The organism is Streptomyces sp. NPDC005262 (assembly GCF_042872425.1).
Taxonomy (GTDB): domain Bacteria; phylum Actinomycetota; class Actinomycetes; order Streptomycetales; family Streptomycetaceae; genus Streptomyces.
In genome coordinates, this window is record NZ_JBIAKK010000008.1 from 56942 (window position 1) to 113554 (window position 56613).

Annotated in this window: 49 protein-coding genes and 3 pseudogenes (2 of these 52 only partly in view); 31 read left to right on the forward strand and 21 right to left on the reverse strand. The window is 69.7% G+C overall.

The window, feature by feature from the left end; genetic code table 11:
- Positions 1-592, forward strand: partial view of an acyl-CoA synthetase gene (locus ACFYP5_RS20995; protein ID WP_389038064.1) — the 3' portion only. The gene continues 959 nt to the left of window position 1, outside the view; 592 of the gene's 1551 nt are visible here — the last part of the coding sequence; the start codon falls outside the window, past its left edge; it ends in the stop codon at positions 590-592.
- A 52-nt stretch (positions 593-644) separates the two neighbouring features.
- Here the strand turns inward: ACFYP5_RS20995 and ACFYP5_RS21000 are convergent, their stop codons facing one another.
- Complete coding sequence (locus ACFYP5_RS21000) at positions 645-3056, reverse strand: penicillin acylase family protein (RefSeq protein ID WP_389038067.1); 2412 nt, start codon at positions 3054-3056, stop codon at positions 645-647.
- Positions 3057-3205: 149 nt separating this feature from the next.
- Between ACFYP5_RS21000 and ACFYP5_RS21005 the strand changes: the two genes are divergently transcribed.
- Positions 3206-4714, forward strand: coding sequence for an acyl-CoA synthetase (locus ACFYP5_RS21005; RefSeq protein WP_389038070.1), 1509 nt, complete (start codon positions 3206-3208; stop codon positions 4712-4714).
- Between the two features lie 128 nt (positions 4715-4842).
- Here ACFYP5_RS21005 and paaK read toward each other — a convergent pair whose 3' ends face one another.
- The gene (paaK, locus tag ACFYP5_RS21010) at positions 4843-6132 is read right to left on the reverse strand and encodes a phenylacetate--CoA ligase PaaK (protein WP_389038660.1); all 1290 of its coding nucleotides are present in this window, start codon (positions 6130-6132) and stop codon (positions 4843-4845) included.
- 189 nt (positions 6133-6321) lie between these two features.
- Between paaK and ACFYP5_RS21015 the strand changes: the two genes are divergently transcribed.
- Complete coding sequence (locus ACFYP5_RS21015; protein ID WP_389038073.1) at positions 6322-7845, forward strand: alpha/beta fold hydrolase; 1524 nt, start codon at positions 6322-6324, stop codon at positions 7843-7845.
- Positions 7846-7881: 36 nt separating this feature from the next.
- On the opposite strand, the gene ACFYP5_RS21020 is transcribed toward ACFYP5_RS21015, so the two are convergent.
- Positions 7882-9510 (reverse strand): FAD-dependent oxidoreductase, encoded by a 1629-nt coding sequence (locus ACFYP5_RS21020; protein WP_389038076.1) that lies wholly within the window; start codon positions 9508-9510, stop codon positions 7882-7884.
- Positions 9511-9779: 269 nt separating this feature from the next.
- Between ACFYP5_RS21020 and ACFYP5_RS21025 the strand changes: the two genes are divergently transcribed.
- The 7 genes from ACFYP5_RS21025 (at position 9780) to ACFYP5_RS21055 (ending at position 15061) form a co-directional block, all read left to right on the forward strand.
- The gene (locus tag ACFYP5_RS21025; protein ID WP_389038079.1) at positions 9780-10898 is read left to right on the forward strand and encodes a SchA/CurD-like domain-containing protein; all 1119 of its coding nucleotides are present in this window, start codon (positions 9780-9782) and stop codon (positions 10896-10898) included.
- 75 nt (positions 10899-10973) lie between these two features.
- The gene (locus ACFYP5_RS21030; protein ID WP_030928998.1) at positions 10974-11408 is read left to right on the forward strand and encodes a cupin domain-containing protein; all 435 of its coding nucleotides are present in this window, start codon (positions 10974-10976) and stop codon (positions 11406-11408) included.
- Complete coding sequence (locus ACFYP5_RS21035; RefSeq protein WP_389038082.1) at positions 11405-12673, forward strand: beta-ketoacyl-[acyl-carrier-protein] synthase family protein; 1269 nt, start codon at positions 11405-11407, stop codon at positions 12671-12673. The genes ACFYP5_RS21030 and ACFYP5_RS21035 overlap by 4 nt, the downstream gene beginning before the upstream one ends.
- Positions 12670-13920, forward strand: a complete 1251-nt coding sequence (locus ACFYP5_RS21040) for a ketosynthase chain-length factor (protein ID WP_389038085.1) — start codon at positions 12670-12672, stop codon at positions 13918-13920. The genes ACFYP5_RS21035 and ACFYP5_RS21040 overlap by 4 nt, the downstream gene beginning before the upstream one ends.
- Before the next feature lie 16 nt (positions 13921-13936).
- A complete protein-coding gene (locus ACFYP5_RS21045; protein WP_267007028.1) occupies positions 13937-14194 on the forward strand; it encodes an acyl carrier protein in 258 nt (85 codons plus the stop codon).
- A 1-nt stretch (position 14195) separates the two neighbouring features.
- Positions 14196-14675: an SRPBCC family protein gene (locus tag ACFYP5_RS21050; RefSeq protein WP_389038088.1), complete on the forward strand. Its 480-nt coding sequence runs from the start codon at positions 14196-14198 to the stop codon at positions 14673-14675.
- A 53-nt stretch (positions 14676-14728) separates the two neighbouring features.
- Complete coding sequence (locus tag ACFYP5_RS21055; RefSeq protein ID WP_030928982.1) at positions 14729-15061, forward strand: TcmI family type II polyketide cyclase; 333 nt, start codon at positions 14729-14731, stop codon at positions 15059-15061.
- Between the two features lie 93 nt (positions 15062-15154).
- On the opposite strand, the gene ACFYP5_RS21060 is transcribed toward ACFYP5_RS21055, so the two are convergent.
- From ACFYP5_RS21060 to ACFYP5_RS21070, 3 genes are all read right to left on the reverse strand, one after another.
- Positions 15155-16207, reverse strand: a complete 1053-nt coding sequence (locus tag ACFYP5_RS21060; RefSeq protein ID WP_389038092.1) for a methyltransferase — start codon at positions 16205-16207, stop codon at positions 15155-15157.
- Positions 16208-16242: 35 nt separating this feature from the next.
- Positions 16243-17331 (reverse strand): nitrous oxide reductase family maturation protein NosD, encoded by a 1089-nt coding sequence (locus ACFYP5_RS21065; RefSeq protein ID WP_389038095.1) that lies wholly within the window; start codon positions 17329-17331, stop codon positions 16243-16245.
- A 193-nt stretch (positions 17332-17524) separates the two neighbouring features.
- On the reverse strand, positions 17525-19153 hold the full coding sequence (locus ACFYP5_RS21070; protein ID WP_389038098.1) for an acyl-CoA synthetase: 1629 nt from the start codon (positions 19151-19153) through the stop codon (positions 17525-17527).
- 167 nt (positions 19154-19320) lie between these two features.
- Between ACFYP5_RS21070 and ACFYP5_RS21075 the strand changes: the two genes are divergently transcribed.
- The 9 genes and pseudogenes from ACFYP5_RS21075 (at position 19321) to ACFYP5_RS21115 (ending at position 25550) form a co-directional block, all read left to right on the forward strand.
- Complete coding sequence (locus ACFYP5_RS21075; RefSeq protein WP_389038101.1) at positions 19321-20121, forward strand: crotonase/enoyl-CoA hydratase family protein; 801 nt, start codon at positions 19321-19323, stop codon at positions 20119-20121.
- Between the two features lie 15 nt (positions 20122-20136).
- Complete coding sequence (locus tag ACFYP5_RS21080) at positions 20137-21081, forward strand: Zn-ribbon domain-containing OB-fold protein (RefSeq protein WP_389038104.1); 945 nt, start codon at positions 20137-20139, stop codon at positions 21079-21081.
- Positions 21082-22134 carry a thiolase domain-containing protein gene (locus ACFYP5_RS21085; RefSeq protein WP_389038106.1) on the forward strand — a complete coding sequence of 351 codons (1053 nt, stop codon included), beginning with the start codon at positions 21082-21084 and terminating at the stop codon, positions 22132-22134.
- Positions 22127-23293, forward strand: coding sequence for a thiolase domain-containing protein (locus ACFYP5_RS21090; protein WP_389038109.1), 1167 nt, complete (start codon positions 22127-22129; stop codon positions 23291-23293). Before ACFYP5_RS21085 ends, ACFYP5_RS21090 begins: the two co-directional genes overlap by 8 nt.
- Positions 23294-23398: 105 nt before the next feature.
- Positions 23399-23641: a DUF397 domain-containing protein gene (locus ACFYP5_RS21095; protein ID WP_030928960.1), complete on the forward strand. Its 243-nt coding sequence runs from the start codon at positions 23399-23401 to the stop codon at positions 23639-23641.
- A complete protein-coding gene (locus ACFYP5_RS21100; protein WP_389038112.1) occupies positions 23590-24141 on the forward strand; it encodes a CGNR zinc finger domain-containing protein in 552 nt (183 codons plus the stop codon). Before ACFYP5_RS21095 ends, ACFYP5_RS21100 begins: the two co-directional genes overlap by 52 nt.
- A gap of 28 nt (positions 24142-24169) precedes the next feature.
- Positions 24170-24565 (forward strand): annotated as a pseudogene (locus ACFYP5_RS21105) (ACT domain-containing protein); the annotation flags it as partial.
- Positions 24566-24663: 98 nt separating this feature from the next.
- Positions 24664-25164: a hypothetical protein gene (locus tag ACFYP5_RS21110; RefSeq protein WP_030928952.1), complete on the forward strand. Its 501-nt coding sequence runs from the start codon at positions 24664-24666 to the stop codon at positions 25162-25164.
- Positions 25161-25550: pseudogene (locus ACFYP5_RS21115) on the forward strand (hypothetical protein). The gene ACFYP5_RS21110 and the pseudogene ACFYP5_RS21115 overlap by 4 nt, the downstream one beginning before the upstream one ends.
- A 202-nt stretch (positions 25551-25752) precedes the next feature.
- Here the strand turns inward: ACFYP5_RS21115 and ACFYP5_RS21120 are convergent.
- Positions 25753-27978: a germacradienol/geosmin synthase gene (locus ACFYP5_RS21120; RefSeq protein ID WP_389038115.1), complete on the reverse strand. Its 2226-nt coding sequence runs from the start codon at positions 27976-27978 to the stop codon at positions 25753-25755.
- Positions 27979-28365: 387 nt separating this feature from the next.
- On the opposite strand from ACFYP5_RS21120, the gene ACFYP5_RS21125 reads away from it, so the two are divergent.
- Entirely contained in the window at positions 28366-29700 is a 1335-nt protein-coding gene (locus ACFYP5_RS21125; protein WP_389038117.1) for an N-acetylmuramoyl-L-alanine amidase, read from the forward strand.
- A 153-nt stretch (positions 29701-29853) separates the two neighbouring features.
- Here the strand turns inward: ACFYP5_RS21125 and ACFYP5_RS21130 are convergent, their stop codons facing one another.
- Positions 29854-30990 (reverse strand): aminoglycoside phosphotransferase family protein, encoded by a 1137-nt coding sequence (locus ACFYP5_RS21130; RefSeq protein ID WP_389038120.1) that lies wholly within the window; start codon positions 30988-30990, stop codon positions 29854-29856.
- A gap of 231 nt (positions 30991-31221) precedes the next feature.
- Here ACFYP5_RS21130 and ACFYP5_RS21135 point away from each other — a divergent pair, with 231 nt between their 5' ends.
- The gene (locus ACFYP5_RS21135; protein WP_389038123.1) at positions 31222-32718 is read left to right on the forward strand and encodes a hypothetical protein; all 1497 of its coding nucleotides are present in this window, start codon (positions 31222-31224) and stop codon (positions 32716-32718) included.
- A 120-nt stretch (positions 32719-32838) separates the two neighbouring features.
- Here ACFYP5_RS21135 and ACFYP5_RS21140 read toward each other — a convergent pair whose 3' ends face one another.
- Positions 32839-34281 carry a PP2C family protein-serine/threonine phosphatase gene (locus ACFYP5_RS21140; protein ID WP_389038126.1) on the reverse strand — a complete coding sequence of 481 codons (1443 nt, stop codon included), beginning with the start codon at positions 34279-34281 and terminating at the stop codon, positions 32839-32841.
- A gap of 607 nt (positions 34282-34888) precedes the next feature.
- Here ACFYP5_RS21140 and rpmG point away from each other — a divergent pair.
- Both rpmG and ACFYP5_RS21150 read left to right on the forward strand, forming a co-directional pair.
- Positions 34889-35053 (forward strand): 50S ribosomal protein L33, encoded by a 165-nt coding sequence (gene rpmG / locus ACFYP5_RS21145; protein WP_267007047.1) that lies wholly within the window; start codon positions 34889-34891, stop codon positions 35051-35053.
- A gap of 62 nt (positions 35054-35115) precedes the next feature.
- On the forward strand, positions 35116-35376 hold the full coding sequence (locus ACFYP5_RS21150) for a type B 50S ribosomal protein L31 (protein ID WP_389038130.1): 261 nt from the start codon (positions 35116-35118) through the stop codon (positions 35374-35376).
- A gap of 102 nt (positions 35377-35478) precedes the next feature.
- Here ACFYP5_RS21150 and ACFYP5_RS21155 read toward each other — a convergent pair whose 3' ends face one another.
- A complete protein-coding gene (locus tag ACFYP5_RS21155) occupies positions 35479-36141 on the reverse strand; it encodes a YoaK family protein (protein WP_389038663.1) in 663 nt (220 codons plus the stop codon).
- A gap of 310 nt (positions 36142-36451) precedes the next feature.
- Here ACFYP5_RS21155 and ACFYP5_RS21160 point away from each other — a divergent pair, with 310 nt between their 5' ends.
- Positions 36452-36832 (forward strand): hypothetical protein, encoded by a 381-nt coding sequence (locus tag ACFYP5_RS21160; protein ID WP_389038133.1) that lies wholly within the window; start codon positions 36452-36454, stop codon positions 36830-36832.
- Here the strand turns inward: ACFYP5_RS21160 and ACFYP5_RS21165 are convergent.
- Positions 36793-37857: a phosphatidylinositol-specific phospholipase C domain-containing protein gene (locus ACFYP5_RS21165; protein ID WP_389038136.1), complete on the reverse strand. Its 1065-nt coding sequence runs from the start codon at positions 37855-37857 to the stop codon at positions 36793-36795. The two genes, ACFYP5_RS21160 and ACFYP5_RS21165, sit on opposite strands and share 40 nt — an antisense overlap.
- A gap of 461 nt (positions 37858-38318) precedes the next feature.
- Here ACFYP5_RS21165 and ACFYP5_RS21170 point away from each other — a divergent pair, with 461 nt between their 5' ends.
- A complete protein-coding gene (locus tag ACFYP5_RS21170; protein WP_389038139.1) occupies positions 38319-39089 on the forward strand; it encodes a DUF4389 domain-containing protein in 771 nt (256 codons plus the stop codon).
- A 42-nt stretch (positions 39090-39131) separates the two neighbouring features.
- Positions 39132-39647 carry a DinB family protein gene (locus ACFYP5_RS21175; protein ID WP_389038142.1) on the forward strand — a complete coding sequence of 172 codons (516 nt, stop codon included), beginning with the start codon at positions 39132-39134 and terminating at the stop codon, positions 39645-39647.
- Between the two features lie 84 nt (positions 39648-39731).
- On the opposite strand, the gene ACFYP5_RS21180 is transcribed toward ACFYP5_RS21175, so the two are convergent.
- From ACFYP5_RS21180 to ACFYP5_RS21190, 3 genes are all read right to left on the reverse strand, one after another.
- Positions 39732-40220 carry a potassium channel family protein gene (locus tag ACFYP5_RS21180; RefSeq protein ID WP_389038145.1) on the reverse strand — a complete coding sequence of 163 codons (489 nt, stop codon included), beginning with the start codon at positions 40218-40220 and terminating at the stop codon, positions 39732-39734.
- Between the two features lie 324 nt (positions 40221-40544).
- Positions 40545-42386, reverse strand: a complete 1842-nt coding sequence (gene asnB, locus ACFYP5_RS21185) for an asparagine synthase (glutamine-hydrolyzing) (RefSeq protein ID WP_389038148.1) — start codon at positions 42384-42386, stop codon at positions 40545-40547.
- Between the two features lie 292 nt (positions 42387-42678).
- Positions 42679-43164: an SgcJ/EcaC family oxidoreductase gene (locus ACFYP5_RS21190; RefSeq protein WP_389038151.1), complete on the reverse strand. Its 486-nt coding sequence runs from the start codon at positions 43162-43164 to the stop codon at positions 42679-42681.
- 201 nt (positions 43165-43365) lie between these two features.
- On the opposite strand from ACFYP5_RS21190, the gene ACFYP5_RS21195 reads away from it, so the two are divergent.
- Both ACFYP5_RS21195 and ACFYP5_RS21200 read left to right on the forward strand, forming a co-directional pair.
- Positions 43366-44313 carry a MerR family transcriptional regulator gene (locus ACFYP5_RS21195; RefSeq protein ID WP_389038154.1) on the forward strand — a complete coding sequence of 316 codons (948 nt, stop codon included), beginning with the start codon at positions 43366-43368 and terminating at the stop codon, positions 44311-44313.
- Between the two features lie 640 nt (positions 44314-44953).
- Positions 44954-46615: an ATP-binding cassette domain-containing protein gene (locus ACFYP5_RS21200; protein WP_389038157.1), complete on the forward strand. Its 1662-nt coding sequence runs from the start codon at positions 44954-44956 to the stop codon at positions 46613-46615.
- A 42-nt stretch (positions 46616-46657) separates the two neighbouring features.
- Here ACFYP5_RS21200 and ACFYP5_RS21205 read toward each other — a convergent pair.
- From ACFYP5_RS21205 to ACFYP5_RS21215, 3 genes and pseudogenes are all read right to left on the reverse strand, one after another.
- Positions 46658-47474: pseudogene (locus tag ACFYP5_RS21205) on the reverse strand (transcriptional regulator).
- A 63-nt stretch (positions 47475-47537) separates the two neighbouring features.
- Complete coding sequence (locus ACFYP5_RS21210; RefSeq protein ID WP_389038160.1) at positions 47538-48338, reverse strand: hypothetical protein; 801 nt, start codon at positions 48336-48338, stop codon at positions 47538-47540.
- Positions 48339-48977: 639 nt separating this feature from the next.
- Entirely contained in the window at positions 48978-49526 is a 549-nt protein-coding gene (locus ACFYP5_RS21215) for a hypothetical protein (RefSeq protein ID WP_389038163.1), read from the reverse strand.
- A gap of 573 nt (positions 49527-50099) precedes the next feature.
- Here ACFYP5_RS21215 and ACFYP5_RS21220 point away from each other — a divergent pair.
- Positions 50100-50360 (forward strand): hypothetical protein, encoded by a 261-nt coding sequence (locus ACFYP5_RS21220; RefSeq protein ID WP_389038165.1) that lies wholly within the window; start codon positions 50100-50102, stop codon positions 50358-50360.
- 73 nt (positions 50361-50433) lie between these two features.
- Here the strand turns inward: ACFYP5_RS21220 and ACFYP5_RS21225 are convergent, their stop codons facing one another.
- The 4 genes from ACFYP5_RS21225 to ACFYP5_RS21240 are packed head-to-tail and all read right to left on the reverse strand — an operon-like array spanning position 50434 to position 54264.
- Positions 50434-50559 carry a hypothetical protein gene (locus ACFYP5_RS21225; protein WP_389038168.1) on the reverse strand — a complete coding sequence of 42 codons (126 nt, stop codon included), beginning with the start codon at positions 50557-50559 and terminating at the stop codon, positions 50434-50436.
- A 5-nt stretch (positions 50560-50564) separates the two neighbouring features.
- A complete protein-coding gene (locus tag ACFYP5_RS21230) occupies positions 50565-51155 on the reverse strand; it encodes an AMP-binding protein (protein ID WP_389038171.1) in 591 nt (196 codons plus the stop codon).
- A 20-nt stretch (positions 51156-51175) separates the two neighbouring features.
- Positions 51176-52609, reverse strand: coding sequence for an ATP-binding protein (locus tag ACFYP5_RS21235; protein ID WP_389038174.1), 1434 nt, complete (start codon positions 52607-52609; stop codon positions 51176-51178).
- A complete protein-coding gene (locus ACFYP5_RS21240) occupies positions 52606-54264 on the reverse strand; it encodes an FAD-dependent oxidoreductase (protein WP_389038177.1) in 1659 nt (552 codons plus the stop codon). Before ACFYP5_RS21240 ends, ACFYP5_RS21235 begins: the two co-directional genes overlap by 4 nt.
- 377 nt (positions 54265-54641) lie before the next feature.
- Between ACFYP5_RS21240 and ACFYP5_RS21245 the strand changes: the two genes are divergently transcribed.
- Complete coding sequence (locus tag ACFYP5_RS21245) at positions 54642-55862, forward strand: cysteine desulfurase-like protein (protein WP_389038180.1); 1221 nt, start codon at positions 54642-54644, stop codon at positions 55860-55862.
- 636 nt (positions 55863-56498) lie between these two features.
- On the forward strand, positions 56499-56613 hold the beginning of the coding sequence (locus tag ACFYP5_RS21250; protein ID WP_389038666.1) for a transglycosylase SLT domain-containing protein. 338 nt of this gene lie beyond the right edge of the window; only the first 115 of its 453 coding nucleotides appear in the window; it begins with the start codon at positions 56499-56501; its stop codon lies off the right edge, out of view.

A 56613-nucleotide genomic window follows, 5' to 3' on the forward strand; every position in this document is an offset into this window, starting at 1 on the left:
CGCCGAGGACTGGCTGAAGAAGCCCGGCACGGTCGGGAAGGCCTGGCCGATCAGTGAACTCGCCGTCTTCGACGACGACGGCAACCGCCTCGCGCCGGGCGAACTGGGCACCGTCTACATGAAGATGAGCACCGGCGGCTTCAGCTATCACAAGGACAGGACCAAGACGGAGAAGAACCGCATCGGCGACTTCTTCACCGTCGGCGACCTCGGCATCATCGACGAGGACGGCTATCTCTTCCTCCGCGACCGCAAGATCGACATGATCATCTCGGGCGGCGTGAACATCTACCCCGCCGAGATCGAAGCCGCCCTCCTCGCCCACCCCGCGGTCGCCGACGCCGCCGTCTTCGGCATCCCGCACGCCGACTGGGGCGAGGAGGTCAAGGCGGTCGTCGAACCGGCCGAAGGACACCCACCGGGCGACGGGTTCGCCACCGAGATCCTCGCCCACTGCGCACAGCGGCTCGCCGGGTACAAACGCCCCAAGAGCGTCGACTTCATCGAGACGATGCCACGCGATCCGAACGGCAAGCTGTACAAGCGACGGCTGCGCGACCCGTACTGGGAAGGCCACCGGCGGCCCCTGTGACCGACGGGCCGGTACCCTGCCGTCTCCGGGCGGGGTACCGGCCCGCAGCGGACTACCGGTGCTCGTGCACCCGCACCACCCGCAGTGCGGGCGAGCGTGCGATGTCCTTCTCGCAGAACCGGGAGGTCACCCAGCGCTCACCCGAGTAGAGCTCGGTCTGGTCGCTGAAGTGCGGAGACTTCGGATTCGACGACTGGGAGTACGTCAGCAGGGTCCGGGCCACCGGGCACTTGGAGCCGTCCCAGCCGACCGCCTGGACATAACTGGAGCCGGCCGACACCTCGGTGTAACCGCCACTCGCCGTGTCCCACACCGGCTCCGTCTTGTTCCAGATGCCGAGGGACTCCGTACCACCGCCGACCGGGATGCGCTTCCCGTTCCGCACGACCCCTTGGTGGTCGCCGAGCGGTGCGTCCAGAGCGATCCCGGCCGCGCGCAGCTCGGCGACCGCGTCGGCGAGCGCCGAAGTGACACCCGGGGCCGAGGTGTTCAGCGTGTTCGGGGTACGGACCGGGTCCGCGGCGGAGAAGGGCACCTTCCACAGCCCGGCCGATGGCAACGTCGTGGCCCTGCGCCAGAACCGGTCGAAGAGCAGCGCGCCCCGGCTGCCGGTGTCGACCCTCCGGTCCCACTGGGCAAGAACACCGCATGCCGCCGAGACATCGACGGCTGTCCCGTCGCTGCCGACGGCACGCCCGCCGGGCAGCGCGGCGCAGGCGCGCGCCAGGTCGGCCGCGGCCAGATCTCCGGCCGGGGCGCGGTTCGCGTACTGCTGGTCCTGCAGGTCACCGACGGTGAGGCGGCCCTTCTCCGCCATCGCCGACACATCCTCGATCGCGCCCCGGGTCCGCATCGACCGGGGCGCGGCGACCGTACCGAAGACCCGCTCGAAGCCGGTCAGCGGAGCGGCGGCGTTGGTCAGCCAGGCGCTGTCGTTGGAGTTCTCGACGTACGGGGCATCCTTGACGGTCGGCATCCGGCCCGGCCCGAAGATGCCGGGCTGCACCGCGTCCGGGTCCGAACCGAGCGCACAGTCGCTCCTCGAACCGTCCAGCACCGCGAGCCCGGACGACGGGTACGTCGCCCGGCCCAGCGGGGTGGAGCACCGCTGGGCGAGCTCGTCCGTGATCCTCGGCAGCACCTGCGACTGGGAGAAGAACGAATGCCCCGACGAATCGGCGGCGATGGTGTTCACCCACGGCAGCCCCTGGGTGCGGCGCAACGCGGTCTGGATGTCCGCGGTGCTGCGGGCCCTGCTGAACCCGAGACCGGTGTCCGGGGACCGCAGATTCGTGGCGTTCGGGTCGTTGAGCGCATACGCGGTGGTCGCCGTCCACGGCAGCGGCAGCCCGGCACCGAGCGAGGTGACGACCGGGCCGTACCGGGTCCACCACTGCGTGCGGGTCACCGCTGCGCCGCCCTTCACGGCCACCGAGACCGTGCGCTCCACCATGTGCTCCGGCCGGCCGTCCACCAGATACACGGTCGGATCCGCCGGGTCGAGGGTCAGCTGGTGCAGATTGAGGGTGACACCGGTGGCGACCGTGTGGCTCCACGCGATGTTCGCGTTGTGCCCGATCGACACGGTCGCCGAGCCGAGCAGCGAACCGCCCGCCACGTTCAGCTCCCCGGGGATGGTCTGCTGCGACTGCCAGAACCGCCGCCCGCCCTGCCACGGGTAGTGCGGATTACCCAGCAGCAGCCCACGCCCGTTCGCCGTCGAACTACCGCGGAAGGCAACCGCGTTGGAGCCCATGTCCGCGTTCTGCGTGGACAGCAGCCGCTGCGCCGCCTGCGCGGCGTCCGTGGGCGGGACACCGGGCGACGCGGCCGCGCCCGTCGGCGGCTGCGCCGCTGTGATGCCGTCGATGCCGCGGCCCTGACCGCCCAGCACGGACAGCGCGAAGGCTCGGGTCGTGACATCCAGGGCCGTCACCGGCCGCACCCAGTCGGCGTCCCGGCAGGCCGGATCCGTAATCCGGTTCTGGGCCAGCCAGGCGTTGTAGCCGGCCGCCCAGCCGCGTTCCAGCTCCTTCACCTCATGGCTCTGCCCCGCCGGAGCGGGCACCTTCAGCAGTCTCTCGACGGTGTGGCTGTCGCGTATCCCGCGGAAGTAGAGATCACTGGAGAGGTTCTTCGTCGCGGAGGACAGCGAGCCGTCCGGCGCGCCGTCCGGACCGAAGTACCTCGACCGCTCGCCGCGCAGCGTCACGAAGCCGTCGGCGAGCGTGCACACCTGGTCGGCGGCCTGCGCCCAGCCGTTGCCGAACCCGAGATCCGCGTAGTCCTTCGCCACGATGTGCGGGATGCCGTACTCGGTGTAGCGGATCACGGCGGACAGCCCGCCGCCCGACGGGTGCCGGCCGTGCGAGGGACCGGCCGCGGCCGGTGGCAGGGACGCCGACACGGTGAACAGAGCGAGACCGGATACCGCGAGAAGTCTCAGACGGTTTCGGAGGGGCAAGGGTCCTCCCAACTGTGCGTGCACGAAAGGCGGTTGCTCGGATCGTCCGAGGCGCCACGCGCAACTCAGCCAGCACCCGCGTACCCCTGTCAACATCGAGGCCGGTATCCGCACTTGACCACCGGGCCCCGGCCGCACAGGATCACGCCATGACAGGTGTACGCAGCTCCACAGTCGACGGCGTCGTGACGCGCAGCGCCCGGCGCACTCCTGATCGCACCGCCGTGCGGTATGCCGAACGGTCCTGGACCTACCGGGCCCTCGACACGGCGGTCAGCACCGCGGCCGCCGTCCTCCTCGACGGGCACGGCCTGCACCCCGGCGACCGGGTCGCCTCCTACGCACACAACTCCGACGCGTACCTGATCGCGTACCTCGCCTGCGCCCGCGCCGGCCTGGTCCATGTGCCGGTCAACCAGAATCTCACCGGCGAAGACCTGACGTACATCCTGCAGCAGTCGGGCAGCGCCCTCGTCCTCACCGATCCGGACCTCGCCGACCGGATCCCGGCCGGTTTCGCGGTACGTCCGCTGCGCGACGCGCCGCACTCCCTTCTCGGTGAACTCGCCACCCCACGCCCCTTCACCGCCGGGCGCGAACCGACCGCCGACGACCTGGTGCAGCTGCTCTACACATCGGGCACCACCGCGCTCCCCAAGGGCGCGATGATGACGCACGGCGCCCTGGTCCACGAGTACGTCAGTGCGATCACCGCCCTCGATCTGCGTCCCACCGACCGGCCCGTCCACTCACTGCCGCTCTACCACTCCGCGCAGATGCACGTCTTCCTGCTGCCGTACCTCGCGGTCGGCGCGGAGAACACCATCCTCGACGCGCCCGAAGCCGGCCGGATCTTCGACCTCGTCGAGGCCGGGCAGGCGGACAGTCTGTTCGCCCCGCCGACCGTCTGGATCGGCCTCGCCAATCACCCGGAGTTCGCCACCCGCGACCTCGGCGGGCTGCGCAAGGCGTACTACGGGGCGTCGATCATGCCGGTTCCCGTGCTGGAACGGCTCCGTGAGCGGTTGCCCGCGCTATCCTTCTACAACTGCTTCGGGCAGAGCGAGATCGGCCCGCTCGCCACCGTCCTCGGGCCCGACGAGCACGAGGGCCGGATGGACTCCTGCGGCCGGCCGGTGCTCTTCGTCGAGGCGCGAGTCGTCGACGAGCACGGCAAGGAGGTCCCCGACGGGACGGCGGGCGAGGTCGTCTACCGCTCCCCGCAGCTGTGCGAGGGCTACTGGGACAAGCCGGAGGAGACCGCCGAGGCGTTCCGCGACGGCTGGTTCCACTCCGGCGATCTGGCGGTCCGGGACCCGGAGGGCTTCTTCACCGTCGTCGACCGGGTGAAGGACGTCATCAACTCCGGCGGTGTCCTCGTCGCCTCCCGCCAGGTCGAGGATGCCCTCTACACCCACCCCGCCGTCGCGGAGACCGCCGTCGTCGGGCTCCCCGACGAGCGCTGGATCGAAGCCGTCACCGCCGTCGTGGTCCTGCGCGCCGACGCCACGGAACAGCAGCTGCTCGACCACGTGCGGGAACGGCTCGCCCACTTCAAGGCCCCGAAGAGAGTCCTCTTCGTGGACGAGCTGCCGCGCAACGCCAGCGGAAAGATCCTCAAGCGCGAGCTCAGGGACCGGTTCGCGCTCCCTGGGTGACGATCGCGCCGCAGCCGATGCCGACGACGGACCCCGACACGTCGACGGCCCGTGCGGAGGCCGGGAACACCGCCGTGCCCGCCCGATCCGCCGTCGGTGAGCGGCGCCCGCTCCCCGGCGGCAGGCGCTCAGTGCCCGCCGCGCTCGTCCACGATCCGCTTGAACTTGCCGACCGACCGCTCCAGCGTCTCGGGGTCGACTATCTCGACCCCCACCGACACCCCGATGCCCTCCTTGACAGCCGTCGCGATCGCGAGTGCTGCCGCCGCCCGCTGGTCCGGCGTCGACTCCGCCCGCGCCTCCGCCCGCACCGTCAGCGCGTCGAGCCGGCCCTCGCGGGTCAGCCGGAGCTGGAAGTGCGGTGCCACGCCGGGTGTACGCAGGACGATCTCCTCGATCTGGGTCGGGAAGAGATTCACTCCGCGAAGGATCACCAGGTCGTCGCTGCGCCCGGTGACCTTCTCCATCCGCCGGAAGACCCTGGCCGTGCCGGGCAGCAGCCGGGTCAGATCCCGGGTCCGGTAGCGGATCACCGGCATGGCCTCCTTGGTGAGCGAGGTGAAGACGAGCTCCCCCTCCTCGCCCTCCGGCAGCACCTCACCGGTCAGCGGGTCGACGACCTCCGGATAGAAGTGGTCCTCCCAGATGTGCAGTCCGTCCTTCGTCTCGACGCACTCCTGCGCGACGCCCGGGCCGATCACCTCCGACAGGCCGTAGATGTCGACCGCGTCGATGGCGAACCGCTCCTCGATCTCCCGGCGCATCTCCTGCGTCCACGGCTCGGCACCGAATAGCCCGACGTTCAGCGATGTCGTACGGGGATCGACGCCCTGCCGCTCGAACTCGTCGAGGAGTGTGAGCATGTACGACGGCGTGATCATGATGATCTCCGGCCGGAAGTCCTGGATCAGCTGCACCTGGCGGGCAGTCATGCCGCCGGAAGCGGGGATTACTGTGCAGCCGAGGCGCTCCGCTCCGTAGTGTGCCCCGAGTCCGCCGGTGAACAGCCCGTACCCGTAGGCCACATGGACCTTCTGGCCCGGGCGGCCGCCGGCCGCACGGATCGAGCGGGCGACCACGTCCGCCCAGGTGTCGAGGTCTGCCTGGGTGTAGCCGACGACGGTGGGGTGGCCCGTGGTCCCGCTGGACGCATGGATGCGCCGTACCCGGCCCTCCGGCACCGCGAACATGCCGAACGGATAGTTGTCCCGCAGATCGGTCTTCGTCGTGAACGGGAAGCGGGCCAGGTCGGCGAGACCGCGGCAGTCGTCCGGGCGCAGCCCCGCCGCGTCGAACGCCGCACGGTAGAAGCCGACGTGGTCGTACGCATGGTGAAGTGTGGCGCGCAGACGCTCCAGCTGCAGCGCCTCCAGCTCCGTGCGGTCGAGTCGTTCCGCCGCGTCCAGCAGAGCCGTCATCCCGATCTCCCTCGTCCCGAGCAGACGACCGATCATTCGGTCGATCGTTACGGGAGCAGTAATTCAGGATGATCCGCAACCTGGCAAGGGGGGCGACACGATCGTGCAGGTCGGAGCCGAACCGCGGTGCGGATACGCTCACACCGAACACCGGTGCAGCCCGGCGCGGTGCCTGTTTGGATGGCGTGCATGCCGTTCTTTCACACATATGACGGGACCGAGCTCACCTACCACCTCCAGGGCGACGGTGAGCCACTGATCTGTGTGCCCGGTGGGCCGATGCGGGCCGCCGTCTACCTCGGCGACCTGGGCGGACTCTCCGCCCACCGGCAGTTGGTGATGCTCGATCTGCGGGGGACGGGCGACTCCGCGGTGCCCGACGACCCCGCGACGTACCGCTGCGATCGACTCGTCGACGACGTCGAGGCGCTGCGCGTACACCTGGGCCTGGAGCGCATCGACCTGCTGGGGCACTCCGCGTCCGGCAACCTGGTCGAGCTCTACGCCGCCCGGTATCCGCAGCGGCTGCGCTCGCTCACGCTCGTCACTCCGGGAACCCGGGCCGTCGGAGTGGAGACGACCGACCCGGACCGGACCGAAGCCTTCGCACTGCGCAGCGGCGAACCCTGGTACGACGCCGGAGTCTCGGCACTGAAGGAAATCCGGGCCGGACGAGGCGGGAGCGAGCAGTGGGCGGCGGTCGAGCCGTTCGCCTACGGACGGTGGGAGGCCGCGGCTCGGACGCATGCCGCCGGGAAAGCGGCACAGTGCAATGCCGGGGCGATGGCCGTCTACCACCAGGACGGCGCCTTCGACACGGCGGCCACGGTTGCCGCGCTGCACGACCTGCCGGTCCCGGTGCTCGTCCTCGCGGGGGAGTACGACGCAGCACCGACCCCCGACCGCGCCGCCGAACTGGCCGCGCTTTTTCCGCACGCCGAGTTCGCCGTGCAGCGCGGTGCCGCGCACTTCCCGTGGCTCGACGACCCCGGCGCGTTCGTCCGCACCGTCCGTGCGTTCCTCGACCCCGAGGTGCACAGCGTGCAGGCGGGCGGCATACGGCTCGCCTACCGCGTCTGGGGCGATCCGTCCGCCCCGCCCGTGGTCCTCGCCCACGGGCGGGGCGGCGACAGCCGGGACTGGACGGAGATCGCCGAACAGCTCGCCGCCGACCATCGGGTGTACGCACTCGACTTCCGCGGGCACGGCCTCAGCGACTGGACCGGCCGCTATTCATTCGAGCTGTTCCGCGACGATCTGCACGCGTTCATGGAGGCCCGCAATCTGGCCGGCGCCACCGTTGTCGGGCACTCGATGGGCGGCGCCGCCGCCTATCTGCTCGCCGAACGCGAACCCGGCCTGATCGGCAGACTCGTCATCGAGGAAGCTCCGACGCTCATCCCGCTGGACCCGCCGCGTCCGCCTGCCGAACGCCCGGACCAGGAGCTCGACTTCGACTGGCCGGTCGTCCCGTCGATCGACGCCCAGCTCAACGACCCCGATCCGACGGGCCGTGAGCGCCTCGGCGACATCACGGCCCCGACACTCGTCATCGGCGGAGGCCCCGGCAGCCACCTCCCACAGGATCAACTCGCCCGGATGGCACGGCAGATACGCGACTGCCGGTTCGTCACCATCGACGCCGGACATCTCGTCCACACCGCCCGGCCCGCCGAATTCCTGGTGGCGCTACGGTCGTTCGGCATGGACTGAGACGTCGGCGACGGGTCCCGACGGACTCCGCCGTAGTCAGTCGCGGCTGAGCAGGGTGGTCAGGATCCCGTGCAGGGTCGCCTCGGGGTCGGCCACGGAACCGGCGGACCGCCAGGCCACGAAGCCGTCGGGGCGCACCAGCACCGCGCCCTCGGCGGTCGTACCGTGGGCCTCGGCCCAGTCCGCCCCGTTCTCCGGTTCCAGATCGGATCCGGAGCCGATGCCGAACGCGTCGAGCCGGAGCGACAGCCGGTCGGCGACACGCACGGCCGCACGGCGCCACGCGACATCCGAGCCGTCGCAGAGGAGCACGAACGAACGCTCGTACAGATCCAGTGTGGACTTGCGCTCACCGGACTGACGGACCCACAGATGCGGGGCCCGGGAGCCGGGGTCACCCGTCAGCTGCAATCCGCGGGGCACCACGGGCTGCTCGGGGTCGACGCCGACCACGGCGCCACGGACATAGCGGTAGCCCAGTGCCACGGGCAGCAGGCCGCCCTGCTTCCCGCCGCCCGCACCGGGAGGCGGGGCATAACCCGGGTGGCTGTGTTCCGCGGATCGGGCGGAGGCCCGCTCGCTCGTCGCCCTGGCCACCGGCTGCCGCTCCGCCTCGTACGTGTCGAGCAGTCCCGGGCCGGCCTCGCCGCGCAGCACGGCGGCGAGCTTCCAGGCGAGGTTGTGCGCGTCCTGGATACCGGTGTTGGAGCCGAACGCCCCGGTGGGGGACATCTCGTGGGCCGAGTCGCCGGCCAGGAACACCCGCCCGGAGCCGTACCGGTCGGCGACGCGCTCCGCGGCGTGCCACGGGGCCTTGCCGGTGATCTCCACATCGATGTCCGGGGCGCCCGTCGCCCGGCGGATGTGGTCCGCGCACCGCTCGTCGGTGAAGTCCTCGAGGGTCTCGCCCTGTTCCGGCTTCCACGGCGCGTGGAACACCCAGTCCTGCTCGTTGTCCACCGGCAGCAGCGCGCCGTCCGCCTCCGGGTTGGTGAGGTAGCACACGATGAACCGCCGGTCGCCCAGCACGTCGGCGAGCTTCTTGGACCGGAAGGTGATGCTGACGTTGTGGAACAGGTCGCCGGGGCCCGACCGGCCGATCCGCAGCTGCTCCCTGATCGGACTGCGCGGGCCGTCGGCCGCGATGAGGTAATCGGCGCGGACGGTCGTGTGCTCACCGGTCTCCCGGTTCTTCAGCACCGCGTCCACCGCTGACCCGTCCGAGTCGAAGCTGAGCAGCTCGGTGGAGAACCTCAGATCACTGCCCTGCTCACGGGCCTGGGCCAGCAGCACCGGCTCCAGATCGTTCTGGCTGCACAGGCACCAGCCGCTCGGGGTGAACCGGGCGAGTCCGCCACCTGGGTCGATCTCCTTGAACAGCCACTCCTGGTCGTCGCCGGTCAGCGAGCCCGCCTGGAGGATGCCATGGTTGTCGGCGAGGACCGAGGCTGCCTCCCGGATCCGCTGCTCCACCCCCGCCGTGCGGAACACCTCCATGGTCCGGACGTTGTTGCCGCGCCCCCGCGGATGGGTGGAGGTGGCCGCGTGCTTCTCGACCAGCAGATGCTCGATGCCGAGCCTGCCGAGGAAGAGCGATGCGGACAGGCCCACCAGCGAGCCTCCCACGATGAGGACTGGTACGCGGTGGTCGACGTTCTCGTTCATCAGTTGCTCCCGCTAGGACGCTGTGCAGATGCACTGTCCATGCCCTCGTGGGAGCCGTTCGGACGGCCGCCGGAGCGCTGCTCACCTGAACGGTTCATAAATCTCGCGTCAGCCGGACCAGCGTTTCACGATCGGTCACGGAGAGATGCCCGCGGTCCGGGGGCGGACCGTACACATCCGCCGGGAGAAGCCCCGCTCCGATTCCACTCGACAACCGACGGCCGGCCGACCGATACGGCCACCGCACCGTCTCGAAGGAGAGCGCAACCATGACCACCCTCTCGGAACGGATCTCGCAGTCCGCCTTCGACGGCTCCAGGCTGCGGATCGTTCTGCTGCTCGATCTGCACGACGGAGCCCAGAAGCAATTCCTGGAGGCGTATGAGGACATGCGCAACCAAGTGGCATCCGTCCCCGGACACATCAGCGACCAGCTGTGCCAGTCGATCGAGAACCCCTCCCAATGGCTCATCACCAGCGAATGGGAGAGCGCGCCGCCCTTCCTCGCCTGGGTCAACAGCGAGGAACACGTCAAGACGGTCCAGCCCCTGCACAGCTGCGTGCGCGACACCCGCTCGCTGCGCTACAGCATCCTGCGCGAGACCGGCAGCGCCTTCGACGCATTGCCCGAGTCGGCCAAGGGCGGCCTGCAGGCCTCGCCGCGGCTGGGTGACGGTGTGGTCCGCCACGCGCTCACGTTCACCGTCAGGCCGGGCACCGAGGAGGTCGTCGCCAAGATCCTCGCCGACTACGACTCACCGCAGTCGCGGGTCGACGAGCACACCCGGCTGCGCCGGACCTCGCTGTTCATGCACGGCAACCGCGTCGTACGCGCGGTGGAGGTCGAGGGCGACCTCCTCGCGGCGCTGCGTCACGTCTCCCGGCAGCCCGAGGTCAGGGCCGTCGAGGAGGCCATCAACCCGTACCTGGAGCAGGACCGGGACCTCACCGATCCCAACTCGGCCCGGATGTTCTTCACCCGGGCGGCGCTCCCCACGGTCCACCACGTGACGAGGGGCCGGCACAACCCCGACGAGATCCGCCGGCACGCGCTCTTCTACCAGGCCAAGGAGGGCTGCGGCATGGCGCTCGCCCGGCTCCTCGCCGGCTACGACGAAGAGGCCGCCGGCGACACGACGAGCCCGATCGACAGCAGCACCATCTTCCAGCGCGACGACATCGTCGTCCGGCTCCTCGAGGCCGTCGGCCCGCTCGACGCCCAGGCCGCCCAGGCGGTCGGGGTCGACGGACCCGGCAAGGTGGCCCGACTCGGACGCCTCCTCGACGAGGACGCCAACGCCGTCCCCACGAACGACCGGGAGATCTCCCGCTTCATCAAGCATGCCGAGATGAAGCTGATCACCGATCGGCGGGCCGCGGAGTCCTGAACCGCGCGTCAGCACCTGGGGGGTTCTCGCTCAACCCGTCACCATCACGCGCACTGCGCCAGGAGGAAAGCAGCCATGACCACGCACCGGCCACGCATCGTGGACCTCAGTGAGACCCAGCCCAACCGCAGGCGCGGAGGCGATCTGCGCGCCATGCTCACGCCGACTGCGGTGGGCGCCACCAGCGGCTTCATGGGGCTGGCCATCGTGCAGCCCGGCGACCGCATCGGAGAGCATTACCACCCGTACTCCGAGGAGTTCGTGTACGTCGTGAACGGTCTTCTGGAGGTGGACCTGGACGGTGAACCGCATGCCCTGCGGCCCGACCAGGGTCTGCTGATCCCTCCGCACGTACGCCACCGCTTCCGCAACGTGGGTGATGTGGAAGCGCGCATGGTCTTCCATCTCGGCCCGCTCGCCCCGCGCCCGGAGCTCGGCCACGTCGACACCGAGCACACCGAGACAGCGGACCGGGCCGCGCCGCCAGAACGAGCCGAGGCCGCTTCATGACGCGGCGCGTGGCGGTCACCGGGGTCGGCGTCGTCGCCCCGGGCGGAATCGGCGCGCCGGCCTTCTGGGACCTCCTCGCGAACGGACGCACCGCGACACGGGGCATCACCCTCTTCGACCCGGCCGGGTTCCGCTCCCGGATCGCCGCCGAGTGCGACTTCGACCCGGCACAGCACGGTCTGGACGAGGAGGAGATCGCCCGTGCGGACCGGTACGTCCAGTTCGCGCTGGTCGCCGCCCGGGAAGCCCTCGGCGACGCGGGTCTCGACCTGGAGAAGGTGGACCCCTGGCGGATCGGCGTCTCGCTCGGTACGGCGGTCGGCGGCACCACCCGACTGGAACACGACTACGTCGCCGTCAGCGGCAGCGGCGCCCGCTGGGACGTCGACCACCGCCCGGCGGGCCGGCACCTGGAGCGGGCCTTCTCGCCCAGTGCCCTCGCCTCGGCGGTGGCCGAGGAGGTCGGCGCGCACGGCCCGGTGCAGACCGTTTCGACGGGCTGCACCTCCGGCCTCGACGCGATCGGGTACGCCTTCCAGTCCATCGAGGAGGGCCGCGTCGACGTCTGCATCGCCGGCGCGTCCGACTCGCCGATCACCCCCATCACGGTGGCCTGTTTCGACGCGATCAAGGCGACCTCGGCGAACAACAGCGACCCGGAGCACGCCTCCCGGCCGTTCGACGCCCGCCGGGACGGCTTCGTGATGGGCGAGGGCGGAGCCGTGCTCGTCCTGGAGGAGCTGGAACACGCCCGCGCCCGTGGAGCGACCGTGTACTGCGAGATCGCCGGCTACTCCACCTTCGGCAACGCATATCACATGACCGGGCTGACTCCCGAGGGACGGGAGATGGCCGAGGCCATCAACCAGGCCCTCGGTCATGCCCGTATCGACGGTTCGGAGATCGACTACGTCAACGCGCACGGCTCCGGCACCAAGCAGAACGACCGGCACGAGACGGCCGCGGTGAAACGTGCCCTGGGCGCACACGCCTACGAAGTGCCCATGAGCTCCATCAAGTCCATGGTCGGTCACTCACTCGGTGCCATCGGTGCCATCGAGATCGCCGCCTGCGTCCTTGCGTTGGTCAACCAGACAGTGCCACCGACGGCGAACTACGAGACCCCCGACCCCGAATGCGACCTCGACTACGTGCCGCGTACCGCACGTCCCATGAAGCTGCGCAGCGTCCTGTCGGTCGGCAGCGGCTTCGGGGGTTTCCAGTCCGCGGTGGCCCTGACCAGAACAGGCGGGAGGACACGATGAACGTCCGAGAGGCCCGGCGCACCGTCGTCACGGGTATTGGTGTCGTCGCCCCCAACGGCACGACCACGGAATCGTTCTGGAAGACGACGCTGGAAGGGATAAACGTCCTCGACCGCGTCACCCGCGAAGGCTGCGAACATCTGCCGCTGCGGGTCGCCGGTGAGGTCCGGGGCTTCGACCCGGTGGAACTGGTGGAAGAGCGTTACCTCGTACAGACCGACCGGTTCACGCACTTCGCGATGGCCGCGGCGGATCTCGCGCTCGACGACGCCCGGCTCGGCCGGGCCGACTACGAGAACGCCCCGTTCGGCGTGGGCGTGGTGACCGCCGCCGGGTCGGGCGGCGGCGAGTTCGGCCAGCGCGAACTGCAACGGCTGTGGGGTCAGGGGTCGAAGTACGTCGGCCCCTACCAGTCCATCGCTTGGTTCTACGCCGCCAGCACCGGCCAGATCTCCATCCGGGGCGGTTTCAAGGGGCCCTGCGCCGTCGTCGCCAGCGACGAGGCGGGTGGCCTGGACGCGCTGGCGCACGCCGCCCGGACCATCCGTCGCGGCGCCGACGCGGTGGTGGTCGGCGCGGCCGAGGCTCCCCTGGCCCCGTACTCGGTCGTCTGCCAGCTCGGCTACGAGGACCTGAGTGTCTGCGACGACCCCGCACGGGCGTACCGCCCCTTCACCGCCGACGCCTGCGGCTTCGTGCCGGCCGAGGGCGGCGCCATGCTCGTGGTCGAGGAAGAGGGAGCGGTACTGCGCCGCGGGGCCAAGGTCAGGGCCGAACTGGCGGGCCATGCGGCGACGTTCACCGGGGCGTCCCGGTGGGCGGAGTCCAGGGAGGGCCTGTCCCGGGCGATCAGCGGTGCGCTCCGGGAGGCCGACTGCGCGCCGGAGGAGATCGACGTGATCTTCGCGGACGCGCTCGGAGTACCGGCGGCCGACCGGGCCGAGGCGCTGGCCATCGCCGACGCGCTCGGCGCCCACGGCAGGCGCGTACCGGTCACTGCGCCCAAGAGCGGGATCGGCAGGGCCTACTGCGGAGCGCCGGTGCTGGACGTGGCTGCCGCAGTGCTGGCCATGGAGGACGGTCTGATACCGCCCACCCCCAATGTGGTCGACGTGTGCCACGACCTCGACGTGGTCACCGGCCGGGCGCGCCCCGCCGAGCTGCGGACGGCGCTCGTGCTGAGCCGCGGCCTCATGGGATCGAACGCGGCGATCGTGCTGCGGCACCCCACCGACACCCACGCGTGAGAAGGAGAAGCCCCTCATGACCAATCCACTGACGTACCAGGAGCTGGCCGCGCTGATGAAGAAGGGCGCGGGAGTCACCGTCGACCCCAGCGAGATGGAGAGCCGGCCCGCGTCCGGCTTCGACGAGTTCGGCCTGGACTCGCTCGGCCTCCTCGGCATCGTGGGTGTGCTGGAGAACCGGCACGGCCAGGCGCTCCCCGCCGACGCGGACCGCTGCAAGACCCCCCGTGAATTCCTCGACCTGGTCAACAACACCCTCGTGACAGGAGCCTGAAGTGTCCGGACACACCGAGAACGAGATCACCATCGCCGCCCCCCTGGACCTCGTCTGGGACGTGACGAACGACCTCGAGAACTGGCCGCGACTTTTCAGCGAGTACGCGTCCGTCGAGGTCCTCGAGCGGGACGGCGAGAGGACCAAGTTCCGGCTGACCATGCACCCCGACGAGAACGACAAGGTCTGGAGCTGGGTATCCGAGCGCACCACCGACCGCGCCGCGCGGATGGTCATCGCTCGCCGGGTCGAGACCGGCCCCTTCCAGCACATGAACATCCGCTGGGTGTACTCGGAGGTCCCCGGCGGCACCAAGCTGCACTGGCAACAGGACTTCGCGATGCGGCCCGACGCACCCGTCGACGACGCGTGGATGACCGACAACATCAACCGCAACTGCCGCGTCCAGATGGAACTCATCCGGGACAAGATCGAGCAGCGCGACCGTGAGCGGCGCACCGCCCCCGTCAGCGCCCGCTGACGTTCCGCCCGTCCACCCCGCCGCCCGGCGGGTACCAGAAAGGCATCCTCTCGATGCACCATGCTCTGATCGTCGCCCGTATGGCGCCGGATTCGGCGCCGGACATCGCCGAACTGTTCGCCGCCTCGGACGGCAGTGAACTGCCGCATCTCGTCGGCGTCACCCGGCGCAAGCTGTTCCAGTTCGGTGACGTGTACCTGCATCTGATCGAGTCCGACCGCCCGCCCGGTCCGGAGATCGCCAAGGTGCACCAGCACCCGGAGTTCCAGGATCTCAGCGACAAGCTCACCGCATTCATCAGCCCGTACGACCCGAAGACCTGGCGTGGTCCGAAGGACGCGATGGCGCACGAGTTCTACCGGTGGGAGCGGGACTCCACCGCCTGAGCAGGAATGAGCGATTGCCCCGGGTCCGGCTCGAGAGCCGGACCCGGGGCGTTTCCACGGCCCGAAGCTTCCACGGTCCGAGGAGTGAACGGGTCAGGCGGGGACGACGCATTCGAATGCGTGCAGATACGCGTTGACCGGACTGATGTCGCCGACGATCAGGCCGGCCTCCGCCATCCGGCTCATCAGACTCTCCCTGGTGTGCTTCGCTCCGCCGACATTGAGGAGCAGCAGCAGATCCATGGCCGTGGTGAACCGCATCGACGGCGTGTCGTCGACCAGGTTCTCGATGATCACGACCCGGGCGCCCGGGCGGGCGGACGTCATCACGTTGCGCAGTGTCCTGCGGGTGCTCTCGTCGTCCCATTCCAGGATGTTCTTGATGATGTAGAGGTCGGCCTGGACGGGGATCTCCTCGCGGCAGTCCCCGGCGATGATGCGGGTCCGTCCGGCGAGCGGACCACCGTCCCGGAGCCGGGCGTCGGCCCGCGCCACCACGCCCGGCAGATCCATCAGCGTGCCGCGGACGGACGGGTGCTTCTCCAGCAGGCTGGCGAGCACGTGTCCCTGACCGCCGCCGATGTCGGCGACCTCGGACACTTCGGCGAGGTCGAGGAGTTCGGCGACCTCCAGCGCGGACTGCATGCTGGAGGTGGTCATGGCCCGGTTGAAGACCTGGGCCGACTCGTGCGCGTCCTGGTGCAGGTAGTCGAAGAACCCCTTTCCGAACACCTCGGGGAAGACGCTCCCGCCGGTGCGCACCGCGTCGTCCAGGCGGGGCCAGACCTCCCAGGTCCAGGGCTCGGTGCACCACAGGGAGATGTACCGCAGGCTGTTCGGATCGTCCTCGCGCAACAGCCGGGACATGTCGGTGTGGACGAATTTGCCGTCCTCGGTCTCGGCGAAGATCCCGTAGCAGGACAGGGCTCGCAGCAGCCTCTTCAGCGGCATCGGCTCGGCGCTCAGCTCCGCCGCCAGTTCATCCGCTCCGGCGGGGGTCTCTCCGAGCGCGTCGGCGACGCCCAGCCGGGCCGCCGCACGCACGGCGGCGGCGCAGGCCGCGCCGAAGACGATCTCGCGCAGTCGCATCCCCGGATGCGGGGTGAGGGGGGTGGTGGTGATGGGGGTGGTGCTCACGGTGGTCATACCGTCTCGCTTCTCCTCGTGCGGGGGGACATGGGTCAGCACATTCCGGCCGGTGCGGACGTCGCGCATACGTTGCGGGCGAAGCTGTTGCGCTGTGTGGTCTCCTGGTTGGTCAGGTCCGTGGGCCGGTTGCCCATCGCCCGGTTGTCGCTGATGGTGTTGCCGGTGTTGTGAGCGCCCACGAAGCTCTTGAACAGCACGATCCCGCCGGAGAGCGGTGTGGCACCCACGTTGTTCTCTACGGTGTTCGAGCGCACATCGGTGTCCACGGTGCCGGTGAGGATGATCCCGGACCCCTGGATTGCGGGCAGTCGCTCGGTCTTGACGCAGTACTTGTTGTTCTTGGTGACCCGGTTGTCGTGGATGGACATCGCCCCGGCCTGCGGCTTGCCCTCGTCGCCCACGACGAAGACACCGCTGCAGTTGCCGGTGAGGGTGTTGTTGTGGATCGAGAGGTTGCGGACCCGGCGGGCGGTGAGGCCGATCCGGTTGTCCGTCAGCGTGTTGCCCTGGACCTTGGTGCCACGGGTGTCGGTTGCGCCACCCTCCTCGTCCACGGTGTTCGCGACGAAGATGCCGGCGTCGCCGTTGGAGCGGGCGGTGTTGTCCCGGATGTCGGAGCGGGTGGACCGCTCCTGGGCGATGCCCCAGATGCCGTTGGACCGGGACGTCACCTGCCGGACCGACAGCCCGTCGGTCCAGGATGCCCAGACTCCGTTCTTCTTGAATCCGGAGACGGTCAGCGAGCGGATGCGCACACCGTCGACGGGATGTTTTGACGTGCCCTGGACGCAGATGCCGTTTCCGGCCTTCGCGCAGGCGTTGACCGCCTTGGCCCCGGTCGCGCCTGGCTTGAGCACGGTCCCGGCCGTGGCACCCCGCAGGGTCAGGTTCGCCTTCTTGATCAGGACACTTTCGTGATACGTGCCGGGCCGGACGTCGATGGTGTCACCCGACCGGGCGGCATCCACCGCGGCCTGGATCGACTGGCCCGGACGAACCACGCGCACGACTGCGGAATCCACGGAACGGGAGGCAGCCGCGGTGCAGGCCGGCACGGCGGAGCCCACGGCGATGGCCGCCACGGCGAGGCACAAGAGCTGTTTGGTGTGACGTTTCTCCATGAGCCGAAACTATGGGCGAACACCGCTCGATGCCACGCAGGGTGAGCGGTTGGACACATCACGTGCCCGAATGGCTTACGCCGGAACAGCCGCCGCGCACAAGTGGTGGACGCGCGGCGGCGCACTCGGGTGAGATTGCACGGCTCGGTGCCGGTCCTCGTACCGGGCCGGGCCCGGGATCGAGGACCGGCGTTCAGACCTGCGGTCCGCGGCCGGGCGCGACGATCGAGCGGGCCCACCGGTAGTCGGCCTTGCCGCTGGGTGAGCGCTGGATCCGCGGGGCGATCACCAGCTGCCGGGGGATCTTGTATCCGGCGAGACGGGTCCGGCAGTGCGCCTGGACCTCGTCGAGCGAGGGTTCGGCCGCTCCCTCCCGCAGTTGTACCACCGCCGCGACGTGGTTTCCCCACCGTTCGTCGGGCACCCCGGCGACCAGCGCGTCGTACACGTCCGGATGGGCCTTGAGTGCCTGTTCGACCTCCTCCGGGTACACCTTCTCGCCCCCGGTGTTGATGCACTGCGAGCCGCGGCCGAGAACCGTGACGATGCCGTCCGCGTCGACGGTGGCCATGTCGCCGAGCAGCACCCACCGCTCCCCGTCCCTGCGGAAGAACGTCTCCGCGGTCTTGCGCGGGTCGTTGTAGTAGCCGAGCGGTACGTGGCCCCGCTGGGCGATCCGGCCCGGTTCGCCCGGCGCCGCCGGTTCGTACGTCGCCGGGTCGACGACCGCCGTACGGGAGTTGACCTGGATGCGGAACCCGTTCTCCGGACCGGAGTCGGCCGTCGCGGTGCCGTTGAAGCCGGACTCCGACGAGCCGAAGTTGTTGAGCAGCATCACGGTGGGCACCAGCGACTGGAACTCCTCGCGCACCGAGTCGGACATGATCGCGCCCGAGCTGGAGACGGAGAACAGTGACGAGCAGTCGGTGCCCTTCAGCGGCCCCCTCAGTGCGTCGATCAGCGGTCGCAGCATCGCGTCTCCGACCAGCGACACACTGGTTACCTTCTCCTTCTCGATGGTACGGAGCACCTCCTCGGGCACGTACTTGCGATGGACGACGACCCGCTGACCGAAGTTGAACCCGATGAACGCGGTCAGCGTCGACGTTCCGTGCATCAGCGGGGGAGTGGGGAAGAAGGTGATGCCGTCGCCGCCCGCGGCGACCCGCTCGGCCAGCTCCTGCGGGGTTTTCACCGGGTCACCGGTCGGTGCGCCGCCGCCGAGACCGGAGAAGAAGAGGTCCTCCTGGCGCCACATCACGCCCTTGGGCATGCCCGTGGTGCCACCGGTGTAGATGATGAACTGGTCATCGCCCGACCGGGGCGCGAAACCGCGCCCGGGATCCCCGGCCGCCTCGGCGTCGGTGAACGGCACGGCATCCGCAGCAGGGGCGCCCGCCGCCGGCGTACCGACCCGTACGAGATGGCGGAGCTTGCGTGCTCTCGGTGCGGCGGCCGCGACCCGCTCGTCGAACTCGGCGTCGAAGACCAGGGCCGCCAGATCCGCGTCCCGGTAGAGGTAGACCAACTCGTCTTCCACGTACCGATAGTTGACGTTGACCGGAACGATGCGCGCCTTGAGACAGGCCAGTACGGTCTGGAGGTACTCGATGCCGTTGTAGAGGTGGAGCCCGAGATGTTCGCCGGGAGTCAGACCCGCGTCGATCAGGTGGTGGGCGATCCGGTTGGCGGCGCCGTCCAGCTCCGCATAGGTGAGCCGCCGCTCGGCACCCGTACCGGGATGGTTGAGATACACGAGCGCCTCGCGATCCGGGACCGCGTCGACGACCGACTCGAACAGGTCGGCAAGGTTGTACTCCACCGTTCCTCCTGACCCCGGATGCTGAGTGGTCCGGCGGTCATTAGAGCGCCGACCGGTACAACTGGGAAGGGGCGCCGCCGAAGAAATCTGACTGACTGTCAGAAAACTATTGAACTGGGCCCCCACCTACTGCAACCTGTTCTAGATCTGGAGACGGGAGGCAGGCAATGGGTGGTACGGAACACCTCACCGTGCAGCGCGAAGGCGCCACATTGGTGCTCACCTTGAACAGGCCGGAGGCGAAGAACGCGCTCTCGCTGCCGATGCTGGTCGGGCTGTACGACGGCTGGCTGGCCGCGGACGAGGACGACGGAATACGCTCCGTCGTCCTCACCGGCGCAGGAGGCTCCTTCTGTGCCGGCATGGACCTCAAGGCCCTCGCGGGCAAGGGCATGGAGGGCGAGCACTACCGCGACCGGATGACGGCCGACCCCGACCTGCACTGGAAGGCGATGCTGCGCCACCACCGCCCCCGCAAGCCGGTCATCGCCGCCGTCGAGGGGCACTGCGTGGCGGGCGGCACCGAGATTCTGCAGGGCACCGATATCCGTATCGCCGGTGCGAGCGCCACCTTCGGGCTCTTCGAGGTCAAGCGGGGACTGTTCCCCATCGGCGGCTCGACGGTACGGCTGCCGCGCCAGATCGCCCGCACCCACGCCCTCGAGATGCTCCTCACCGGACGCTCGTACAGCGCCGACGAAGCAGCCCGCATCGGGCTGATCGGCAGAGTCGTCCCCGACGGCACCGCACTGGAACAGGCCCTCGACGTCGCCGAGCGGATCAATGCCTGCGGCCCGCTCGCCGTCGAGGCCGTCAAGGCCTCCGTCTACGAGACCGCCGAGATGACCGAGACCGATGGGCTCGCCGCCGAGCTGAAGCGCGGCTGGCCGGTATTCGCGACCGCCGACGCCAAGGAAGGCGCCCGCGCCTTCGCCGAGAAGCGCCCGCCCGTCTTCCGGCGCGCCTGAGTCAAGGAGACAACCGTGCCCGACGTCCTCAGCGCACCACTGGTGGTCGAGTTCCCCTTCACCCGCTCCCTCGGCCCGGTCCAGAGCGCCTTCCTGACCGGGCTCCGCGAACGGACCGTGCTCGGCGTGCGGACCGGCGACGGAAGGGTCCTGGTCCCGCCCGTCGAGTACGACCCCGTCACCGCCGAGGAGCTGCGCGAACTGACCGAGGTCGCCGCCACCGGCACCGTCACCACCTGGGCCTGGAACCCCGCGCCGCGCCGCGACCAGCCCCTGGCCACCCCGTTCGCCTGGGTGCTGGTCAAGCTGGACGGGGCCGACACCGCCCTGCTCCATGTCCTCGACGCACCGGGACCCGAAGCCGTGAACACCGGCATGCGGGTCCGGATCCGCTGGGCCCCGCAGCGGACCGGTGCCATCACGGACATCGCCTGCTTCGAACCGCACGAGAGCGAGGCGACGGCCGAAAGCACCCCGCACAGCGGCGAGTTCGCCGACCCCGTCACCGGCATCGTCACCCCGGCCCGCCTCGACTACACGTACACCCCCGGCCGTGCGCAGAGCGCGTACCTCGACGCCCTCTCCCAGCAGCGCACCGTCGGCGAGCGCTGCCCGTCCTGCCGCAAGGTGTACGTGCCGCCCCGCGGTGCCTGCCCCACCTGCGGCGTAGCCACCACCGAACAGGTCGAGGTCGGCCCGCGCGGCACCGTCACCACGTACTGCATCGTCAACATCAAGGCGAAGAACCTCGACATCGAGGTCCCGTACGTCTACGCCCACATCGCCCTCGACGGCGCCGACCTCGCCCTGCACGGGCGGATCGGCGGCATCCCGTACGACCAGGTGCGGATGGGGTTGCGGGTCGAGCCCGTCTGGACCGAGGGCGCCCGCCACCCGGACCACTACCGGCCCACCGGAGAGCCGGACGCCGACTACGACGCGTACAAGGAGCTGCTGTAGATGCGAGACGTAGCGATCGTCGCCTTCGCGCAGACGGATCACCGGCGGCGCACCGACGAACTCTCCGAGGTCGAAATGCTCATGCCGGTCCTGCATCAGGTCCTTGAGGCGACCGGCCTCAGGGCGCGCGACATCGGCTTCACCTGCTCGGGATCCAGCGACTACCTCGCCGGCCGCGCCTTCTCCTTCACCATGGCCCTCGACGGCGTCGGCGCCCAGCCACCGATCTCCGAGTCCCATGTGGAGATGGACGGCGCCTGGGCGCTGTACGAGGCATGGGTCAAACTCCGGACCGGCGAGGCCGACACCGCCCTTGTCTACGCCTACGGGAAGTCGTCGCCCGGTGAGGTGCGCGACGTCCTCACCCGCCAGCTCGACCCGTACTACGTCGGCCCGCTCTGGCCCGACTCCGTCGCGCTCGCCGCACTCCAGGCCCAGGCGCTGATCGACGCGGGCGAGACCGACGAGGCAGCCCTCGCCTCGATCGCCACACGTAACCGCGCCGCCGCCGCGGACAACCCGCACGCACAGCTCTCGGGCTCCGTACCGGCCGGCGACTACGTCGTCCGGCCGTTGCGCACCGGTGACTGCCCGCCGGTCGGCGACGGCGCCGCAGCCGTGGTTCTCGCCGCCGGTGACACGGCGCGCGCTCTGTGCACCCGCCCGGCCTGGATCCGCGGCATCGACCACCGCATCGAGGCCCACAGCCTCGGGGTGCGGGAGCTGACCGATTCGCCGTCGGCCCGGCTCGCCGCCGAGCGGGCCGGCGCCTTCGAACGGCCCGTCGACACCGCGGAGCTGCATGCCCCGTTCACCTCCCAGGAGGTCGTGCTGCGCAGGGCTCTCGGGCTCGACGACAGCGTCCGCGTCAACCCGTCCGGCGGTGCGCTCGCCGCCAACCCCGTGATGGCCGCCGGGCTGATCCGGCTCGGTGAGGCCGCGGCCCGTATCCATCGCGGCGAGTCCGACCGGGCGCTGGCCCACGCCACATCGGGACCCTGTCTGCAGCAGAATCTGGTCGCCGTCCTCGAAGGGGAGACCACCCATGTCTAAGGAGCCCGTGGCCGTCGTCGGCATCGGCCAGACCAAGCATGTCTCCGCCCGCCGGGACGTGTCCCTCGCCGGTCTCGTCCGCGAAGCCGCCGTCCGCGCGCTGGAGGACGCCGCCCTGACCTGGGCGGACATCGACGCCGTCGTCATCGGCAAGGCACCCGACTTCTTCGAGGGCCTGATGATGCCGGAGCTCTACCTCGCCGACGCCCTCGGCGCGGTCGGCAAACCGATGCTCCGCGTGCACACCGCGGGCTCGGTCGGTGGTTCCACCGCGCTCGTCGCCGCCAATCTCGTCGCCGCGCGGGTGCACCGCACCGTGCTCACCCTGGCCTTCGAGAAGCAGTCCGAGTCCAACGCCATGTGGGGGCTGTCGCTGCCCATCCCGTTCCAGCAGCCGCTGCTCGCGGGCGCGGGCGGCTTCTTCGCCCCGCACGTGCGCGCGTACATGCGCCGTACCGGGGCGCCCGACACCGTCGGCTCCCTCGTCGCCTACAAGGACCGGCGCAACGCGCTCAAGAACCCGTACGCACACATCCACGACCCGGGCATCACCCTGGAGAAGGTGCAGGCCGCACCGATGCTCTGGGACCCGATCCGCTACTCCGAGACCTGCCCGTCCTCGGACGGCGCGTGCGCGATGATCCTCACCGACCGGACGGGCGCCGGCCGTTCGCCGCATCGGCCCGCCTGGTTGCACGGCGGCGCGATGCGCAGTGAACCCACCCTGTTCGCCGGCAAGGACTTCGTCTCGCCGCAGGCGGGCAAGGACTGCGCGGCCGATGTGTACCGGCAGGCCGGGATCACCGACCCGCGACGGGAGATCGACGCCGTCGAGATGTACGTCCCGTTCTCCTGGTACGAGCCGATGTGGCTGGAGAATCTCGGCTTCGCAGCCGAGGGGGAGGGCTGGAAGCTCACCGAGTCCGGGGTCACCGAACTCGACGGCGACCTGCCGGTGAACCCCTCGGGCGGTGTGCTCTCCACCAACCCCATCGGCGCGTCCGGCATGATCCGCTTCGCCGAAGCGGCCCTGCAGGTACGCGGACAGGCAGGCGAACACCAGGTGCCGGGCGCCCGCAGGGCGCTAGGCCACGCGTACGGCGGCGGCGCGCAGTTCTTCTCCATGTGGCTGGTCGGAGCCGAGCCTCCCGGCACCTGAGACGGGCGCGGTCCCGGGCCGGTCGAGCAAGCCTTGGCCGCGGCCTGTCCGGGACCGCCCGCGGTGGCTAGGCTTTGGCCGGGACGACTAGCGGGAGGAGCCGACGTGGCGGAGAGCACCACCACCCAGCAGCCCTTTGCCGGCTGGGACAAGCCGGACCTCGACCTCAGCAAGGCCGACTGGCAGTCGGGCACACAGGGGGCCGGGGATGTCCAGATCGCCTTCGTCGAGGGATTCATCGCGATGCGCAACGCCGGTAAGCCCGGCAGCCCTTCGCTGATTTTCACCCCGGCCGAATGGCGGGCCTTCGTGGTGAACGCCCGCGACGGCGAGTTCGACCTCACCTGACAGCGCGGCCCGCGCGGAGCGGACTCAGGGCCACAGCAGTTCTCGTTCCCAACCAGCCTCAGGAGAGCCTCGCTGCCGTACGGTCCCTGCGTGCCGCCGTCCGGGCGCTCCTCGCGCACGCCGTACTCGCCGACGAACCGAGTCCCGCCGACGCCCGGAGCCTCATCCTCGTACCCGAGGCACTCGACCGGCTCAATGCCGCGGCCGCGGCCGTCCCGACCGTCCCACGTCTCTACTGGCCGGACGAAGGCGATCCACTCGTCTCCCACCACCCGACCGGCGCAGCGCGGCACGAGGACGCCGTGCCCGCCGCCCTGGCCCGCGCCGTGATCGGATTCCTCGCCGGGCCGGACCGCGCCACGCTGCGCGCCTGTCACGCGCCACGGTGCGTGCGCTACTTCATCAAGGAGCACCCCCGCCAGGAGTGGTGCAAGCCGTCCTACGGCAACCGGGCCCGGGTGGCGCGCCACCCCGAGAGGCACCGCTCGTCGCACCCGTAGCCGGGTGAACCGCCGTAGCGTGGTGATCATGACTGGCGAACGCGACCTGCGAACCCTGCTGAGTGGCATGAGGCCGGAGCTGAACACCGGCCGGTACGTCTTCACCACGGTGCCCGACGGTGCCGCGCCCACCGGCGTGGCTCCCGTGGTGGCGGTCACCGAGCGCGAGGGGCTGACCCTGGTGCTTCCGGAGGAGGAAGCCGTCGCCGCGGGGCTGACGTACGACTACGTGGCGGCCTGGATCACCCTGCGCGTCCACTCCGCGCTGGACGCCGTGGGGCTCACCGCCGCCGTGGCGCTCGCTCTCACCGACGCGGGGGTGAGCTGCAATGTGGTGGCCGGTTACCACCACGACCACCTGTTCGTCCCGCACGGACGAGCCACCGAGGCGGTGGCCGTCCTGGAGGCGCTGGCCGCGGAGTCGGGCCATGATGCGCCGTCCGCGCCTCGGCCCGCCGGTCGGCCGTCCGACGTGCGCGGGCCCGGCTCCGCAACGTGAGCCCGGACACGTAACATGTCTGCATGTCCTTCCTCCGCCGCCGTAGCGCCGCCACACCCGCGGGCCCGGATTTCGACGTCCTGGCCATGGACCCGGGGGACTGGCCCGGAAACCTCGGCGCCGGTCTGCTGCCCGCACCCGACGGGAGCTGTCAGGGTGTCTTCCTGCGGTACGACCTGTTCGGCGGCCGTGGCCCCGCGATGATCATCGGTAATCTCCCGGAGGGTTCGCCCGCCCGCGAGACCGAGGAGGGCCAGGTCCCGTTCGAGGTCGCCCAGCTGCTGCTCGCGCTGGAGAACGACGAGCCGGTCGAGGTCACCGGCACCGACGACATGCCGGTGATGCAGGGCGACAACCTGCTCATCGTCCGCCGGGTGAAGCTGTCCGAGACCCGGATCTCCTGCGTCCAGTTCGACCGCAGCGACGGGGTGCTCGTCACCATCGCCAGCTGGGACCGGCCCATCACCGACGATCTGTACACCCTGCTGAAGCCACTGCCCGCCGAGCTGTTCCAGCAGGGCTGAAACGTCCCTGCCGCGGCCGTCCGCACCGATCCGGACGGCCGCGGGGCACCGACCGGAACGACCCGGCCGACGACCACGGCCACGTCTCGCACCTCTTCGCCCTCCACCCAGGGCGGCAGATCGAACCCGGCAGCAACCGGGCCGAGGCGGCCGAGGTCCCTCTCGAAGCGCGTGGCGACGCCGGCACCTGCCGGCCCTGAGCATGGAAGATCAACTTCTGGGCACGGATGCCCGACGGCGGCCGTTCCCACAAGATGCTCGGGGAACAGCTGAAGAGCTACACCCTCCCCGACCGCCGGCACACCCACCCGCCGTTCCGGATCGACGGCGACTTCGGTGCCACCTCGGACATCGCCGAAAGCTGCCGCAGAGCCGGTACGGCATGATCGAGACTCTCCCCGCCCCGGCCGGCCGGCCGGATCGGTGCGCGGACTGCGCGCCCGCGGAGGCTTCACCGACGACATCGAATAGGACCGCCGGGCAGGCCCGCCGTGTGGTGATCACGGCGGGCCGAGGCCGCGAGATGACCGTACGCAGCTCCCTGTGGCCGAGCGGCGTGAGGACCTTCAAGGCCCGTGCGGGCGGCCGCTACACGCCGCCGGCGGAGGGCTGAGCCGAACGCTGAGCGAACAGCGCGGTGACCCGCGCCGCCGAGACTCCGCGCCCCGTGGGACCACTGAGGTGCCACGGGGCGCCGGTGCCCCGCCGCAGATCCTCTTCGCGGTAGCGGCGGCAGCCCCGGTGCCAGATCAGGATGCCCGCGATCCAGTGCCTGAGCTCCTCCACGTAACCCGCCAGGATCTCCCTGGCCTCGGCGTCCAGCCCGAAGTCGTCGTACAGGACCGGGAGTTCCTGCTCCGCGACATGGAGGAACTGGCGCAGCCGCGAGTTCATCAAGTCGTGCACGATCGCCACCGCCGTCGGATAGTCGACCCCGAAGAAGTTCTGCACGACCAGGACGCCGTTGTGCACCTCACCCTCGTACTCGATCTCCTTCTGGTACGAGAACAGGTCGTTGAGCAGCGTGGCATAGTCCGCCGCCGCGTTCTCCAGGGAGTGCAGCGGACCGCTGCGGTAGATCTCCTCCGGCACCTTCTTCCCGTGACCGAGCCGGCACAGACTCATCGTGAGGTCCGAACCGAACGTCAGCCGCCGCATCTCGATGTAGTCCACCGGGTCCGGGATCCGGTTCTGCGCCTGGTTGGCCAGCTCCCAGAGCCAGCTCGCCGTCATCGACTCGACGGCCGTACGGAAGTCGCGCCGCGCGCGGTCGTCCATCGGGGCCGCCGTCCGGTGCCAGAGATCGGCGAGAGCGCGCTCCAGCGCATTGACCGGCTCCGGGGCCGCGGAGCCGTCCAGCGGCATGAACAACGAGAGACGCGCGTTGGCCAGCCGCGCCCCGGCCAGGTCCCGGGCCCGCCCGTGCACCACCGGGAACCAGTCGTCGCCGTAGGTACCCCAGGCCAGCCACCCCGAGGAGAGATCCAGCTCGTCCGCCGTCGCGTCCGGGTACAGACCCGCCGCGCACAACGGCAGATCGATCGCGACGAGCCGCTCCTCGTCCCAGATGTGCGAGCCCGGCACCCCCGGCTGCGCCTCCAGGATCCCCATCCGGCGGGCCCAGTCGACGATCCGGACCCGCGCGCCGTCCAGATGCGGACTGAGCGTCGTACCGAACGGCAGGTCGAACTCGGGCAGCAGCGAGGGGCCGACGTGCCGGTAGGGCATATGGGAGTGGCTGCGCAGCCGGGCCCGCTCCGAGCGTGGTGTGAAGCGGATCGACGCGGCGGCCGTACCGAAGCCGGGAGCGGCCTCGGCCGCCCCGCCGTCGTTCATGTAGCGGCTGGAGCGCATGTGCCACTCGTGGCCGCCGGACTGCCAGTCCTGCAGACCCTTGGCGTACGCGAGAACCGCCGCCGCCTCCGTCGGATCGAGTCCCTTCTCCGCGCACAGCGGCCCGAGTTCGGTGAGCGCGGTGTTCTCGAACTGCTGGAGCCGTGAGGTCAGCAGATCGTTCACCGCCTCGGCGGCCTCCTGGGTGGAGCAGTTCAGAAACCTCTCCAGTACCAGCACGCCGTTGCTGTTCTCGCCCTCGTCCTCGACCTCCCGCTGGTACGAGAACAGGTCGTTGCGCAGATGCACCCCGTCGGAGAAGGCGTCCCGCAGCACCCGCAGCGCCCGCTCGTCGGCCACCGAATCGGGGACCTCGGCGCCCGCCGCGTACTCCACGAGCCCCGCCGACCATGGTGCGCCGCCCACCTTGCGGCGCATCTCGATGTACTCCACGGGGTTCGCGATGCGCCCCTCGTTGATATTGGCGAGTTCCCACAGCGACTCGTGGAGCAGGTTCTCGGTCGCCTCCGCGAAACGGGCCCGCCAGGCGTCGGACATGCTCGGCACCGTCCGCGCCCACAGATCGGTCAGCCCCGCCTCGACCGGGTTCGTCGGCTCGGGTGTCCGCGCCCCTCGCTCCATCGGCATGAACGCCGGCAGCCGGTCCAGATACTTCTTGCCGCCCTCCCGGTCCGGGGTGCGCTTGAACAGCTCCAGGAAGTGGTCGTCGAAGAAGAACACCCACACATACCAGTCGGTGACCAGTGACAGGGCCTCCGCCGAGCAGTCGGGGTGGGTGTACGCGCACAGCAGCGCGTAGTCATGGGAGTCGAGATCCTTCTCCTCCCAGATACCGGACCCTTCCACCATCCCTATGCTGCGCGCCCAGGACTTGGTGTGCTGTCGCGCCTCCTCGACATGGGGGTTGAGCCGCGCCGGATACGGAACATAGAAGTCCGGCAGGGTGAAGGGCTGAGCCATGTGCGTCCGGCCTTTCCGAGGAATTCCGCGCGGGGCCCGCGCGGACCTTTCGTGTCCGCGCGAGCACTACCCTTCGGCCGTCCGGGGCACGCACACCAGGAATTAGTCACACAAAAGGTACGTGTGCGTGTGGGGCATCGACGGACCGCGGCGCATGCCCGCCCACTCCGTAAAACTCAGGTAACGCCCCATCGCCACAACGTCCTTGCTTCCTGACCTTCGCAGGTCAGAGCACCTGCCAGTGGTCTGGTCCAGTGGCTCGTCCGACAACCCGCCTTGCGCTCTTGACGCGCTATCACCTCAGGTCACAGAGTGTGCGCCCATAGCCGAACAGCGACATCGGACCACGTACGACTTTCGAAGCGCGCAGCTCCAAGAAGGGTTGTCATGACGTCCAAGCAGAGGACCCGACTCACTCTCGCCCTGACCACCGTCAGCGCCCTGAGTCTCGCGCTGCTCTCTCCCGCGGCGCAGGCCGGTGCGGACGGGGTGCGGCCCGAGTGTCCCCGCGGCCTCGACTGCGACTGGGTCCCGGCGGCCTATCAGCAGACCGGAGATCCGGCCGACAAGGAGACGTACGGCAACTACGACACCGCGGACCGCCCGCACAGCAACAAGATCAGATTCATCGTTCTGCATGACACCGAAGAAGACTTCGACACCACCCTGAAGATCTTCCAGAACCCGCTGAACCAGACCTCGGCCCACTATGTGGTGCGCTCGGGCGACGGTCATGTCACCCAGATGGTCAAGGACAAGGACGTCGCCTGGCAGGCGGGCAACTGGTACGTCAACACCCACTCCATCGGCATCGAGCAGGAGGGTGTCGCCGTCGAGGGCGCGAAGTGGTACACCCCCGAGCTGTACAACTCGACGGCGAAGCTGGTGCGTTATCTCGCCGCCAAGTACGACATCCCGCTCGACCGGCAGCACATCATCGGCCACGACGGCGTGCCGCCCACCAGCACGGCCGGTACCAAGAACATGCACTGGGACCCGGGAACGTACTGGGACTGGAACCGCTTCATGGCGCTGCTCGGCAAGCCGACGACCGTGCCCAGCGCACCGAAGAGCAGCCCGCTGGTCACCGTCAGCCCCCGCTTCAAGGACAACAAGCAGGCTTTCCGCGACTGTGAGAAGAGCGTCGACCTACCGGTGCAGGGCAGCAGCGCCGTCCCGCTCCACACCGAACCGTCCACCGACGCACCGCTGTTCTCCGACCCGGGCCTGCACACCGACGGCTCGCCCGGCACGAACTGTGCGGCCGACTGGGGCAGCAAGATCAGTGCGACTCAGCAGGCGGTGGTCGCAGACCACGCGCCCGGCTGGACGGCGATCTGGTGGTACGGCCAGAAGGCCTGGTTCGAGACGCCCGCGAAGGCCCGGACCACCGTGCCGACCGCCGGCTATGTCGTCCGGCCGAAGGCCGGCCGTACCGAGGTGCCGGTGTACGGGGTGGCCTACCCGGAGAAGTCGGAGTACCCGGCGGACTTCGCGGACCAGCGGGTGGGAACGCCGCTGCCGTACACCATCAAGGCCGGGCAGTCGTACCCCGGCGGGGGCGAGGCGCCGACCGGTTTCTTCTACGCGCCGACGATCGATGCGTCGTATCCGCTGGACCACGCGTACTTCAAGGGCGGGGAGAAGTACGTGACGGTGCAGATCGGGCACCGGATCGCTTTCGTGAAGACGTCGGAGGTGGATGTGGTGCGGGTGCGGTGACGGCTCGAGGCGGAGCGGGCGGGGCCCTTCAGGGGCTCTGCCCGCGAACCCGTTCCCCGCGCCACGATGGCCGGAGGGACTGAACGCGACAGCGCGCTGCAGGCCCGGTGTGTCGGCACCGGACCCGCAGCGCGCATCCCTCGTGGAGCCGCGTCAGCGAGTGCCGACCGCGGCGCGCACGGCCCGCCGGGCCATCGCACAGTCGTCGTGCAGCCGGCGCAGCAGCAGCCGCTGCTCCTCGCCCGACGACAGCACGCCCGGACGCTCCTGACCGCCGCCCGTGGGCGTGGTCTCCCGCATCGCCCGCTGCACAGCCGTCTCGTACGTACGGATCTCCCGCGTCAGCACGATCATCAGGTTCACCAGGAACGCGTCCCGCGCCGCCGGACCCGTGGCCTGTGCCAGCTGGCTGATCTGGCGCCGCGCCACCGGTGCGTCGCCCAGCACCGCCCACAGCGTCGCCAGGTCGTACCCCGGCAGATACCAGCCCGCGTGCTCCCAGTCCACCAGCACCGGACCCGTCGGCGACAGCAGGATGTTGGAGAGCAGGGCGTCACCGTGGCAGAACTGCCCCATCCCCTGACGGCCGCCTGCGTGCGCCAGGCCGTGCAGCAGCTTCTGCAGGTCACCCAGATCACGGTCGGTGAAGAGACCCAGCTCGTGATAGCGGGCGATGCGCGAGGCGTAGTCCAGCTGGGCGTCGAACAACCCGGCGGCCGGCCGCCAGGCGTTGACCCGGCTGATCGCGCCGAGCGCGGCCCGTACATCGGCCCTGGGCGGAGCCTCCGACGGGTGCCTCGTCAGCGCCGCCACACGTCCCGGCATCCGCTCGATGACCAGCGTGCAGTTCTCCGGGTCGGCCGCGATCAGCCGCGGCACCCGGACCGGCGGACGGTGCCGGACGAACGCCCGGTATGCCGCTATCTCGTGGCGGAACCGCTCCGACCAGACGGGGGAGTGGTCCAGTAAACACTTCGCGACCGCCGTCGTGCGTCCGGTGGTGCCGACGAGCAGTACCGAACGCCCACTGCGGCGCAGCACCTGGACCGGGTTGAACTCCGGGCAGATCCGGTGCACCGAGGCGATCGCCATCCTCAGCTGCGCGCCCTGCGGACCGGACAGGTCCAGACGCCCGCTGAGCGGTGGGGCGCCCGGCCCCGCCGGCCGCCGGGGCCGGACCGTGCCGGCCGCCGAGGGACCGGCGTGAGGTGCGAGGTACGGTCCGGTGCCCGCCCCCATGGGACGCAGGGGCCGGGGCGGGGCGGACACGGAGGACGATGCTGTGTACATGGGCGAGACAGATCCCTTCGTGCGCCGACAAGTTGCGTGCGCCGCCCCGGCCGGCGGCCGTTCGGCACCCTGGGGAGTGCCTAGGGCTGCCGGGCGGGGTGGCGCTTTCCTACCTGACACCGGTGCGCGGGTGGCAGACCATCTGGCGGACCCTGGCGAACCCTGGCGAATAGTCGCAAGGCATCTGACAGAGGGTTACTGTCAACTCAGCCGAGAACCTGGGGGCTTGACGTGACCGGAGAACCCAACACCCGTCTGTCGGATCTGTTCGGCCTTGCCGGCTGGTCCAAGGGCGAACTCGCGAGGATGGTGAACCGGCAGGCGGCGGCCATGGGCTACCCGCAGCTGGCCACCGACACCTCGCGCGTGAGGCGCTGGATCGACATGGGGGAGTCCCCCCGCGATCCCGTGCCCGAAGTGCTGGCAGCCCTGTTCACCGAGCGACTCGGTCGTGTCGTGACCATCGAGGACCTCGGGTTCGGCCGGCGCGGGCGTGTGGGGAAGCGGAAAGAGGTCGGGACGGAACCCAATCCCGACGGACTGCCGTGGGCGCCCGAACGGACGGCAGCGGTCCTCACCGAATTCACGGGAATGGACCTCATGCTCAACCGACGCGGCTTGGTGAGCGCGGGCGCCGCGCTCGCCGCAGGATCGACCATCACCGGCCCCATGCACGACTGGCTGCACACCGACCCCGTGCTGGCGGCCGACGCTCCACGGATCGACGATCCCTTCCACGCGGACCCGGCCGGCTTCGACCGGTACGAGGCCGCCCCCATCGGGTCGGAGGAGATCGAAGCACTCGAACGGTCCGTCGAGGTGTTCCGCGCCTGGGACGCCTCCCGGGGCGGCGGACTCCAGCGCAAGGCGGTCGTGGGCCAGCTCAACGAGGTGGGCGGCATGCTCGCCTACCGCCATCCCGACCATCTGCAGCGCCGCCTCTGGGGCGTTGCCGCCAATCTCGCCGTACTCGCCGGTTGGATGTCCCACGACATCGGCCTCGAACCCACCGCCCAGAAGTACTTCGTCATCGCCGCCCATGCGGCACGCGAGGGCGGCGACCGCCCGCGTGCGGGAGAGGCGCTCTCCCGGGCGGCCCGCCAGATGGTCCACCTGGGCCGTCCCGACGACGCCCTGGACCTGATGAAGCTCGCCAAGTCCGGTTCCGGGGACATGGTGCTGCCACGCACCCAGGCGATGCTGCACACCATCGAGGCCTGGGCGCAGGCGTCCATGGGGCGCGGCCAGGCCATGCGCCGCACGCTCGGCAAGGCCGAGGAGCTCTTCGTGTCGGACAAGAGTGATGTGCCGCCGCCCAGTTGGATGCAGCTGTTCGACGAGGCGGATCTGCACGGCATGCAGGCCCTGGCGTTCCGTACGCTCGCCGAGCACGATCCCTCGGTGGCCGTGATCGCCCAGCGCCACGCCAAGCAGGCCCTGGAACTGCGCGCCAACGGGCGCCAGCGCTCCAAGATCTTCGACTACATCTCGCTCGCCTCGGCGTGCTTCATCGCCGACGACCCGGAGCAGGCCGACCGATACGCGCGGCTCGCCCTGGTGACGATGGGGGAGACCTCCTCGCACCGAACCTGGGACCGGCTGCGCGAGATGTACCGGCTCACAGGGCAGTTCGCCGGGTACGCGAAGATCGAGGACCTGCGTCAGGAGATCAGTCTCGCGATGCCTCAGAGCTCCGTGATCAGGCGGCCGAGAAGCTCGGAGATCTGATCCAGGGGCGCTGCGACGACAGGGTGCCGATCACCCACCGTCCGAGCCCCGCACGACACGAGCAGGCGGCATCCGTCTGCGTCCCCGTGCTGTGCACTCGTGCTCGTGACCGACCCGGGCTCACCCCCCGATACGGGCGACCAGCACGCATGCGTCGTCCAGGCGCTCGGTGCCACCGAACTCCTCGACGACCGTCCGTACGCAGTCCTGTGCCGTGCGCGCCTCGGCGAAGCGCGGTGCGAGCGCGAGCAGCGCCTCCGGGCCCACCCCCCGGTCGCTGCGGCGGGTCAGTCCGTCGGTGTGCAGAACCAGCACATCGCCGGGCAGCAGGGTCACTTCGTCCTGCTCGTACGCCACCGAGGAGGCGGCGCCGAGCAGCACCCCGTCCGGCGATGGCAGGGGTCGTCCCGCTCCGTCGCGGAACAGCAGCGGAGCGGGGTGGCCGGCCTGCGCCCAGGCGAGAGTGCCGGTCACGGGGTCGAAACGGCAGCACATCGCACTGCCGAGTGCGGGCTGCACGGACGCTTCGAGTAATTGGTTGAGGTGGCCCATCAGGGCGCCCGGCTCGATGCCCGCCACCGCCATCCCGCGCAGCGCACCCAGCAGCATCGCCATGGCCGAGGTGGCCGGGATGCCGTGACCGGTCAGATCGCCGACCGTGAGCAGTGTTCTGCCGTCCGGCAGTTCCAGCGCGTCGTACCAGTCGCCGCCGATCAGATCACTGGCATGCGACGGCAGGTAGCGGGCCGCGACATCCATTGCGTTGGGTCCGCGCTGCGGGAGCAGCAGCGAGCCGCGCCATGCGGGGAGTACGGACTCCTGGAGCTCGACCGCCACGCGACGCTCGGTCTGTGCCATGTGCTGCTGGCGCCGGAACGTGTCGCCGGTCCGGCGCACCACGCTCTGGCTGCGTCGCAGTTCGCTGACATCCCGCAGGACGGCCCACATGGAGGCGGTGCAGCCGTCTGCGTCGAGAACGGGCTCACCCATCATGTGCAGGGTGCGCATCCGGCCGTCGGTCCGCAGGATGCGGAACTCGCCGTCTATCGGCTTTCCGTCGACCAGACAGTCCGTCACCAGTGCCGTGAGCAGGGGCTGGTCCTCGGGGAACAGCACGGACGGAAGTTCGTCGAGCGACAGCGGTCCCGCCTCCAAGGGCCGGCCGAAGATCTCGAACAGCTCCTCCGACCAACTGACCTCGTCGGTCAGCAGATTCCACTCGGCGCTGCCCACCCGGCTCAGCAGCGCACCGGCCTGCGGCTCGGCGACGCTCTCCTGCTGCGCCCGCTCCGCGTCCTGTGCCGGCTGCTCCGCCGACCCGGGCGGGGGGCCCTCCTTGAGCTGGCCCAGATGCGTGCCGAGATCGTCGAGGTGGTGGACCGCCAGCTCACAGAGCGCGCGCTGCCAGCGCAGCTGCGGATCGTCCTCGTCGACCAGCGCCGTGTCCCGCCGCACAGCATCCACATCTCCGCGCAGCCGACGGGTGCGGTTGATCAACACGTCGACGGCATCGCGCTCGGGAGGCTGTGGGGCGGGGCGGTCCGCGGACAGATGGGACGGCATCTCGTACTCCGATACAGGCGCGGCACAACCAGGTCTGAAAGGTGGACCGAAGACGACTGTGGCACAGGCTGCGGGAGCCCGTAAGTGGTTTGGCAACACTCGATGCGTTGTTGCTTCTGGCATATGCCACAGGCTGTACAGAGCCCCGGTTCTTCGAACAGCCTTGCCCCCCACGGTCGTTGATGCAAGTCACTCGCCGCGCGCCCGCGCGCGCCGTTCCTGGGCGGGCCGCCGCACCTGATCGGGGCATATGCGCCGGAGCCTCCACCGCTGGGCTGACGCCCCGTCGGACCGGGGCCGGGGTGTGCCGGTCGCGGGCCTGTCCGCCACGTGTTCGGGGTGGTGGTCGCGGCCTCGGGCCGGCGCGGGGTCCGAAGGCGGGGCGCGATGCCCGGACGGGGCGCGCACGATGGCATTTCCCGGCTCGTGGTGGGGTCGAGCTTTCGATACTCGCCGTCCGGGGCGGATCCCCTTGATCTCGGCCCCTTCGCGCGAGTGTCCGGGACGGGAATGTGGTCCGGTCCTCTCGCGTTACAGCACCAGAACGAAAACGACACCCATTCCCACAAATGCGGGATGGGGTCGGTGAGAGCGTCCGGAGGTGCCCATGGCACGCAGTGAAGCCCGCCCCGTCGTCACTCTGAGGTCGACCGCCGGGACGGGACAGACCTATGTGACACGGAAGAGCCGTCGCAACAATCCCGACCGGCTGGTTCTGCGCAAGTTCGATCCCGCCGCCGGGCAGCACGTCCTCTTCCGCGAGGAGCGCTGACCCGTCGGGCGCGGCCGGCGGCGGAAGTCCTCCTCATCCATGAAGCCAAGGAAGGAACGCATATGAAGCCCCGCATCCACCCCGTCTCCCGCCTGGTCGTCTTCCGCGACCGCGCCGCGGGGGTCGCCTTCCTGACCCGTTCGACCGCTGACGCCGATCAGCGTGTGGAGTGGGAGGACGGCAACAGCTACCCGGTCATCGACGTGGAGACCTCGTCGGCGAGTCATCCGTTCTACACCGGGACCAACCGGGTGGTGGACACCGCCGGCCGGATCGAGCAGTTCCGGCGCCGCTACGGGACGACGGTGCCCGCCGGGCGCTGAAGCCCCGTGCGCCGCGTCACAGTCGCCGGTGCCGATTCCGGGGAACAGGGCGTGATGGTTTATCGTTCATCTACATGTGGATGACGCGCTGAGCGCCCGCACTCAAGCTGCCCCGGCTGGATTCCCCCGATCCGGCCGGGGCCTCTCGCTGTCCGCCCGTTCCTCGCCCTGGGACGGCCGTCCCGGCACCACCTCGGCGAGCAGGGCCCCCGCCGCCAGCGCCGCGGCGACGCAGGCAGCGGCGTCCGGCCAGAGCCGGACCGTAAGCGCCGTCGCCGTCGCCCCCGCCACGACAGCGATCAGCCGGCCCATCACCCAGCCGTCCTCGCCGCGCAGGGACCGCAGCGCCACCCGCCCGACAAGTGACGTCAGCGTGCCGGTGAAGTAGTTGGTCGGCGTTGCGCGGATCCGGCCCTGAATCCCCATCGCCAGGGAGATCACGGCCAACAGCCCGAGCCGGTCCCCGCCGGACGTGATCGCCTCCAGGCCCCACAGCACGGCGCCCGCCGTGAGCAGCGCCACCTCGGCCAGCAGCATCGCCGGCAACCGCCACCGCAGCCCCTCACCCATCCACGCGCCGCACGCGACCCCGCAGCCGTACGCGACGAGCGCGGTGACGACACGCAGCGCGACCCCGTCCTCCCCGACGCCGGCGGCGGAACCACCCAGCAGCACGAGATTGCCCGTCATCACTCCGGCGAACACCTGGCCGAGACAGAGGAAGGCGAACGCGTCCGCAGCCCCGGACGCGGCTGACAGCAGTATCAGCGCCCACTCGCCCCATGGATCGCGTGCGGGATCCGCGCTGAACCGGCCGGTGGGCACCGTAGGAGTGGACACGCTGCCACCCTATGGGCTGTCCCGTAATCCCTGGCGGGCGCACGACGACAGCTACGGCACCTCGGTGCGTTGTCGGAACGCCCGAATAGGACCGGTATGAGGACGCCCCTCCGCCTTGCGATGCACCGCATCTGACGATGCGCCGATCCACCAGGGATTACGTGACAGGCCTTAGGGTTCCACTCCGTGAACTGACAGATGCGTTCCGCGCGGCTCCACAACTTCGGCGACGTCGGTGGATGCACCGGCGCCGACGGGCCCCGTCCGACGCGGCGGGCTTTGCCGTTCCGACTCGCGCGGCGAGGTCCAGGGGGGAGGACGGGGCGGCGAGGCCGGCATCGTCGCCGATGCCGGCCTCGCCGGTGAGCGCATACTCGTCGGTCGGCGGGCGGACCCCGAGGACCAGGAACCGAACCGGCCCGGCTGCGGCACGGCGCCCGCCGCCGACATGCCGCTGTTCCCGGCGGACATGGGCGCCGCATGCGGCTCCGTACGCGGCTACGCCGGGAACTGCTCGGCGCAGACGGCGAAGCGATGGCCGTGCCGCGCCGTGACCTCGCCGACCGCCGGTCTCCGTCAGCCCGCCGCGCGCGGCACGACCGTCGAGAGCACCTGAGTCAGCGCATGCCAGTCCGCGGTGATGATGCTCGCGTGCCGTCCCGCCAACAGGGCGAGCCGGTCCAGGGCCTGAGCCTGTGTCGGGTTCGTCCCGTCGATGGCGGGCGCCACATTGTGGGCGTCGGTCATCACGACGAGATACTGGTTCCGGGCGTACCACCCCGTGTCGATGGACCCACCGGCGTACGTGGCGGCGTCGCCGTCGAAGACCACGAACCAGGGCCGGATGCCCGCGTCCGTGTAGCGCCCTCTCGGGTCACCGGCCTCGGCCCGGTGCACAGCGGGGAAGGCGGCCGCGTCCCCCAGCCGCCCGGCCGCCGCGAGATCGCGCAGATGAGTGGCGTACTCCCGGTCGGTCCACAGGGTGTCGGCCGGGTTGCCCTCTTCGACGGTCCCGGGAATCAGCTCCACGACGAAGCGCCCGGCAAGCGCGGACCGGGCGGGCCACCCGCCGGCCCGTACCGCCTCGTCGAGCGTGGCGTGCCCACCGGCCAGATCGGCGGGCCGGAACAGCGCGCTGCCGAGCTTGTCGGACAGCAGTGCGTCCAGCTGGGCGGGGCCCCGGCCGTTGTTTGCCTGGAAGCCGTCCTTGAGTTCGAGCTTCAGCACCACCGGCCGGTGGCCCGGGTGCGCGTCGTGCCAGGCCCTGATGTCCGCGAGACAGCCGGCCAGATTCTGATTGCGCGCCTTGGTGCGCAGCTGGCTCGCGTTCGCGGCGTTCTCGCAGTTGTTGTCGTTGCCGATCGGGTTGCTGTGCGAGACCCGCCAGGAACTGCCGAAGACGTTGGTCCACACATCGAGCTCGAGAAGCGCCGCACCGGAGTCGAGAGCGTCGGCGAAGTAGGGATAGGTGCTCTTCTCGTACGCGTTGTGCACGCCGACGCCGGTGGTCGCCGAGTAGGCGGACTCACCCGTGTCGGCCGAACGGGCGGATCCGGCAGTCAGTCCGACAGCGAGCAGACCGGCCGCCGCGGTCGTCAGCCCTCGACGCCATCCGTGTCCCATGTGCCGTCCGTCTCCCATGATCCTCACCCTCATCGTTGATGCGAACGCGTCAAACGACAGGCACGATAGGAGAGTTGGGTGACGGGCAGTGGTACGGAAACCGGCCGATCGGTTCCGACAGCGACGACAGGTCGTCATCCCCGGCCGTACGGCCCGGATGCCGGGCGTGGCGGTCCACGACGGGGGCTGCACCGCCTCGGTCGTGACCGGTCGGTGGACCGGCTGCGGGTCCGGATGCGGCCCTGGAAGCGCGGCCGTCGGGGGCTGGTCCACGTTCTCGGCGGCCGGCACGAGCGCACCGCGAGCTGATGGGGCGACACGGCCTCGTCCGCACCCGGCCGGACGCCGCCATCACCCGGTCGGCCGGGTGCATCGGCCGATCGGCCCGTGACCGATTGCGAACCGGATTCCGAGGGCCCAGCGTGGGGTGATGACGTGTGTGCCGATGGCATACGTGTCACCCGCCGAGGAGGAGCGACATGGCTGACGCCCAGTGGACGGGCCCCAGGGGAGCGGACCTCGGCGAATGGCTGCCCGTCCTGGACCTCGTCGAGCCGCCGGGACAACGGCGACTCACCGTCCTGGTGCGACTCCTCCTGCTCATCCCGCACTTCATCGTGCTGTTCTTCCTCCACATCGCGGCCGTCTTCACCGTCATCGTGGGATGGTTCGCCGCCCTGGTACTGGGGCGGCTGCCCGAAGCGGTCTTCCGCTTCCTCGCCGGATATCTCGGCTACCGGATGCGGGTCGGCGCGAACGCGATGCTGCTGATCGACCGCTATCCGCCGTTCACGCTGACCCCGCCGCCGGACTACCCGGTCCAGATCGAGGTACGGCCGACGGAGCTCAACCGGCTGGCCGTCTTCTTCCGGCTGCTCCTGATGATTCCGGCGGCCGTTGTACAGGGCCTCGCCTCGTCGGGCTGGTGGGCCCTGTCCTTCATCTGGTGGCTGATCACGCTCATCCTGGGGCGGATGCCCCGTCCCCTCTTCGAGGCCTCGGCCGCCACACTCCGGTACAGCATGCGCTTCGCCGCGTACTTCATGATGCTCACGTCGGCCTACCCCAAGGGGTTCTTCGGTGACGACGCCCTCTCCGTACCGGAGCGGCAGACACGTTCCGCCACCCGGCCGCTGGTCATGAGCGCTGCGGGGAAGGCCCTGCTGGTCCTCTTCCTGATCATCGGAGTCGCCACCGACATCACCACCTCCACGACGACCACTTGGACATCGGACACCGCGGACTGGTGAAAGGTCTGGCACGGACTGCCGGCCAACAGGCATGATCATGCGATGACTTGGACCGCACCTGAAGCGAAGCGCATCCCCGGATCCTTGGTCGCCGGCGAGCGGGAGATGCTCACGGGATATCTCGGCTGGTTCCGCAGCACGCTGCTGCAGAAGTGCGCCGGCCTGACCGGTGAACAACTCGCCGAAAGGACCGTTCCGCCGTCCAACCTCACCCTTCTCGGGCTGCTCCGTCATATGGCGAAGGTCGAACGCACGTGGTTCCGGGAGCGATTCGCCGGACAGCCGCTGGAGCCGATGTACGACCCGTCCCGGGGCAAGGACGCGGACTTCGAGGACCTGGACCCGGCCCGTGCGGCGGACGACTATGCGCGCCTGATCGAGGAGTGCCGCCTCGCGGACGCCGTCGTCGCCGATGCGTCGCTCGACGACACCTTCACACATCGCGGCGAGGTCTTCTCACTGCGCCTGGTGCATGTCCACATGATCGGGGAGTACGCGCGTCACATCGGCCACGCCGACCTGGTGCGCGAACGCCTCGACGGGGTGACGGGGGACTGAGCGTCCATCTCGTCGCTGCTCCCGCTTCCCGCACACGGCCGGGAACATGGCCGCGCCCGACGGGTGGCCCCTGCCTGTCGGCGCCTATCGTTCGCCGTGTCTCTCGAGCAGCCGCTCCACACGGTCGAACCTCTCGTGCAGCGCCCGGAGCTCGGCGTCGAACACCTCCTCGCCGTGCCGGGCATAGCGGCGTACCGCCCTGCCCACATGCTGGGCGTCCTGCTCGGCCCGGCCGACGAACCATGTGGCGATGGACGCGGTGACCATGCCGAAGGTGGTGATACCGGCCAGCATCATCACCGAGGCGATCACCCGCCCCCATGCGGTCACGGGGTACAGATCCCCGTACCCGACCGTCGTCGCGGTCTCGATGGACCACCAGACGGCTTTGGGGAACGAGGTGATGTTCGCGCCGGGCGCGCCCTCCTCGGCGGGAACGACCAATGCCGCCCCGGCCAGCAGGACCGTGGCCGTGGCCGCCGAGACGGACAGGGCGGCCCGGGCATGAAAGGTGCGCCACCACCGGTTGGTCAGCAGACGGCCGAGCAGAAGCGCGAAGAACGATTGCTGCACGGGCAGAACCCCCCGGGCTCCAGGCAGAGAGAAGAGTGAGGGCGACGCTACCGTCGAACGGTCCTGGTGAGCGGCCTGACACACGCCGGTCCCGGCCAGGAATCGCGTGCCCGCTCCCCATCACGGAACTGGCGTGACCGGCCCCGTTCCGAACCGTTCTCGCCCGCTGCGGCACTGGGCGCCGCCACCCGCTGCAGGCGGTGCCACCGCTGTTACCGATGGCTTCCGGGGATGACCCTGTCGACAGTCGACGGCCTGTCGGAGGGCCCGTCGGGAGAGTGGTGAGCGAGAGGCGGCAGGAGCGTTCGGATCTCGCCGGGCGTTTCAGTCCAGCAGCAGCTCTGGGTCGTAGAGATCGAGCCAGACAGCCAGATCCAGGGTGCGCTCCAGCCCGCGCCGCGACGCCTGGGTGACCTGCGGGAGTTCACGGTGCGCGGCCCGCTTCAGCCGGTCCCGGTCCACGAGTTCGAAGACCCGGTGTGAGGGGCTGGCAAGCAGATCCCTGGCCTGCTCGTGCAGGGCGATTGCGTACTTCGGATCCTGTGTCGACGGATACGGGCTCTTCACCCGGTCGTACACCGACTGGGGCAGTACATCGCGGGTGGCCTCCCGCAGCAGACTCTTCTCCCGTCCGTCGAACGACTTCAGCGACCATGGCGTGTTGTACACGTACTCGACGAGCCTGTGGTCGCAGTAAGGCACTCGAACCTCGAGGCCGACGGCCATACTCGTCCGGTCCTTGCGGTCCAGGAGTACCCGCACGAAGCGTGTCAGGTGCAGATGACAGATCCGCCGCATCCGGTACTCGAAGTCGGACTCGCCGTCCAGGCGGCGGATCCCGGCTGTGGCGACGGCGTAACTGTGGCGGATGTAGCCGGGCAGGTCGAGCGCGTCCGTCAGTTCGGGGCGCAGGACATCGGCGTCGTCCCCGAAGTGCTCCGCGAACTTCACCAGCCACGGGAAGGTGTCGGCGGCGCGAGCCTCTTCGTCGAAGAACTGGAGATAGCCGCCGAACACCTCGTCGGCGGACTCACCGGAGAGGGCCACCGTGGAATGCTCGCGAATCGCCTTGAACAGCAGGTACAGCGACGCGTCCATGTCGCCGAAGCCCATCGGCAGGTCACGCGCCCGGATCACCCGCGCCCGCACGTCGGGATCGGCGAGCGCCTGGGATTCGAGCACGATGTCGAGGTGCTCGGTACCGGCCGCCCGGGCGACGTCGTGCACGTACGGGGTGTCGGGCGTGGAGCGAAGCTCGTCCGCGACGAAGTTGTCGGCTTGCCCCACGAAGTCCACGGCGAAGCTGCGCACCGTCTCGCCGCGTTCCGCGAGTTGCCGGGCGGCGATGGCGGTCATGGCGGACGAATCCAGACCGCCGGACAGGAGTGTGCAGCGCGGGACGTCGGAGACCAGCTGGCGGCGCACGATGTCGTCGAGCAGCTCGCGCACGGTGGCGATCGAGGTGGCCTGGTCGGCGGTGTGCGGCCGCGTCTCCAGGGTCCAGTAGGTGCGCCGGCGCAGCCCGTCGCGGTCCACGGTGACGACCGTGCCGGGCTCGACCTCGTGCATCCCGTCCCACACGGCATGCCCCGGGGTCTTCACGAAGGCGAACAGCTCACGCAGCCCGTCCAGGGTGACCGCGCGCCGGGCGAGAGGGTTGGCGAGGATCGCCTTCGGCTCGGAGCCGAACAGCACGCCGTCCGCCGTGGGGGCGTAGTAGAAGGGCTTGATGCCCATGCGGTCGCGGATCATCACCAGTTTCTGTGTGCGGGCGTCCCACACGGCGAAGGCGTACATCCCGTTGAGCCGCTCGGCCACCGCGTCCCCCCACTCCAGGTAGCCGTGGAGCACGACCTCGGTGTCTGAGTCGGTCGTGAACCGGTGTCCGAGACCGGCCAGTTCGACTCTGAGCTCCGTGTAGTTGTACGCCTCGCCGGAGTACACCATCGCCACATCGCCCTGTGGGGTCCGGACCGTCATCGGCTGACGGCCGCCCGGCAGGTCGATGATGGCGAGCCTGCGGTGCCCCAGGCCGGCCGGGCCGTCGAAGAATGTGCCGCCGTCGTCGGGGCCCCGGCACGCCATCGTCGCAGTCATCGCGTCCAGTACGGCGGACTCGGACCGCAGATCGCGGTCGAAGGAGATCCAGCCGGTGATACCGCACATAGATGCCTCCTGCCTATGGCTCGACCTCACGAGGCATCGCCGCGGATCTTCACGTGCGCATTTTTCGCGATAATCGAACAACATGTATCTCGCACTTATATGACGAGCGTGCGCCTCCCCGTTGCTGTCGTCAACGCGACGACACCCCGAGGGCCCCGGGAGCCCCGCCGTTCGCGCCTGTCGGGCCCGCGGCGAGCGGATCAATCGATTCCTTATGACTGTGCCGCTCAGGGATCGCGAACGACGGGGTGGAGGTCCGCGCGCACCTGTCCGGCCATCGGCAAGGGCTTGATCAGCCCTGATGCCGACCGTGCTCCGCCCGGAGCACCTGCTGAAGTTCGCCGGTGTGCTGCTCCACGAGATCCGGACGGTGGTGATACGCCGCCGGAGTGTTCTGGAACAGAGCCACGCGCCATGATCCGGAACCGCACTCGGCAACCAGGGTCTGCACCGCATTCACCGCGGGATTCAGCTCGGACTGTCCCGGCGGCACCATCCCCGCTATGGCGCGCAGCATGGCCGCGTTGCCGCCGAGTGGCCGCACCTCCCGCACCTTCCAGACGTATGCCGCGGTCGGATGGTCGGCGAAGATCGGTGCGAGATGACCCTCCACCTCCGAGCCGCGCACCTGGCTTCCGTCGAACCCGATCATTGCGGCATCAGGGGTGAACAGCGCCGCATAGGCGTGAGCGTCGCGGCGGTTCCAGGCGCGGAGCAGCTCTTCGTAGAGTTCCCGCACCGCAGGGGTTACGGACTCCTGATCGGTGCTCTCGTTCATGGCGTCGATCCTGCCACGGTCCGTGCCGCTGCGGACCACGACCAGTCGTGCCCGTCTCGGTGTGTCACGCCCCGCCCAAGGGTGTCGGACGCCGCCTCACCCGTAGCCGCTGATCCGCCGGCCCCCCGGTGAGGGAGTTGTTCGATGCTGGTGGCCGACTGAGCTTGAGTCTCCAGCAGGGGGAGACAAGAAGGTGGGGGCATGGACGGCGACACGCTCTACTCGATCGGCGAACTGGCCCGGCGCACCGGGCTGACGGTCAAGACCATTCGGTTCTACTCCGACCGCGGGATCGTGGCGCCGACCGGCCGCAGCCCGGCCGGCTACCGCCTGTACGACATCGACGCCGTCGCACGCCTGGACTTCGTGCGGACTCTGCGCGCACTGGGGCTGGACCTGCCCACGATCCGCAAGGTCGTGGACCGGGAACTGCCGCTGCCCGAGGTCGCCGCAGCGCACGCCGAAGCACTGGCGGTGCAGATCCGCACCTTGCGCCTGCGGCGCGCGGTTCTGACGGCGGTGGCCAGGCGCGGGCCCACCCCTGAGGAGATGGATCTCATGCACAGACTCGCCAAGCTCTCCGAAAAGGAACGCGGAGGCCTGATCGCCGACTTCCTCGACGACGTCTTCGCCCACCTGCACACCGACCCCGCATTCACGGCGGTGATCCGCACGATGACGCCTGAGCTGCCGGACGACCCCGAGGCGGAGCAGGTCGAGGCGTGGGTGGAGCTGGCCGAGCTGTCCCAGGATCCGGACTTCCGCGCCGCTGTGCGGCGGATGGCGGACGACCAGGCCGCCGAGCGTGCCGGGGGCGGCACCGCGGTGGTTCGCCGCGACCTTGCCGCAGTCGTCCGTGACCGGGTCGGCCCTGCGCTGGCCGCGGGCGTCGCCCCCGCCTCGGCCGAGGCCGACCATGTCGTCGCCGCGCTCACGGCTCATTACGCGTGCGTCTCCGGTCACCGGGATGACAACGATCTCCGGCGCCGGCTCCTGACCCGGCTGGAGACTGCGAACGACCCTCGCAGGGAGCGGTACTTCCAGCTCCTCGCCGTGATCAACGGCTGGCCCGCCCCGCACAGTCTGACCACGGTGTTCGACTGGTCCACCCAGGCATTGCGTGCCCGGACGCAGCACGCAGGGCCTTGACCGCACGGCCGGTGAACCGGTCCCCGGCGGCCGACGGAACCCCACGGCTGCGGCGGTCGGCACGTCCGCAGCGGCGGTCCGCGTCGGGGCCGAGCGGAACCGGGCGGAGACCGCATCGCCGCCTCATCCGGATCGGCGATGCGGTCGATGTCGCCCACCCGTCTTCGACCCGGCGACGGACGGACCACGCGCACGGACAGCCCTCGGCCGGAGCGGTGTGAGGCAGCCGCACGGCCCCATGTCGTCACCAAGGTGACAGATGACGTCACAACGGTCACGGACGCCTTCTCCGGCCGGGACACCGCCCCGGGGGCGGGTGTCCGGACCCGCGAGGACACGAGGTGCCGGACACCGAGTGAGTGGTTGAGGTACAGTTTTGGAGTCCTGTTGTCTCCGATAGAGGTGGACGTTGCGCATCTGAGGTTCGCGATCATCGCGCCGTACGGCATCGGCCGTACGCCCGTCACGCTGCTGCCGGCCTTTTGCCGCCCGTGACCCCGCGTGGATGCGACCTCGGTGCATGAGCCGTCCCTCACCTTCCGGAGGGCGGCCACACCCCTTTTTCCTTCCCGGTTCGGTCGCCGCGTGGTGCTCGCATACGAAGCCCCCTGCCCCCGCGCTTGCGACTGCGAGAATCATCATGACCAACCCCATTGCGCCCAGCACCTCCGTGACCTGCTCCGCCCTGTCCTTCCGGTGGCCGGACGGCACGACCGTCTTCGACGGGCTCTCCCTCACCATCGGCCGGGGCCGCACCGGCCTCGCGGGTGCCAACGGCACCGGCAAGTCCACTCTGCTGCGACTGCTGGCCGGCCGACTGCGACCCTCACAGGGGTCGGTGACCGTCGGCGGCAGCCTCGCCTACCTGCCGCAGAACATCACCCTCGACACGACGCTCCGTGTCGACCAGGCTCTGGGCATCGCCGGGCGGCGCGCCGCGCTGCGCGCCATCGAGGCCGGGGACGTGAGCGTCGAGCACTTCGAGACGATCGGCGACGACTGGGACGTCGAGGAGCGGGCCCTGGCAACACTCGGCTCGCTCGGACTCGACGACGTCGAACTCGACCGCACAGTAGGCCAGATGTCCGGTGGGGAGACCGTACTCCTGCGCCTGGCCGCGTTGCTGCTGGAGCGTCCCGACGTACTCCTGCTCGACGAGCCGACCAACAACCTCGACCTGTTCGCACGGCGTCGGCTCTACGAAGCCGTCGACTCCTGGCGCTCCGGTGTACTGGTCGTCGTCAGCCACGACCGTGAGCTGCTGGAGCGGGTGGACCGCATCGCCGAACTGCGCTCCGGATCAGTGAGTTGGTACGGGGGCGGCTGGTCCACCTACGAGTCGGCGGTGGCCACTCAGCAGGAAGCGGCCGGCCGGATGCTGCGGGTCGCCGAGGCGGACGTCCGCCGGCAGAAGCGGGAACTCGAGGAGGCCCGGATCAAGGCGGCGCGCCGCCAGCGGCACAGCAAGAAGATGGACGCCGAGCGGCGAGCCCCGAGAATCGTCGCCGGTGAGCGCAAGCGGTCAGCGCAGGAGTCGGCGGACAAGCTGCGCGGCCTGCAGGAGGACCGTCTTCATGAGGCGCGCGAGCGGCGTGAGGAGGCTGCGGACGCGGTCCACAACGATGCCGAGATCAGGGTGAGCCTGCCCCGTACCGTTGTGCCCGCAGGCCGCACCGTCCTGAGTCTGCAGGACCTGCGTCTCCGGTTCGGCAAGCTGCGCGAAGGCAATCTCCAGGTGCACGGGCCCGAACGCATTGCGCTGGTCGGGCGCAACGGAGCCGGAAAGACCTCTCTGCTGCGCACCCTCACCGGGGAGCTCGCACCGCTGTCCGGCGAGGCCAGGACATGGGTGCCGCTGCGGTTCCTTCCGCAGCGCCTGGATGTGCTGGACGAGGAGCTGAGCGTCGCAGCGAACGTGGCACGTCTGGCTCCCGGCGTCACCGACAACCACATCCGCTCCCAGCTCGCGCGGTTCCTGTTCAAGGGGGCACGCGCCGAACAGGCGGCGGGCACCCTGTCGGGCGGGGAACGCTTCCGGGCCGCCCTCGCGGCGGCCATGCTCGCGGCACCGGCCCCGCAGTTGCTCATGCTGGACGAGCCCACCAACAACCTCGACATGGCCAGCGTGCGACAGCTGACGAGCGCGCTCGACTCCTACCGGGGGGCGCTCCTGATCGCCAGCCACGACCTGGCCTTCCTCGAATCGGCGGGCATCACCCGCTGGTTGCTCCTCGGTGAGGAAATCCAGGAGACGAGCGCCGAAGAGGTCCGCGAGCTGCTGGAAGCGCCAGAGGCCGGTTGAGCGCCCCCGGGGCGGACGAGCCCGGACCAGTGAGCTCCGGGCTCACCGGTCCGGTGCCTGTGTGGTCTCGGCGGCGGCAGCCGTGCCGGTGTCGGTGGGCGCGGGCGGCGGGGGCGCGGCCAGGTGCGCGAGCATCTGAAGCCGTTCCCCCGTGGGGGAGCCGGGCTCGGCGTGGTAGGCGATGAGCATCTGACCGGGGGCGCCGGGAAGCGCGAGCTTCTCGTAGTGGAGATCGAGAGGACCGACCTGAGGGTGGAGCAGGCGGGTGACTCCGCTCGTCTTCTGCCGTACGTCCTGGCGGGCCCAGAGCGTACGGAAGCGCTCGCTGCGCAGGCTGAGTTCGCCGATCAGCTGGACAAGCTCGGGGTCGTCGACGGCGGCTGCGCTGACCGACCGCAGATAGGCGACGGCCTTGGCGGTCATTTTGTCCAAGTACCGGTAGAACTCGCGCATCTCCGGTTCGAGAAATGCGGCTCGCAGTGTGTTGACCCCCGGCGCGAAGAGGGGGGTTGAGCGCGATGGCCATCGGGTTCGCGGCCAGCGTGGTCATGTAGCGGCCATGGACGAGGGCGGGTGTGGTGGGCCAGCCGTCGATCAGGTTCTGGATGCTCCCGCTCACCCTCTCCGGGCGGGAGGTCCTGCGCGTGGAGGTCCCGGGCGAGCGGGCGAGCGCGTGCATGTACACGCGGGCGTCGGGTTCGAGCCGCAATGCGCGACGCCCACAACGCGGAGCGGCTGTGGGACACCTCGACCGAACTCGTCGCACGCGCCACGATCGTGCACTGACACCCTGACGGTCTCCTTGCGGATCGCTCTCACCGGCCCCACCACGTCGACACCGAGGCCGGTCGCCGGTCATCGCACGGTCACGTCGCGACCATTTTCGGATGGTCGCGACGTGACCGTGCGAGCTGCATCAGAGTCAGAGGGTGGGGAGACCTGTCTCGGAATGCGGGGCTCCGATGTGCGGCTTCGCCGTCCCCGTGGCCCGTACGGGGGTCGAATCGATGACCACCGGTGAAGGATCGGCGGACCCCGGTCGGCTGTTGCGTCCGACTTCGCCCGGTGAATTCTCCCCGCGGACCTCGGTCCGGGGCCGGACCGGGAGCGGCGGACGGTGCACGGTGGACGTCGGAGCCTCGGAGTACGGCGGCACCTGCTGCGCCGCGCCCCCGCTCTTCAACACGTAGATGAGCGCGGCGATGACGGCCTCGTCATCGACGGTCGGTGTCCGTGCGATCTGCGGGCGTGTCCTGCCCGACGGCAGCAACGGCCGTGCGATCTCTCGCAGTCCGCCCGGAACTCTCCAGCCACGTGGCCCGATTTCCTTGATCCGCTCCAGGGCGTACGCGTGGTCCGTGTGTCCGTCTCCGACCGGAAGCGCCAGGGCATCCCTGCGCTCCTGGATGCGCTCGAACTGGCAGATGATGTCTGCTACTCGGGACGGGTCTTTCAAGGATCCGGTGGCGAGCTGTTCCTTTGCCTCCAGAAGTTCGCGGTACATCGCCCCGTATGTGCTGCACAGCTTGATGGATTCGTCCCCGCGATCGCTCAGACCGATGGCATGAGGGGCGACGATCGTCAACGCGGCGACACCCGACAACACCGAGATGAGCACCTGAGCGGTGAGGTGCGAGGACTCTCCGATGACGGGCCAGGCCAGGAGCCCTGTGATAAGGCTGAGTGCTGCGGCGGTGGAGGTGTACAGACGGACTTTCTGCACCAGCCGAGCCGCTTCCCTCGGCATTCTGTTCGCCCAGTAGCCGGCACTTTCGATGCTTTCCTCGAGCCGCTGCGAGATTGCTGCGTCAGCCGGGTTCTTCGACCCTCTGAAAATCTTGGACAGGAGTTTCATGACACCTCTCACGATCGGAGGGCGGTGGTTGAACAGTGACATCCCCGGCTCGTAGTTCCAGACACCAACGCACATACAGTCGGTTTAATAACCTGGGTGGAGTAGTAAGGGGGTGTTTCGGCTGCTTCGTCGGTGGTCGAGCCGCTCGTCATCCGAATCCATGACCGGCGCTCGCAGACTGCGGTAGCTGCCGGGGATGGTTGCCCCATCGGGTCGTGTCCGGTCGCTGGGTGCTCCGGCGGGCCGCGTGCGCATTCCGTCACGCGTTCGGCGGTTACTTCGCGCGCGGGCCGTCATGTATGGGTTCGACGGGTTCGAGTCCGCCGTCCGCGACACACTTATGCCCAGTTGACGCTCGAAATGGCATAGAGGGTGTATAGGAGACACCGGGCTCGGGCCGCACGTGTATGTGGCCCCCGGAGGAGGCAACCGCCGAGAAGCTCCCCATGGGGAAACCCCGGCCCGATTCCGACGGGCCGGGGTTTCCGTGTTGGGCGGGTGGAGCTGTTACCACTTGTTGCCGTAGCCGTAGTGGTCCCTGACCACGCGGAAGCTGCCCACGACGCCGTTGCGGACCTTCACGCCACCGCGGATCTGGCGGGTGAAGACGCCGTTGCTGGTGCTCCAGGGGCCGACGGTGGCGACAGGGGAGCCGTTGTCGCAGGTCGCCCCGCGGAAGACCTCGACGGTGTGACGGCTGTCGTTGCGGACGTTGAAGCTCCGCGAGCCCAGCCCGCTGACCACAGTGATGCAGCCGTCCGGGCGGCCGGAGTACGTCCGCTCGTTGAAGTGGATCCTTCCCTCGTAGTAGTGGCCGCCGTAGCCGCCGCCGCGGCCGCCGCCGTAGCCGCCGCCGTAGCCGCCCTCGTTGCCCTTGCCTTCGTTCCCCTTCGCCGTTCCAGCGGTTCCACCGTCACCGCCGAAGGGGGCTGCGGCAGGAGCCTGGATGGACGGGGCCGCCTGAGTGCCGGCGGCCGATGCGTAGGTGATACCAGTTGTAGCGAGAACCGCGGCGCCAACTACAGCGGCGGTCACTGCGACGGTACGCGTGGTCATGTCACTTCTTTCTTCTCAGAGACGTCGGCTGGGATGCCGACCTGTCAATGAAAGTACGGATAGTCTGTTTATCGTCCAAATCCGACATGCCGGAAATATGAATTGTCACTCAATCGGCAGCATGCCGCGGATCCCGGCACGGTGCAGACGCACACCCGCACCGTCCTGAGTAACCGTCATCGGCCGCCACATCGCCCCGGTGGTTGAACTCGTAGTCGTATGTAGGGGTCCAGCGGGCGGCAGTCCGGGCGGGCGAGTTGAGTCCGGATCCGCCGATGGCGACGTGCTCGTGGCGTTGCCCGGCGCGGTATTCCACGCGAGCCTCCAACAGGGTGATCAATGGAGTGATTGGATCCCACTCGGTGTCAGGTCGCTGACGCTGCGGGGGTACTGGAGTGGCGCGGAGAGGCCCTGCGAAGGACGTGACAACGTGTGGGGTGTGATCGAGTTGCTCTTGCACCCGCAGAGAGGTCGCCGGCTCGATACGCTTCGGCCCCACCGCACCCGTCGGCACCTTCACCCTCACCCTCGGGCGGACGCACCGTCGTCGTCACCGTCCATCAGGAGCAGCCCATGACCACCGAGCAGGAAGCCCGCGACGCCATCCTTCACGCGTTCGGCGATACGGCACACGTCGAGGTAGAGACCTTTCCCGGTGGGAACCTCTCCATCACCATCACCAAGGGCAAGCACGCGGCAACCATCGACGGTCACCCCGAAAGCGGTTGGGGCTGGACCGTCGACCCGGGCGAGGACGACGGTTTCAGCGGTCACGAGAACGTTGCGACCACCCTCGACGAGGCGCTCGCCGACGTGCGCGCCGCACTCGTCTGACCCGGCGGGCCCCGGGGCGCGGCCCGGCCCCATCGTTCGTCTCATCGAGGCGGCCGGACTCGGCAGCAGGCCGTTACAGAGGTCGGACGCGCGACGCGGGCCCCGTCGAACCACGCAGTACGAGATGGGTGGCGAGCTCCTTGTGCGGATTGCCCACAGTGTGGCGCTCCAGCAGCCGCATCAGCCGTGAGACGGCCATCCGGCCTATCTCCGCCGGCGGCTGACCCCTGCGGCGCCGCGGGGCAGGAGTTGCCCGTGTGCGTCGCGGACGGTCACCGTGGCCCGGCTCAGCGGACGGCCGATGGGCGGCCGTTGAGCCGCGTCGTCCGGGCCGAGAGCGATGGCGGTGGCGATGACGGTGGTCTCGGTCGGCCCGTACGAGTTGACGACCCGCACCCTGGACCCGAAGCGTGCCTGCCGGCGGGCGAGCGCCGTCTGCTGCACCTGGTCCGCACCGAGGATCAGTAGCCGCAGCCCCTCGGGCCAGGCGAGGGCGTCGATGTCGTCGACGAGCCGGTGCCAGTAGGGAGTGGGCAGATCGAGGACGGTCGGTCCACTGCCGTGCCCGTCCGCCAGCTCGTCGGGGAGCGCGCCATCGGCTCCCACGACGACCAGGAGGGCCCCGGCCGTGAGTGCGGGAAAGATCTCCTCGGCGTGGGTGTCGAAGCTGAGGGAGGCGAACTGCTGGTCTGGACCAAGCGGCTGTGGCGCGTATCTGCGGGCCCGGTGGGGACATTCCGTCTCGCAGCGGACGGAGCTCCGCAGATACCTGTCCGAAAGCGGGCGGGGTGCCACCGGGTCCACCTGCGGCGCCGTCAGGGCCCCTCGTCCTGCGGTTCGATGGGCAGACACACCTTGAAGCGAGTGTCGCCCGGCTGTGAGGAGACCCGGATGTCCCCGTGATGTTTGTTGACCACGATGCGGTAGGTGATGTCCAGCCCCAGCCCAGTGCCCTCACCGACCGGTTTGGTGGTGAAGAAGGGCTCGAAGATCCTGGGCCTGATGTCGGACGGAATCCCTGTGCCGGTGTCGGCCACCTCCACGAGCAGGTGGGCATCCTCCCGCCACGTCCGGATCGTCAGCGTGCCCCCGGCAGGCATGGCGTCGACTGCGTTGATGATCAGGTTGGTCCACACCTGATTCAGCTCGGCTCCGAAGGCCAGGATCGGCGGTAGTTCACGGTCGTAGTCCTTGACCACCTCGACACCGGACGGGATCTTCGCCCGCAGCATCGTCAACGTGGCATCGAGCAACGTGTGCACATCCACGGTCTGCTGCGGCGCCCGGTCCAGCTGCGCGTACTGCTGTGCGGCGCCGACCAGCCCCGAGATGCGGGTCACGGCGTCATCGATCTCACCCATCAGCAGTTCCGCGTCGATGGTGTACGCCAGCCACCTCACCGTGGAACCGAGATTGTCCTCACCGATGGTGTCGGCCACCGAGGTCAGCCACGGCACGCCGATTTCCGCGGCGACCAGAGTCGGTGCAAGCTGCCACGCCTCCGTGACCCCGCGTTCCTCGAGCCAGTCGCCGACCGTGTCCTCCGCGTCCGCAGCGGCCAGCGCCGACATGCCGGAAGCCGCAGCGGCCTGTCGAGCCGCGTCGTCCTGCAGCTCCACGAGACGATGCAGCTCACTTCCGTCCAGCCGGCCGTCAGCGATCATGGCCAGCTTGTGGCGCATTGCGGTCACTCGCTCCCGCAGAGCCGCGGTGGCCCGTACCGCGGCTGCCGCAGGATTGTTCAGCTCATGTGTGAGCCCTGCCGACAGAGACGCCAGAGCCAGCAGCCGCTCGCGTTCATTGACGATGGCATTGGCCGCACGCGAACCGAAGAACAGGCCCTCCAGCAGGTGAAGTGCCATCGGGAACCATGTGGCGATCGCGCCCGCGAAATCATCGGCGGGGAGTACGAAGAACTCGGCATCGGTGACGGCCCGCATGGTGTGGGGGTACCGCTGCTCGACGCGGTCCCCGAGGTACGCGCGAGTCGCCCCGCTGTAGACACCGCGTTGATCGGTGCGGGTGACCTCCACCTCGTCGCCGTGCAGCACACGGCTGAGCGCGATCGCTCCGCTGAGCAGCACGAAGAAGCACGTGGCCCGCTCGCCCTCCGCGTACACCACGCTCCCGGCAGCCTGTTGCTCCGCGCGGCCGCGCTCCGCCAGCCAGCCGAGCTGCTCATCGCTGAGATCCTCGAACAGGAACAGAGTCCGCAACTGGGCCGGTGACAGATGTGCTGATGTGGTCACTGCGCCTCCAGATAGCGGTGCACCAGCGCGACGGCCATGGCTCCCTCGCCGACGGCCGACGCGACACGTTTGACCGAGGAGGAGCGCACATCCCCCGCGGCGAATACACCGGGCACGCTCGACTCCAGGTGGTAAGGATCCCTCGGCAGCCGCCACCCGGTCGGCCGCTCCCCTCCGGCCACCAGGTCGGGGCCGGTCACCACGAATCCGCGCTGATCGCGGGTGACCACCCCCGCCAGCCACTCCGTATGCGGCTCGGCCCCGATGAAGATGAACAGCCACGACGCGGCAACGGTGCGCACGGCACCGGACCGGCTCTCACGGAGGGACAACTGCTCCAGGTGCCCTTCGCCCTCGGCGCCGACCACCTCGGTCCACGGATGGATGTCGATGTTGGAGATGCCGTTGATCTGGTCGACCAGATAGCTGGACATCGAACGGCTCAGATCGCCTTGGCGGATGAGGACGTGAACACGCCGTGCGTAGCGTGAGAAATACACCGCCGCCTGCCCCGCGGAGTTGGCGCCGCCGACGATGTACACGTCCTCCCCGGAGCAGCTGGGCGCCTCGGTGACGGCGGACCCGTAGAAGACACCCGCGCCCGTGAACTCCTCCAGCCCGGTGGCGGCCAGCCGCCGGTAGGACACCCCGGTGGCGAGGACCACGGTGTGCGCGGCGATGGAGCTCTCCGGACCCAGGCGCAGTACCCGGCCCGATCCCGCCACCTCCAGCGCGACAGCCTGCTGCGCGCTGAGGATCTCCGCCCCGAACTTCAGCGCCTGGCGGCGGGCCCGCTCGGTCAGCTGGGAACCGGAGACGCCGTCGGGGAAGCCGAGGTAGTTCTCGATACGGCTGCTCTGACCGGCCTGCCCGCCGGTCGCCTGCTGCTCCACCAGCACCGTACGTAGTCCCTCCGAAGCGCCGTAGACAGCGGCTCCCAGACCGGCCGGCCCCCCACCGACCACCACCAGGTCGTAGAAGTCCGAGGCCGGAACGGTACTGAGTCCGACCTGCGCTGCGAGCTCCCGCTCGGTGGGGGAGACCAGAGTTTTTCCGTCCGGGGTGACAACCAGCGGTACATCGGCCGCGGACAGCCCCGCGGCAGCCAGCAGGCGCTCGCCCTCCGGCTCGTCGGACAACAACCAGCGATAGGGGACGAGATTGCGCGTGAGGAAGTCGCGGACCGTGAAGGAGGGAGCGGACCAACGGTGCCCGACCACGCGGGTCTCGATGTCTCCTGGATCAGGCGTGGCGTGCCACAGGTCCAGCAGCGTGTCGATCACCGGATACAGGTGCTCCTCCGGCGGGCTCCAGGGTTTGAGGAGATAGTGGTCGAGGTCCACGACGTTGATGGCGTCGATGGCCGCTTCCGTGTCCGAGTAGGCAGTCAGCAGCACGCGACGGGCGAGCGGAAAGAGGTCCATGGCCGCCTCGAGGAACTCGATGCCGTTCATCTGCGGCATGCGGTAGTCGGCGAGCATGAGCGCGAGCGGATCGCCACGGAGCTTGAGCTCACGCAGTGCTTCCAGGGCATCGCGGCCGGAGAGCGCGCGCAGGATGCGGTAGCGGTCGCCGTACTGCCGCCGGATGTCGCGGGCGACCGCCCGGGAGACTGCCGGGTCGTCGTCGACAGTCAGGATCGTCGGGTTCGGCATGTATCCATCATTGCCGCAAAGGCCAGGAAATGACGGCCGCAGCCGGCGTGCCTGCGGGGCAGATGCGGCGGGCCCGCCACCCGGCGCCCTCCATCGATCGGGGTCCCCCGGAGGCACGTGCGATGCCGCGCCGCCCGAAACGGACCCGGCAGGCTGCAGGTACGTCCTGCACCGGCCGGAACCGCTCCGAGTCGGGCGCCGGCCGTGTGGTGGAATTCCGAATCACCACCAGCGAACGCGCTGGAGCCCGCAGCCGGTCGCGGCGCGTACCGCGGCCGGCTGCGGGGCAGTGCTCCCGCACCGGTGGCGCTGTTTCCCGGCACCTGCCGCCCGGAGCCGCCCGCGGCTTCGCACGCCCTTCGCCCAGAGGAGTACGCATGGCCTTCGACGTCGGCGCGGTCCGCGCGCAGATCCCCGCCCTGAAGTCCGGCACTGCCCGCTTCGACGCCCCAGGAGGCACCCAGACACCGCAACCGGTGATCGACGCCCTCATGGATGCGCTGGCCAACCCGCTGGCCAACCGGGGACGTACCACCGAGGGCGAGCGCAACGCGGAGGCGATCGTGGCCGGCGCCCGCCGCGCGCTGGCGGACCTGCTGGGCGCCGATCCGCGGGGCATCGTGTTCGGCCGCAGCGCCACCCAGCTCACCTACGACCTGTCCCGCACCCTGGCCAAGAACTGGGGCCCGGGCGACGAGGTGGTCGTCAGCCGACTCGATCACGATGCCAACATCCGTCCCTGGATCCAGGCGGCAGAGGCCGTCGGAGCCACCGTCCGATGGGCGGACTTCGACGCGGCCACCGGCGAGCTGACGACCGAGGACATCGCCGGGGTGCTCTCCGGGCGCACCCGTCTCGTGGCCGTCACCGCAGCGTCGAACCTCATCGGCACCCGCCCCGACATCCCCGCTGTCGCCGACCTGGTGCACCGGGCCGGTTCCCTCCTGCATGTGGACGCCGTGCATTACGCCTCGCACGCCGTCGTCGACCTGCCCGGCCTCGGCGCGGACTTCCTGGTCTGCTCGCCGTACAAATTCCTCGGCCCGCACCTGGGCGTGCTGGCAGGCCGTCCCGAAATGCTGGAGACGCTGCGGCCGGACAAGCTGCTGCCCTCCACCGACGCGGTTCCCGAGCGCTTCGAGCTGGGCACCCTGCCGTACGAGCTGCTGGCCGGGGCCCACGCGGCGGTGGACTTCCTCGCCGGTCTGGCCCCGGCGGCCGAGGGCAGCCGCCGGGAACGGCTGATCACCGCCTTCGCGGCGATCGAGGCCCACGAGGACGCCCTGCGGGCCCGTATCGAACAGGGGCTGGCCGCCCTCGGCGGCGTCACCGTGCACTCCCGGGCCGCCCGGCGCACCCCGACCCTGCTGCTCACTCTGGCGGACCACAGTGCGACCGCCGCCTCGCAATACCTGGCGGAGCACGGCGTCGACGCTCCGGCCGGATCCTTCTACGCGCTGGAGGCATCCCGCCGCCTCGGGCTGGGCGACGAGGGCGGGCTGCGGATCGGCCTGGCCCCCTACAGCAGCGACGAGGACGTCGATCGGTTGCTGGATGCGCTGTCCGGCTTCCTCGGTACCCCGCCCGTCATCGGCTGACCCGGTGGCGCCCAAGGACGAGCAAGGCCTCCACCGGTAGGGCGCGCGGTGGGAGGCCGATCCGTCGTGTGACTGCGTACGGGCTCAGAAGGCCATCGCAGCCCCGAGCCCTGCGCGGCGCACCGATGCGGGTCCGTGTCCACTCCCGCTCGGTCTCCCCGGCTTTCTCCGGCCCGTCCGTGCGCACGACCGCGCGGCGCCGAATCAGTTTTTCTGCAGCGTCCGCCTGGTGTGCCGCCATCGGATCGGGTGGGCACGGCCAAAGGCCGGGGTTCCCTGCCGTTTCGCGCGAATAACCGACCCTTCCCCTGCGCAGATACGGAATGCTTATCCATTATTACGGCGAGCGAATAAAGTGTTCTCGATATGACGCAGGCCACATGATCTGGGTCACTTTCATGCCTATTTGAGGCATTTGCCGTGTGGGGTGAGCCATATGACCGGCGTCACTCCGAAGTCGAGTAGTAGGCCGCCGGGCCCGGATTGCACGCTCCGAAGGCGCTTCCCGACCCTTTTCAATACCGGGTACGAATATCGGTAGTAAAAAGTGGGCATTGACCCGGGTTTCCTCCTCCCCTAACAATTCTTGGCATCACCTCCCGACAGAACAGGAATTACCACGTGCAGATCACCGCGATGCCCAAGAAGTTCGCCCGCATGACCAAGACCAAGAAGATCTCGCTGGGCATGGTCGCAGCCGGCGCCGCCGTCATGGCCGGCACCGTCGTCAGCGCCCCGGCCGCCTCGGCCG

Coding starts and splice junctions, on each gene's coding strand:
- ACFYP5_RS21035 (WP_389038082.1), top strand. CDS start 11,405: ATGACGCGGCGCGTGGCGGTCACCGGGGTCGGCGTCGTCGCCCCGGGC.
- ACFYP5_RS21195 (WP_389038154.1), top strand. CDS start 43,366: ATGGACGGCGACACGCTCTACTCGATCGGCGAACTGGCCCGGCGCACC.
- ACFYP5_RS21060 (WP_389038092.1), bottom strand. CDS start 16,207: ATGACCACCGTGAGCACCACCCCCATCACCACCACCCCCCTCACCCCG.
- ACFYP5_RS21075 (WP_389038101.1), top strand. CDS start 19,321: ATGGGTGGTACGGAACACCTCACCGTGCAGCGCGAAGGCGCCACATTG.
- ACFYP5_RS21215 (WP_389038163.1), bottom strand. CDS start 49,526: ATGACCACGCGTACCGTCGCAGTGACCGCCGCTGTAGTTGGCGCCGCG.
- ACFYP5_RS21125 (WP_389038117.1), top strand. CDS start 28,366: ATGACGTCCAAGCAGAGGACCCGACTCACTCTCGCCCTGACCACCGTC.
- ACFYP5_RS21055 (WP_030928982.1), top strand. CDS start 14,729: ATGCACCATGCTCTGATCGTCGCCCGTATGGCGCCGGATTCGGCGCCG.
- ACFYP5_RS21170 (WP_389038139.1), top strand. CDS start 38,319: ATGGCTGACGCCCAGTGGACGGGCCCCAGGGGAGCGGACCTCGGCGAA.
- ACFYP5_RS21110 (WP_030928952.1), top strand. CDS start 24,664: ATGTCCTTCCTCCGCCGCCGTAGCGCCGCCACACCCGCGGGCCCGGAT.
- ACFYP5_RS21175 (WP_389038142.1), top strand. CDS start 39,132: ATGACTTGGACCGCACCTGAAGCGAAGCGCATCCCCGGATCCTTGGTC.
- ACFYP5_RS21065 (WP_389038095.1), bottom strand. CDS start 17,331: ATGGAGAAACGTCACACCAAACAGCTCTTGTGCCTCGCCGTGGCGGCC.
- ACFYP5_RS21100 (WP_389038112.1), top strand. CDS start 23,590: ATGGCGGGCCTTCGTGGTGAACGCCCGCGACGGCGAGTTCGACCTCAC.
- ACFYP5_RS21140 (WP_389038126.1), bottom strand. CDS start 34,281: ATGCCGTCCCATCTGTCCGCGGACCGCCCCGCCCCACAGCCTCCCGAG.
- ACFYP5_RS21150 (WP_389038130.1), top strand. CDS start 35,116: ATGAAGCCCCGCATCCACCCCGTCTCCCGCCTGGTCGTCTTCCGCGAC.
- ACFYP5_RS21015 (WP_389038073.1), top strand. CDS start 6,322: ATGCCGTTCTTTCACACATATGACGGGACCGAGCTCACCTACCACCTC.
- ACFYP5_RS21045 (WP_267007028.1), top strand. CDS start 13,937: ATGACCAATCCACTGACGTACCAGGAGCTGGCCGCGCTGATGAAGAAG.
- ACFYP5_RS21020 (WP_389038076.1), bottom strand. CDS start 9,510: ATGAACGAGAACGTCGACCACCGCGTACCAGTCCTCATCGTGGGAGGC.
- ACFYP5_RS21220 (WP_389038165.1), top strand. CDS start 50,100: ATGACCACCGAGCAGGAAGCCCGCGACGCCATCCTTCACGCGTTCGGC.
- ACFYP5_RS21005 (WP_389038070.1), top strand. CDS start 3,206: ATGACAGGTGTACGCAGCTCCACAGTCGACGGCGTCGTGACGCGCAGC.
- ACFYP5_RS21040 (WP_389038085.1), top strand. CDS start 12,670: ATGAACGTCCGAGAGGCCCGGCGCACCGTCGTCACGGGTATTGGTGTC.
- ACFYP5_RS21085 (WP_389038106.1), top strand. CDS start 21,082: ATGCGAGACGTAGCGATCGTCGCCTTCGCGCAGACGGATCACCGGCGG.
- rpmG (WP_267007047.1), top strand. CDS start 34,889: ATGGCACGCAGTGAAGCCCGCCCCGTCGTCACTCTGAGGTCGACCGCC.
- ACFYP5_RS21245 (WP_389038180.1), top strand. CDS start 54,642: ATGGCCTTCGACGTCGGCGCGGTCCGCGCGCAGATCCCCGCCCTGAAG.
- ACFYP5_RS21120 (WP_389038115.1), bottom strand. CDS start 27,978: ATGGCTCAGCCCTTCACCCTGCCGGACTTCTATGTTCCGTATCCGGCG.
- ACFYP5_RS21090 (WP_389038109.1), top strand. CDS start 22,127: ATGTCTAAGGAGCCCGTGGCCGTCGTCGGCATCGGCCAGACCAAGCAT.
- ACFYP5_RS21200 (WP_389038157.1), top strand. CDS start 44,954: ATGACCAACCCCATTGCGCCCAGCACCTCCGTGACCTGCTCCGCCCTG.
- asnB (WP_389038148.1), bottom strand. CDS start 42,386: ATGTGCGGTATCACCGGCTGGATCTCCTTCGACCGCGATCTGCGGTCC.
- ACFYP5_RS21225 (WP_389038168.1), bottom strand. CDS start 50,559: ATGGCCGTCTCACGGCTGATGCGGCTGCTGGAGCGCCACACTGTGGGC.
- ACFYP5_RS21240 (WP_389038177.1), bottom strand. CDS start 54,264: ATGCCGAACCCGACGATCCTGACTGTCGACGACGACCCGGCAGTCTCC.
- ACFYP5_RS21165 (WP_389038136.1), bottom strand. CDS start 37,857: ATGGGAGACGGACGGCACATGGGACACGGATGGCGTCGAGGGCTGACG.
- ACFYP5_RS21130 (WP_389038120.1), bottom strand. CDS start 30,990: ATGTACACAGCATCGTCCTCCGTGTCCGCCCCGCCCCGGCCCCTGCGT.
- ACFYP5_RS21030 (WP_030928998.1), top strand. CDS start 10,974: ATGACCACGCACCGGCCACGCATCGTGGACCTCAGTGAGACCCAGCCC.
- ACFYP5_RS21025 (WP_389038079.1), top strand. CDS start 9,780: ATGACCACCCTCTCGGAACGGATCTCGCAGTCCGCCTTCGACGGCTCC.
- paaK (WP_389038660.1), bottom strand. CDS start 6,132: ATGACGGCTCTGCTGGACGCGGCGGAACGACTCGACCGCACGGAGCTG.
- ACFYP5_RS21190 (WP_389038151.1), bottom strand. CDS start 43,164: ATGAACGAGAGCACCGATCAGGAGTCCGTAACCCCTGCGGTGCGGGAA.